Raw genomic sequence first — 57,671 nt, 5'->3', positions numbered from 1 at the left:
ATTTTCTGATGGATTTTTTCTAAATGATAAAAATCATCAATTGAAGGTTATTAAAATGATACGTAAATATCAACCAGATATTGTATTATGTAATGCCATTGATGACAGACATATAGATCACGGAAAAGGCAGTAAATTAGTAAGTGATGCTTGTTTTTTAAGCGGATTATTGAAAATAGAAACAGAACTTAATGGCAACTCACAAAAACAATGGCGACCAAAGCATGTCTATCATTACATACAATGGAAAAATTTAGAACCAGAATTAACAGTTGACGTTACAGGTTTTATAGAAACCAAAATGGCATCTGTGTTAGCGTACAAAACACAGTTTTACGACCCTGAAAGTAAAGCGCCTCAAACGCCAATATCAAGTAAAAATTTTACAGATAGTATAATATACAGAGCAAGAGATTTGGGACGTTTAATAGGAGTGGAGTACGCAGAAGGCTTTACAGTAGAGCGTTATGTGGCAGTAGATAGTTTGTTTGATTTAAAGTAATAATTTTAAAAAAAATCTTTGTAGTAACTGCGAAATAATTTACCTTTGCAATCCAATTTAAATGGTGGCTCTGTTTCAGCTGAATAGAGCATTCCTTTTATAAAGTTTTTCTAAAACTTATAATAAATAAATATGGTGGTTGTAGCTCAGCTGGTTAGAGCGTCGGTTTGTGGTACCGAAAGTCGCCGGTTCGAACCCGGTCTTCCACCCAAAATCACAAAGCTTCTCAGAAATGAGAAGCTTTTTTTGTTTAAATGATTTAGAGATAAAAAACGCTACTTTTAAGTAGCGTTTTTGCGTTATTGTTTACCTGTATGAGTTATTTCGTTTTTTCGGCTTTATCAACCACAATTCTATTTTCTCTGTTTACAAGTTCCCATGCAGTATAAAAAACAAGACGAGTTCTTTTCTCAAGTAAGTCGTATTCAATTTTATCAGGAGTATCGGTTGCTTTGTGATAATCGTCATGTGTACCATTATAGTAAAAAGTAACAGGAATGTTATGTTTAGCAAAGTTGTAATGATCAGACCTGTAATAATAGCGGTTAGGATCTGTTTTATTACTGTATCTATAATCTAAATTAATATTGGTGTATTTTTCGTTTACAGTTTCATTAATATCGTAAAGTTCAGTACTTAGCATATCAGAGCCAATAATATAGACATAATTTCTGTCGTCTTCATGATATTGATCAACACGACCAATCATGTCAATATTGAGATTTGCAACAGTGTTTTCTAAAGGGAAAATCGGGTTGACATCTGTGTAATATTTAGATCCTTGAAGCCCTTTTTCTTCAGCAGTTAAATGCAGGAATAAGATAGAACGCTTTGGAGTATAACCATCTTTAATTGCAGCTTTAAATGCCTGAGCAATTTCTAACATAGCAACAGTTCCAGAACCGTCATCATCAGCACCATTACTAATGTCTCCATCTTCGATGCCTAAATGATCAAGATGTGCTGATATCACTATAACCTCTTCAGGTTTTTCTTCTCCTTGAATAAAGGCCACAACATTATGAGAATTGAATTGATCAGCATTCTTTTTAATAGATAATTCAATCTTTACATCTAGTGTTTGTGGCGTATCATTGGTATTTATATCCTTAACTAATTGTTGAGCTAATGCTTCACTAATAATAAAGCTGAAAGTTTCATCATCACTACTAACAGAAGAAATTCTTCCTTCATATTCTGTTTCAATTAATTTGGAGTAGTATTTTGCATAATAGCTATGAGCTGAAGGATCCATGATAAAAACAGCTCGAGCACCAAGTTTTTCAGCGGTATCAATCTTTAAATTTCTGGCTCTTCTACCAGAAGTCCATTGTGATTTTTCCTTAGTGCCAGATGTTACATAGGTACTATCTGCATTTAGTGGCTCTCCAGATTTGATGATTACAATTTTATCTTTAACATCCAGGTTACTATAATCTGAGTAGTTTTCGGCATCAATTCCATAGCCAGCGTATACGATTTGATTTGTGTTTAATGATGGAACATTTACATTTTGAGAAGGAATAAAATCATCAAAAATAGTTGCTTTAATTCCGTTTACAGTGAGCTGAACTTCAGGTATTTTTTGACGCTCTAAAGGGACTTCTTGCAAGTAATCATCAGTTCCATAAGGAGAAGCAACATCCATACTGATGTATTTATCCTGAAGATAACTGGTTGCCATATCATGACCTGGTTCGCCTGTTTCACGACCTTCAAATTCATCTGAAGCGTATTTGTAGAGTAATACCTTGAGTTCTTCTGAAGTAATTGTGTTAGCATAAACAGTAGGATCAGCTGGTTTTTTGGTACAGGCAAAAGCCAGAAGACCCAGTGCTGCTAGGAATACATTTTTTTTCATAGTTGTTTTTAGTGTTTTAAAACGCGATAATACAAAAATCTAACAGGTTAGATTTTCATATTAATCTATCTTTAACAAAATTTAACAACGTTATGAATCTAGATCAACTTCAATACGTTTTTCGTTATTTGCAATGTACCAAGCTGTAGTAAAAATAAGTTTCGTGCGTTTTTGCAATAAAAGGTAGTTTATTTTTTCGGCAGTATCTGTAGGTTCATGATAATCATCATGTGTGCCATTAAAATAAAAAATCACAGGCACACCATGTTGTGCAAAATTATAGTGGTCTGAACGACTGTAATATTGGTTTGGGTCACTATCACTATTTAAACGATAGTCTAATTCCAGTTTTGTAAAATGGTCATTGGCAGATTCAGAAATATAATGTAACTCTGTGCTTAAGCGGTCTGAGCCAATTATGTAAATGTAGTTAGGATTGTCTTCGTGAGCGTCATCTATGCGACCAATCATATCTATATTAAGATTTGCAATGGTATTGTGTAGAGGAAATACAGGATGTTGTGTATAATATCTTGAACCCGTTAAGTCAACTTCTTCTCCGGTAAGGTGCAAAAATACGATACTACGTTTAGGAGCAAAACCGTCATTTTCTGCTTTTTTAAATGCTTGAGCCATTTCGAGTATTGCTGCTGTACCTGATCCGTTATCATCAGCACCATTGTATATTTCATCTTCAGTATAACCTTCATGATCTGAATGACCAGAAATGATTAAAATTTCATCAGGATATTCAGAGCCTTTAATGTAGGCAATTACATTTGGAGAGCTTTTTATTCCATTATTAAAAAAGGATTCAGGAACATTTTGATAGTAATTGTTAGTGCCTAAAGGTGATGTTATCCCTTCTTTTATGTAAAACCTTTTTAAATAATTTGCGGCTTTATGATGTCCAGGTTCACCAGCTTTACGTCCTTGGAATTCATCAGAAGAGAACTTATAAACGTGTGCACTTAGTTCTTCAGAAGTAATTGTGTTTGCATAGTTGTTAATGGTGTTCGCATCTGTAAAAACGATACTGTCTTTTATGTTTTGAAGTTTTTCTGAATGACTTAATGTAGCGCAAGAACCAACGAGGGTTAATGCAGTTGCAACGATGAGGGCTTTCATGGATTGGATTTCAGTTAATTAAAAATTATGCCTTGAATATAGTGCTCTAATTTTCAATCAAATAAAATAAAAAAAAAGATATTATAGAAGTTTTAATCGCGTTTAATTTAAAAATAACATTATTCGATATCTATCTCTTCAATTTCAAGTCCTTCAAGTTCTTCAATAGCCTCTTCTTCAGACTCATTTTCTTTCTCTATCAATTCTTCAGTGTTACCAACTTCAACCGTATTGAAAACAGATTTGTAAGTGGTAACAGACAATGCGATGATTGTCAATAAAAAAATAAGTTGAATCGATTTTTTAGAACTCTGATTTTGCTTAGACAAATACAGCGCTATAATTCCGAAAAATAATGCAGCAATACCTGGTATGTATGCAATTTTAGACAAAGGCGTAACAGCCAAAAACACAGCTAAAATGGCAGTAATAAATCCTAATATAACAACTAATTTTTTCATAATGATTTAGTTTTTTAATCCTGTGGCTGATTTAATTTTAAGTTCACCACTACCAACGGCTATTTTAAATTTTGCATATACAGGAATTTTATTAGCATCAGCAGTTAACCAAAGAAGATTGTCGTTATTTCCTTTTAGAACAGCACTGTTGTTAACTGAAATCGCCAATTTGTAACATTCTTTTCTTCCAATATTAGTGCTTATTGTTTCTTTGCTGAGGTATTTAATATTGATAGAAAACTCTTCATTATCAAAAACAATTTTGAACACTTGATTATCTCCAGGATTTGCTTTGTGAATATCAAGATTTCTAATGGAGTAAATCGTCGTTATAAGGTCTTTGGTTGATGGTCCTATTCTAATATTACTTTTCTCTTCCCACGTTGTTCCATCACGTCTTTTTTTACGTTTGATACTCTCAATAGTATTCGTTTTGTGTTTAAATTTATACTGCATAAATTTTTCATAACCACCTTCACTGATATCTCGTTTATATAAGTATGGTGTTAAGGTTTTCGGACTTACATAGCTTTCATATAAATCACGTATCTTAAAAAAACTATCCCATTTATTATAGGTTGCTGCAGTACATTTTAATTTTAGTAGTGTAGAGGAAGATGTCTTAACTTCACTAGTTTCCATAATCACTTGTGCGAGTTCAGTAAGCAAACCAGACATGTTGTATGAAGCACTAAACACAAGTTTTTCATTGGTTCCTACAGATGTGTTTTGAGCACTAATAAGGATAGTAGCTAAAAGCGAAAGGATTAGTAAAAAGTGTCTCATAAGTTCGATTTTGTTTGATAACGTTTTATTAAACATTTATTGTGTCAAATGTAATACTGAAATTTTAGATATGGAAATTTGTATTCCTGACTATTATGTATGAACTTGTATCTAAAAAAAGAAGATGTAGGTTAATTTTGTTAACTTAGTATCTTAAACTAACCCTCAACGAATGAATGTTTTTAAAAAATTAGGACCTTCAAATGCCTTTATGCTGGTACTTTGTGCTATAATTATTTTAGTTGCTGAGTATCTATTCCTGACTGGTGATCAACTTCACGCAATATTTATTGGACTTTGGGCTCCAACACTTTTAGGTGTTGTTATTTTTATAAAACAAATCACAAATGGACGCTAACGATATCGTTTTTTGGTTTTCAATTGTGGTTTCAATTTGCGTCGTAATTTGGGCTGTTATTGTGATTCGTACTTACAATAAAATAGATCGTGACAGTTGATTTGTATTGAACTTATATTAAGTTGCAAATTCTAATACACTCAATATAAAGAGGATTGTCCATAATAAAGTGCGAAACCAATTTTTACGCGTTAAATCAGATAGCGTCTCTACCGAATGTGTATCGCTTTGAATTTTGTTATGCAGTGGAACAAATTGCCAAAAAGTATAAAACCATATTAAAACCACTATGGTTAATCCTAAAATAGGATATGCGTTGTGAAGTTTAAGTGTTTGAAAGGCATAGATAAAAAGTTGGAAACACATTAAAGGAATCACAATTAAAGCAAGACGAAATGTGTATTTTTTATGCCATTTTATAAGTCCGTTATTGGAGTAGTATTTAAAACTGGGATACACAATAATCTGAATCATCCAAATTAAAACGACTAAACCAAAGTCAATAATAATTCTTATTAGATCTAATCTCATTGTTTGGCTTCCGATTTTTTCCAGAGTTGTTCACTGTTGAGGTAAAAGCTGCCCACATAATTAAAATTACAATCGTTAGGTGCTATTATAGATAAAAAAGGCTCATTGTTTTTATCTTTATATAAGTGATAAGTTTCGCCTATGATGGGTTCAAAATTAAAACGAGCATTATAAACCAGGTTATTGTACTCAAGCTCATGCATCATTTTTTCGTACTCTGCTTTAAGCTCCAGATATTTGGCCTGAATTTGCTTGTTGGCTTTATAAATATTTTTGTTTTTCCAGGTTGTCGTATCTGTAATTTCAATAGCAGGAGCACCAACATTAGTCGCATATGGTTTTAATGCTGCATCATAGCTTTGAGAAGCTTCATCAAACACTACCTGATCAGGTTTTTTTTCTTTAGACATGTGTTGTCTTTTTTAGCAAAGATACTGTATGTTGCTTTTAGTTGAAAACTAAGGAGATTATTTTAAGCATTAAGTTTAAACAAATTTGCTATTGAACGGTTTCTGAAGTTGTATTCTGATTTTTAATTTGTATTGGTCTAATAAGTTGTTCTTCTTCTAATACAACAATAACTAATCGTACAAAATCTGTCACAGTTTTTTCAACAGATTGCGATTGAGGATCTGTAATATTGATGTAGCCTTTCCATATGAGTTCTCTGTCTTTAGTCGGACAAATACAATACATAGAGGTTTCTGCCTTATATACTTTATATTCATTGTAATAGTCAGGATTACTGTATACATCCTGATGTTTTAAGTATTCCTCTTTAAACTCCCGAAAGGTTTCACTAAAGCCTTTGTAGTCTTCAGAATAGGACACTTTGTCTTCAACACCAACAATTTTAGTAAGCAGTATAGTATCATAACCTTCTTGCAGAAGTTCATGTTCCAGAGTATCTAAATCTTCTGAATCCATTATATCGGTCTTTAACACATCTAAACTCATGATCGCTTCAGAGCCTCTCGACTCTAGTTCTTTTTTGAGTTTATTTTCAAATTGAAATCTTGCATCTTGGTCTGAAGTTAATCCTACAACAAGAATTTTATAAGGCTCGTAGCTATCAATGTCCGGGTTTTTCCATCTTTCAACTAACTGCGTTGAAGAACAATTAACCATAAAAACAGTAAGTAATAATAAAAGGGAACTTTTTTTCATGATAATTTTAATTGAGTTATTTTTTATCGATTAGGTGCTTCTGCTTATCCTCTTTTTTAATATTTGTTATGATGGTAAAGAGCTGTGATTTAAGAGATTTATATGCTTTTAAAAAATTAGTAATGGTAGTGATTAAGGTACTGTGCTCTTTGGTGTATGCCTTTTCTTCTTCTAATTGATTAATTCCGTCTACCATTATTTGAAGTTCATTTTCATGAATTTTTACGGCTTCAATCAATACATTATTTTGTTTTTGTGATTTATAAATAGCATCTATAATTTCCTGTATATCTGAAAATTTTCCAGAAGCAATTAATGGAGATGTAAACGCGGTGATGAGATCTTCGAAAAAGAGATGTTCATCACGTATAAATTTTAATTCAGAAAGCCATTCTTTTGAAGCTTCATGCATTTGATCAGCACTTAGCCATTCTACATAATGTGCGTATGTTTTTGTTGTTTTCATGATTTAATTTTTTTATAATGAAAGCAGAAAGTAGTCCCTCAAACTACAATCTGCTTTCGCAAATATTAAAGAATTTCAATTACTTTTTTTGATGTTTCTTTAGCATCATTTTTCTTTTGAAGATTTAGCTTTAAAATGCCATTTTCGTAGGTTGCTTTGACATCTTGATCTGTAAGTACAGATTTTGGTAAGCTTAATGATCTTCTGAAAGAATTGTAACTGAACTCTTTACGTGTGTACCCTTTTTCGTTTTTCTCTTCTTCTTGTTTCTTTTCACCACTAACATTTAGGACGTTGTCATCTATGGTTACTTCGAAGTCTTTTTTAGAAAATCCTGGTGCTGCAAATTCAATTTCAAAATCATTTTCGTTTTCGCTGACATTCATAGCAGGCATTAAGCTATCTTCATCATAGAAATCGTTGTTAAAAAAATCGTCAGTACCTAAAAAAGATTTTAAGCTTTCATTGTTCCAAGAAGGAAACAATCTGTTTCTGTTGTTAAATTTAATAAGTGACATAACATTTTTGATTTTAGAGTTAAACTTAATTTCATAAACTAATGTAGTAACAGTGTTCGTTTTTTGCAATGATATTGATCAGTTAAACTCATATTTTGAGGGTCTCAAATCATAAACTTTTCAACATCGTTTAATTTAGGAATCTTGACAGTCCAATTAAATGTATTTTGAATTTTTACTCTAAAGGCATCTAATGTACTGGGTTCTCCATGAATTAAATAAATTTGCTCTGGTACATTTTTAATCGTGCTCATCCAATTTATCAAATCTTGTTGGTCGGCATGAGCAGACAGGCTATCAATATTTTTTATGGTTGCTTTTACAGGATAATACTTTCCAAAAAAGCGTATTTCGTGTGCGCCATCTTGTAGTTGTCTTCCACGAGTGCCTTCAGCTTGATAACCAACTAATAATACTGTAGTAGAAGGTTCATCTATGAGTTGCTGTAAATACGTTAGTACACGTCCACCTGTAACCATTCCACTACCAGCAATCACAATTTTAGATCGTGTATCATCAATGGTTTCCCAGGTTTCTTTATAAGATTGAATAATATGTACATGGTTGCACATAGCTTGATAATCCTGACCAGATAATTTGTGCCATTTTGGAAAATGTTTAAAGACTTCCAGAACATTGTTTCCCATTGGACTATCTATAAAAATTGGAATGTTTGGAATTTTATTCTTCTTATAAAGCTGCCATAAGATGTACATCAGTGTCTGGAGTCGTTCGACAGCAAAACTAGGAATGATAAGATTCCCTTTTTTATGAATTGTGTCTGTAATTATTTCGGTTAAAATATTTTCAACGTTTTCTTCAGGGTGTAGTTTGTTTCCGTAGGTGCTTTCAATAAATAAAACATCAGCCCATTCAGGTGTTTTAGGATCCTTTAATAAGTAATCATTAGTTCTACCAATATCTCCAGAAAACACAAAACGTTTACCATTAATATCTATTTCTATGAAAGTAGCACCAATAATATGACCATTGTATTGAAAGCGATAGGAGATATGTTCAGAAAGTGTTATCCATTTATCTTCGATTTCTACTTTAAATAGCTGGATTGTTTTTTCAGCATCATCAATAGTGTAGAAAGGTAGTGCTGGATTGTGTTTTGTATATTTTTCCTTATTGGCTTTTTCGGCCTCTTCTTCGTGTATTTTAGCACTATCTTTTAAGATAATCTCAGCAATTGCCAGTGTTGGAGCGGTTCCTGTAATTGGTCCTTTAAACCCTTGTTTTCTTAAACGTGGCAGATAGCCAACATGATCTAAATGACCATGAGTTAGTAATACAATATCAATTGCATTAACATCAATGGGTAAATCGTTCCAGTTTAATTCTCGAAGTTCTTTTAAACCTTGAAACATGCCGCAATCAATCAGAATATTTTTTTCTGAAGTTTCAATTAGAAATTTTGAACCAGTAACCACACCAGCTGCTCCTAAAAAGGTGATTTTTACAAATTTTTCCATAATAATTATATGTTTAGCCACATAGTTGTGAAATTTCATTGATTATTTTTTCTTTTCTTATTTCAGAAACGCCTAAATGATCCAAATAGAAAACATCGTTTATCAGCTCTCGGCATAACACGATATTTCTACTTAATAAAAATTGTTTTTCTCTATTGGTCATGAGTGTTGATACTGTTATTGGATAGAGACCCAATCGGTCAATTCTGTCTTTTAAGCCATTGCCTTTAGGATTATCCCAACTTAATAAGAAAAGACCACAGCAATTGCCATATTGTAGAGCGTCTTCAGTAAATCTTGTGTTGGTTACCAACCAGCCTTTAGTGAGTATCGTTTCTTTTTTAGGATTGGTTTCCCAATGATCTTTAACATCTTTGTAGCGTGAATTGATATACAATGGAATTTTGACATTACAATTAAGGCCTTGTTCACTATGAAATTTACATTCTATCATAGTGGTTTCATTGTTTTTTTGAGCAATAACATCAATCTCATGTGTCACACATTCACCTTGCAAAATTTCTCCTACTTTAGTGGTATAACCTGAATAATTTAAAATAGCACTCACAAAGCGTTCAAAAGGGAAACCAGTAGGTCCTAGCTCGTAAATGGCTTTTTTTAGCTTATATTTTGAAGCTAAATAACTTTGTTTCTTTTTGAGTAAGGCAAAAGCTCTGTTGTAAATTTCTTTAGTTGATATGCCTTGATATAACTCATCGCGAACCGTATTTATAATTTGATCAATTGTTTGTTTGTCTGCTCCTGTACGTTTTAATGATGCACGTAACTTATCTAATGAAAATTTTGCCTTTTCACCAGATGATTTTCTGATTTCTATATCTGTAATATTCATAGTTTCTTCTTAAAAAAACTGCCAAAATCAAAAAAGACAATGGCAGTTTCACTTCACTAACTAATAAAATTGTCGAAATTTAATTCAACGAAAAGAAGTTTCTTATCAAAGTTTAGAGTTGATTGTCAAAGTGTCGTATTTTAATATATCTATATTAGTTTCTTAAATCATGCATGGTTAAGATTGGGACTTTTGAGTGAAATGAAATATCTTTTACCATGGTATTTGTAAACATGCTTTCCAAAAAAGTATGTTTTTTATTAATAAATGCAACCATATCACTCGATCTGCTTTCAACAAATAGGTTTACTGCTGTTATTACAGAATGATGTGATAACTCATGAAATTTATAGTTGATACCTTCTAAAATGCTTTCAAGCAAGTGTTTGTTTTCTTTTTGAGCATCGTCTAACGCTTTTTCTTCACAGACATGGAGCACAATAACAGTGGCATCACACTTTTTAGCAATAGAGGTTAGGTTGTTTAATTCTCTTCTTTTGTAATGTGTTTTATAACTTGTAGGAAATACAATTTCTTTAGGTAATTCAGTTTTTGCGTTTTTGGGGACTACAATTACAGGACAATTGCGAACTTTTTCCATAACATAACGTGCAGTACTACCAAAGGCTTTTATTTTAGATTGCGTTTCTCCTTTTGTTCCCATTACAATCATTTCAATGTCTTTTTGTTCTACAACTTGTGTGATGGCATCTATCACATTGTTAAAGATTGAAATCACTTCAAAATGGTGCTTTGGATTGTCCTGATCACTCATGTTAATATAATCGTAAACCTTAGCCAAACCGTTTTCTGAGTCAGACTTTGCAGTTTCATACAGTTTACTTCCAGGTTCGATATTAAGTAGGCTATCTAAAATATTGCTTGTGGCAGAAAACACATTGAGGATGTAAAAATTACAACGATTGTTTTTATACAACTCTCTGGCATAATGTATAGCCTTTATAGAATTTGCAGAAAAATCAGTTGGCAGTAAAATATGATGTTTCATGAGGATGAACTTAAACTTACAGATATAAAATTAGCACCTAAACCATCAACATGAAATGATATAAATCAGTTCACACAAGGAATAACCAGAAAAGGAACAGTGGGTTGAAATCCGATATGTTTAATAATAGGCTCCTTAATGATACTTTCAATAAAACTGTGTTCGTAATTGATCATTGTAAGGATGTTAATATCCAGCTCTTCTACAAAATCTTTTATAGCCTCTTCTTTTTTACCGTAATCTGACATCCAATGGAATGTATGTGGATAATCTTGTAAATAAGCTTTTAACATGGCTAAGTTATAGTCTTGTGCCTCTGTTAACTGGTCTTCAGTACTAATATGAATGATTCTTATTTTTGAGTTGAAAAGGTCTGCAAATTGCTTCAGAGGTATGAGTTCATCTCCATAAAACCGATTGAAATCTGTAGGAAATGCAATTTGTTTGGGTGTAATGAAATCAAATTCATCAGGAACAATCAATATTGGGCACAGTTTCATTTTTTTTATGATGTGTATGGTATTGCTTCCAAAGAACACGCCTTTAGCTTTTGTAGTTCCTTTTGTTCCCATCACAACCAGATCTATGTTGTGTTTGTTTATAGCGGTTTCTATAGCGTCTAACATGTCTTCAGAACTCAATATGATTTCAAAATTATGATTAGCATTTGCATCAGTACTTTCTGCCATGCTTTTTAATTCTGTAAGTTCTTTCGTTGCGTTTTCAGCCATAACACGTACTAATTTATTAGACATGTTGGACATTGAAGAAAGCTTCAGTTGTGAAGAATGTAAAAAATAAAAGGTGCAATATTCATCTGCATAAAGTTTTAAAGCATATACTGCAGCGCTCCATGCATTATCTGAAAAATCTGTAGGTAATAGTATGTGTTTTTTCATAACTTAAAGTCTTAATCTTAAATTGAAATGAAAATTAAATGATATTGGTAACTAACCAAATGATATTAATCAGTACAACCTATGCTTTTGAAGGCATTACCAAAAACGGAATGGTTAAGTGAAACCCTATATGGTTAATGGTTGACCTGAAAAATAAGTTTTCAAAAAAGGAATGTTTGTTGTTAATCATGGCTAACAAATTAATTTTGTGTTTAATTTGAAACGTACCAATGGCTTCAGTAATATTCATGCTTCTGACTTCGTGATATATAAATGCTGTCTTATTGAATACATCTTCCAATTCTGATTTATTTTGTTTCTGAACATCAGTAAGCTCATAACCTGTTGAAACGTGTAGCGCATTGATTCTGGAGTGATTTGAGATTGCGATGTCATTAAGAATAGTTAGTTGTGAGTTTTTATAATCCACTTCTAAATCTGTAGGAAATAATAGTTCATGTGGTGTTTCAAATGAAAAATCTGATGGAATGGCTAAAATCGGACATTTTATTTCTTTAAATACATGCACTGTATTTGAACCAAACAAAATTTCTTTTGCTCCAGTTGCTCCTTGGGTTCCCATAACAATCATATCGATGTTATGTTTTTCTATAAATTCTTTTATACCAGGAATTAAGGTGTTAAATCTTGAGGCCGTTTCAAACGTGTGTTTAGGGTTGTCTTGAAATGTGTCTGAAATTCGTTGAACCAATTGGCTTAAGTTGTCTTGTGATGTATTTCTAACAATATCTTCTAAACCAAATTGCGCAGGAGCACCTAAAACATATTCAACATTATAGATGACAGGAGTATAGGTGTTTAATAAATGAAAAGTACATGTTTCATTTTTTAATAATTGTATGGCATATTTAATGGCGTTCCAGGAATTTTCCGAAAAATCTGTAGGTAAAAGAATCTGTTTCATTGTACTGGTATTTTAATAAGTATTACGAGTTGTGTTCTGCATTGCTAAAAGAGGTATTTCTAAACCAAGACTCACTTTATCTATGGTAGATGGAAATAACATATCTTCTAAAAATGAATGTTGTGTGTTAACCATAGTTAGCATATCTACATCATTTTCTTGGATGTATGATGTGATGGTGTCGGCTACTTTTTTGCTGTCTTTAATATAAAAATTGACATTATTATCAGATAATGTATCTTTAATGAATCCTTGATTATCTTCTTGTCTTATAGATAATTTACTGCTGGTAGAAATGTATACCACATCAATAACGCTTCGATATGATTTTGCGAGTACAGATAAAAGTTTTAATTCGCGACGCTTATAAGGAATGAGATAATTTGTAGGAAATAAAATATGTTTAGGTTGTGTATTTGTATAGTTTGAAGGAATAGCTAATACAGGACATTGAACATATTTTAAAACTTGAAAAGTATGACTTCCAAAGACGACATGACGTTCGTTAGATTTTCCTTTTGTACCCATAACAATTAAATCTATATTTTGCTCGTCTGCTATGCTATTAGCTTCTTCTACAAGCGTATTATATGCTGAAATAATATGAAATGTAAATCTTGGATTGGGAGCAATTTTAGTGATTTGGTTTAACAGGTTTTCAAGGTTATTTTGAGATTCTTTTTTTACTGTATGTAATACGTCATCAAAAACTTCACGAGACACCAGATCATCATGGTCATAAAATTCGTTTCTATAAGCATGCATGAGGTAGAATTTTACATTTTGGTATTTAAAAAATTCTAAGGCATATGTAATGGCATTCATAGAATTTTTAGAAAAATCGGTAGGTAAAAGTATTGATAGCATAGTCGTCGTTTTTAGTTTTATTGAATAAAATTACAGGTTCAATTTGTGATAATCTATGATATATATCAGATGAAGTTCATATTAAAATCACATCATAAGCGATATTTAATAAAAAGAGACCGATAAAAAACAATATCAAATATAAAACCTGAACAAGTTTAATATTTATATATGTCAGCCAATTAACAGTTGGTTTAGGAAATATAAATAATGCCAATCCAATTATTAATGACATCCAGCCAATACATGTAATGATAAGCTTGTAATTTAATTCCCAGATGTTATGAAATAAAATAGTAAGCAAACCTACAATAATGGCTATAAAAGAGGAGAGAATAAGGAATTTCTCGTCTTTAAGGTATTTAAATATTTGTCTTATGCGGTTTGGATTCAGACTTAGAATTAAAAAGAAAATAAGAAAGTACCAGCCCCAGAATTTTGCTAAAAAAATTGAATTATCCATAATTTTCGTTTTTTTCGTGTAATACTAAAAATGGAATGTTAGTGTGGTAACTTATATTTTCCACTTTTGAATGAAATAATATTTGCTGAAAGTAATTAAGGTTTTTAGCCACCATACAAATCAAATCAATAGCTCTACTCTCAGTAAAACATTGAACTGCATCTTCAACTTTTCTATTGGTTAGATAATGAAAATGATGCGGATGGTTATTAAAATAATCTTCGAGCAACTCTTTGTTTCGTCTTTGATCATAATTAAGATTGATCTTGCTTTTGCTAATATGAAGAATGCGTAAGGTAGACTTAAAACGCTTTAGGATTTCTGCAATAGGTTCTAATACCTGTAAATTATTAGACAAGGAGAAATCGGTTGGATAAGCCACTTCTTTAGGTGTGACATATGTTGCATTTTCAGGAATCACCAAGGTGTTACATTTTACTTTAGTAATCACATCTGCAGTATTTGAGCCTATGATGATTTTTTCTAATCCAGAAGCACCTTTAGTTCCCATAGCAATAAAATCTATTTGCTTTTCCTCAATGGTTTTTCGAATACCATCTATAAAATAATTGTACTCTGTAATGGTATAAAAGTTATGATTCTCGCGATTTGCAGATAATTTTATAATACGCTCTAAGAGCTTCCTCAGCTTTAATTTTGTGGGCTTGATGTAAATGACGTCTATATCGTCTTGACTTAAGATTAAGGGTGCATCAGTAGTTGCCAAATCACTTAAGGATTTAACATGTAGAATATAGAAGTTACATTTTTCGTTTTCAAAAAATCGGATAGCATAAGTAATCGCGTTCCATGAATTTTCTGAAAAATCAGTGGGTAATAATATGTTTTTCATCGAACAATAGCATTAAAATCACAAATCTATGGCTAAGAAGCGATTCTTAAAATGATATTGGTCATTTTGGAGTTTTAAAACGGAGTTATTGAATGTGTTTCAGTTTTTCGATATCTAAAATTTTAATATTTCGACCATCACCTTCAATAAGACCTTGTTTTTTAAAAGAAGTTAAAGTTCTTATTAAAGTTTCTGTAGCAATACCAGCAACACTGGCCAAATCACTTCTGGAGATATTAATTGGGTCTTCGGGTTTTCGGTTTATTTTTTCAGCAAACTTTAAAATAGTCGTTGCTGTTTTTTTATTTACCGAACCATATGCCATTTCTAATAACTGATTTTTTATGACTAAAAGATCATCAGATAATAACTGTATGAGTTCTAAAGCGATTTTAGGATTATCATCTAATATTGAATTAAATTGAATGGTTGAAATGCCTGTCAACGTTGTATCTTCAATGGCTGTAGCTGTTTCTTTATGTGGTTGATTATCAGTAAACGATGTATAGCCAAACAAATCATCTTCCTTGTATAAACCAGTGACCAGCTCTTTACCTTGTTCGTCGATTTGATGACACTTTACAATACCTTTATTAATGAGGTAGATATAATTAGAGTGCGTTCCTTCTCTATAAATAATATGATCCTTTTCAAAGGTAAAATCGGTACCATTATCTTCAAAAAAGTTTTTTAAATCATTAAGTGTTTTTATACTATTGATTGGTTCATTGGTTTCACTTTCTGTTGTGTCATCTTTTGCTTCCTTAAGTAAAGCAGTTTTTGCCAAGCGACTTTCAATAGCGCTAATGAGTTCATCTTCGGTAAAGGGTTTGGTGATGTAATCGTCTGCACCTAGGTTCATTCCTTTTCTTACATCTTTATGTTCTGTTTTGGCAGATAAAAAAATAAACGGAATGTACTTTGTTGCATGGTCTTGAGATAACAATTTAAGAGTGTCGTAGCCATCGAGTTCTGGCATCATTATATCACAGATAATGATGTCTGGTAACTTCTCTTTTGCCTTAGCCAAACCGAGCTTACCATTAGATGCTGTTACGACTTTGTAATTTGAAAGCTCTAAAAGTTCTGCGGTGTTTTCTCTTAAAACAGTATCATCTTCTATAAGTAAAACGTTTGTCATTGCTTTGCGATATTAGGAAACGTAATTGTAAATGTAGTTCCTTGATGTTCTTCACTTGTAAAATTGATAGTGCCACCTAAGTTTTCTAAGTGATTTTTCACGATGTTTAAACCGATACCAGTACCTTGCGTGTTACTAACATTGTCTGCTCTAAAATAACGGTCGAAAATATTGTTTTGGTCTTTTTCTGGTATGCCAATGCCTTTATCCTCAATTTTTATTGTAGTGGTCGTTTTATTTTGATTTACTAAAATTGCAATGGGTTTATGTTCGGGAGAATACATTATAGCGTTATTTACTAAATTGGATAATATTAATGATATGGATTTTTCATCTTGAAAAAGGGATAGGTCATCAATATTGTCTGGATATTTAATAGATTGTCCTTCTTTTAATAACATATTGGCATTATATATGACTTCATCAATAACTTTACTGAGTTTAAAATGCGTAAAATTATAGTTTAGCTTACCCGTTTCTAGTTTTTCTAAAGATAGAAAATCATTTAGAATATTATTTAAATACTGAACCTTGTTCGCAATAATTTTAATATGCCTATCGCGTTTTTCCTGTTGTTCTGTTAAATTATATTTGCCCAATAATACAGATGAGGTTAAAATTCCACTTAAAGGGGTTTTAAATTCATGGGATACAAGCGATAAAAATTGTGTTTTGAGTTTGTTAAGCTCTTTTTCTTTTGATAATGCAACTTTTAGCTGTTCAGTTCGTTCTTCGACTTTATTTTCTAATTTTTCAGTATAATTTTTACGTTCAGTGATATCTAATATAATAGCTACAAAAACCTTTTTTTCTCCTAAATTAGAGAGCTGCAAATGAACTTCTACTGGATAAGTCGTTCCATCTTTTCGATAATGAACGGTTTCAAATTCTAATTTCTCAACATTTTTTTTAATTAAAACATCAATCTTCTTTCTAAACATGGCTTCATCTTCCTGAATTTTTAGATCTAAAGGTGTCATGTTTTTTAACTCATCAATGGTATAACCAATATTGCTTAATGCTCCGTAATTGACGTTGATAAACTTTAAGGTTTTAGAGTCAAACACATAAATTTCATTTAGGGATTCATCAAAAATCGTTGATAAATGGTTTCGTTCGGCTTCAGCTTCTTTTCTTTGTGTCACATCATTTTGAATCCCAATAAAATTTGTTACGATACCTTTTTTATCAATTATAGGAATGATGTATAAATCGTTCCAAAATAAAGTGCCATCTTTTTTATAATTACGAATGGTAACTTGACAATTCTTCCCTTTTTTTATGGCTTTCCTTAGTTTTTCAAGAGGAGGTTGGTCTCTGTCTGAACCTTGTAAAAATCTACAGTTATGGTTTAGTATTTCTTTACTTGAATAACCTGTGAGGTTTTGAAACGCTGAATTGAAATAAATAATAGGATTATCGTGTTTTAAAGCATCAGTAATGATGACTCCATTGCTGGCAGATTGTAATGCACTGCTTTTTAGCATTAAATCTTTTTGTGTTTCTTTTTTTTCTGAAACATCTTTGACCAACGCCATGATATAAGTCTTATTGTAAATTTTAAAAGGACTGAGTTCTACCTCAATGGCGATGAGGTCTCCAGATTTCTTTAAACCAAATACATCTTTAAGTTTTTTAATACTTTTAGGTTTGCCTCTTTTGATCAAATTTTCAAAACGCGCTGAATAATCTCTATGATAGTTTGAAGGTAAGAGAACATTTAAATTTTTTTGGGTGAGTTCTCTTTTTTTATAACCAAATAAAACTTCAGCAGTCGTGTTTAGTTCCATAATCTGCTGATCACTGTCAATGATAATGACACCTTCTGAAACAGCTTCTAATAGGATGTTAAATATGTCTTGATCTTGCTGAAGCATTGGTTGGGATTTAGAACAAAATGGTTAACCTTAAATTTAATTAAATAATACATGTTTACCTAACGTAAGGTGTTAATATTATTTGCGCTTTCAAACTGATTTATATCATTGCCTAGTTTGCTTTTAACTCATTATTTTAGATTTAAATAAATGATTTTGAATTCTGAAAAACAAATAACGATTGAGTTCTGCCAATATCTTGGTGAACTTTTTTATGCCATAGCTTCAGTAGATAATTTTGTAAGAGATGAAGAGTTTAAAAAGCTTGAAGGTCTTATGGCTACTGAATGGTTAGCTTTAGACGGTTTTGATACATCCTCTAAGAATATACTTATAGATACTTTTAAAAAGTTACAGAATACTGATGGAAATGATGCAGAAGTCTGCTATAATAACTTTATAAATTATAAAAAAGAACATGAAGCAGTATTTAATAATAACATAAAGTCTATGATTTTAAAAACTGCGGCTAAGATTACATCGAGTTTCAGCGGTCAAAATAAATCAGAACTAGTGATGCTGGCTAACTTAAATATTGAATTGAAAAAATAGAGCTTACTAATTAAAAAGGAAAGTTCATTATACCTTAATTAATCATTTTTAATGAAGCTATTAAAAGTTAATTTTAATTTATAAATTTATATTGATGCTATGAAAACATTGCAAGACATAGAAAATCAAATTATAACACTTACAACGAGTATAGAGGTAAATTACCCAGAACTCTATGCAACCTTGGATGAAAACCCAATGACAATCCCTTCTAAACTTCATCCAGATATGAATCTTAAGATTATGGAAGATTATTTAGAAAGTCTCAAACAGATCCTAAAACAATACGTAAAAACTCATAATAAGAAATAATGGCATTTATAGATTATTATAACATATTAGGTGTTTCAAAAACAGCTACTGAAAACGACATAAAAAAAGCCTATCGTAAACTCGCTAGAAAATACCATCCAGATTTAAATCCTAACGATAAGGATGCTGAAAAGAAGTTTAAAGAGATTAATGAGGCTAATGAGGTTTTAAGTAACGCTGAGAATCGAAAAAAATATGATGAATATGGTGAGCATTGGCAACATGCCGAAGAATATGAAAAGGCAAAACAACAAGAGCAATATCAAAACAGTACAAATAATCAGTATGGAGGTTATTCTGAAGAGGATTTTTCAGATTTCTTTAGTTCAATGTTTGGCGGACGAGCATCACAATCGCGTGGTCAACATGTAAAATTCAGAGGTCAGGATTTTAATGCTCAATTGCAACTAAACCTTCAAGATGTTTATACTACACATAAACGAACATTAACCGTTAATAACAAGAACATACGTATTACTATTCCTGCTGGTATTGAAAACGGTCAGGTTATCAAAATAAAAGGACATGGCGGAAAGGGAATCAATAATGGACCAAATGGAGATTTATATATTGAGTTTTCTATACTCAATCAGTCTGGTTTTAAAAGAGATGGTCATAATCTTTACACTACTGTTGACTTAGATTTATATACAGCACTTTTGGGAGGCAATATCACCGTAAATACCTTTGACGGAAAAGTGAAACTTACCGTAAAACCAGAAACACAAAATGGTACTAAAATAAAATTAAAAGGAAAAGGATTTCCAAAATATAAGAAGGAAGGACAGTTTGGCGATTTGTACATTACCTATAACCTAAAAACACCAACAAACCTTACAGAAAAAGAAAAAGAACTTTTTACAGAACTGTCAAAATTACGATAATATGGACACAACACATCTCATTTCAATTCAACAATTTTGTAAACATTATAAGGTGCCAGTGACCTTTATTGATGCATTGCACGAATATGAGTTGGTTGAAATTACCATAACTCAAAAAGATAATTACATTAAAACGAATCAGCTCAATGATATTGAAAAAATGATGCGATTACATTATGATCTCGACATAAACTTTGAAGGCATCGACGCTATTTATAACTTACTGAAACAAGTAGAACAATTACAATCTGAAATTACAGTGCTAAAAAACAAATTGAATTCTTACGAAGATTTTTAATGATAAAAGCATGACCAAAATAGAGCATATAAAGGATTGGTTAACTGCCAATCCATTAGTTTGGAGTATTATTAAGTTTCTTATCATTCTCATTATTGTTTTGATAAGTATTCAATTAATTAGACGGTATTTAAAAAAGAAAATATCTGATACAGCGGTACGTTACAAAACTCAAAAAGGAATAGAAATTTTTGGTTATATCTTACTCATAATTTTGGCTGTTTTATACTTTTCTGGAGCCATACAAGATTTTACAATTATTATTGGTTTGTTCACCGCTGGAATAGCCTTTACACTTCAAGAATTGATTTTAAGTATTGCTGGTTCACTTTACATATTTCTAGTCAAAGTTTATAAACCTGGAGACCGTATTGAAATCAATGGGATTAAAGGTGATGTCATTGATGTAGACAGTATTTATACTACCATGATGGAAATAGGGCAATGGGTAAGTAGTGACAATTATAGTGGACGTATAGTAAAATTGAGTAATGCCTTTGTTTTTAAAGGTCCGATATATAATTACTCTCAAGATTTTCCATTTATTTGGGACGAATTCAATCTACCAGTTCGTTATGGTTCTGATGTGGACTTGGCAAAATCAATCATCATTAAAACAGCAACAGAAATACTTTTCGAATACACAGCAAACTCAAAAGCACAATGGAATGATATCGTTAATAAATATTATATTGAAGATGCTCAGGTCGATCCTACATTAGCGATTTCGTTGACCGATAACTGGATTCAATTTAATTTAAGATACATTGTTGATTTTAAAAAGCGTCGCCATACCAAGCATCTTTTAAATGATAAAATTCGATTAGCACTAGAAAACACAAACGGTAAAGTTATATTAGCATCTGCAACAATAGAGCTTGTTAAAATTCCCGAAATAGATATCAATGTAAATAAGACAGATACATAATATCATAGCCAATGAATAACACAACCGATAATGCGCATAGCCATCATCAAATTTTAGGAAAAAAAACAGAACTTTATTTTGCGATTTTCTGTGGGCTCTTTCTGTTATTAGGCTTTTTAATAGAAAAGTTTGTGCATACAACTAGTTGGGTACATGTAACTCATTACATCATTTCTTATGTTTTTGGAGGATTCTTTATCTCAATAGAAGCTTCTAAAAAAATTCCAAGACGAGAATTTGATATTGATTTTTTAATGATTGCTGCTGCTGCTGGAGCTGCTTATATTGGAAGTTGGGCAGAAGGCGCATTATTGTTATTTCTCTTTAGTTTAGGACATGCTTTAGAGCATTATGCCATGAATAAAGCCAAAAAATCAATTGAAGCTTTAGGTCATTTGTCACCCAAAACAGCACTCCTAAAAACTAATGGTAAACTTAAAGAAGTTCCAATTGAAGAGTTAAAGTTAAATGACATAATCGTAATAAAACCGAATACAAAAATTGCTGCAGATGGTGTGATTCTAAGTGGAAGTTCCAGTATAAATCAGGCACCAATAACAGGAGAAAGTATTCCAGTAGATAAAACATTTATTGCACATCCTGATGAATTACCATCATTTAATGATATTGATAAAAAACATATTGTATTTGCTGGTACAATTAATGGTGATAGTAGTATTGAAGTAAAGGTTTTAAAATTAACTGAAGATTCTACAGTGTCCAGATTAATAAAAATGGTTAGTGAAGTCGAAACTCAAAAATCACCTACTCAGCGGCTTACCAAAAAATTCGAAAAATGGTATGTTCCAATAGTCGTTATTGTTGTTCTTTTATTGTGTTTTGCATACTTGGTTATTGATGAAAGTTTTAGTACAAGTCTTTACAGAGCTATAACTGTATTGGTAGCTGCAAGTCCTTGTGCTTTAGCTATTTCTACGCCAAGTGCTGTGTTGAGCGGAATTGCCAGAGCAGCTCAAAAAGGTGTGCTTATTAAAGGTGGAAAAGCTCTGGAAGATTTGGGTGAAATTACAACCATAGCATTCGATAAAACCGGAACATTAACTGAAGGCAAACCAAAACTCACAAACCTTCTAACTTTGAATGGTTTTGATGAGCTGGAACTTGCCAAATTAGTTGTTGAGGTTGAAAGTCTAAGCAATCACCCACTTGCCAAAGCTATCGCTAATGATGTTAAGGCTAAATTTACTATTGAACATCAAAATATAGCTTCAGATGTAAATGCTATTCAAGGAAAGGGAATTCATGCTAAATATAAAAATAGTATGGCATGGATAGGTAACATTAAGTTAATGGAATCTTCAGATATAAATGTTGATAAATCTACCATTTCTAAAATGGAAAATTTATTGCAAAACGGACAAACAGTCATGTTAGTAGCCTATCAGAAACAACTCATAGGGATTATAAGTGTGATGGATTTACCAAGAACGATGGCAGCATCAACATTAAAACATTTAAAAGAAATTGGCATAAAACACATGATCATGCTAACAGGCGATCATCAAAATGTTGGAGATGCCATTGCCAAACAAATAGGTCTTACTGAAGCCAAAGGTAATTTACTGCCTGAAGATAAAGTTACCGCTGTAAAAGAGTTAATTTTAAGAGATAATAAAATAGCCATGGTTGGTGATGGTGTTAACGATGCGCCTGCTATGGCACTAAGTACTGTAAGTGTTGCTATGGGAGCAGCAGGTAGTGATGTTGCTCTTGAAACTGCAGATGTCGCTCTCATGTCAGATAAAATTGAAAATTTACCCTTCGTTATTGCTTTGAGTAGAAAATCTAAACGCATCATCAAGCAAAATATATGGATAAGTTTAGGAGTTGTGGTGGTCCTGGTTCCGGTAACGATGTTAGGATTAACAAATATTGGCTTAGCGGTTGCCTTTCATGAAGGATCGACAATTGTAGTTGTTTTAAATGCTTTGCGATTACTTGGTTATAAAATAGAATGAAGGTTAAAGTTTTGTTTGTGGAAATAAGAATCTATACGTTAGCTGATGAAAATCATAGTCTGCAAATAGTTTTATAAGTACTTTTAGAACAAGGTTTAAACCAATAATCTATCAGTTATTCTTATTCTCCAGATTAAGATTGATGAAATAACGGGTAGAATCAGAAGACGTTAATTTAAAAGAAAATGATGAAATATCTTTCTCTAACAGTAGTGCTCTTAATCTTTATGAGTTGTAAAAAAGACAATCGTAAAGAGACTCTCAATGACTATGAAGACACTATAGTTTCAGATTCGATTGTTATGGATACCATCAAAAACACTGATAAGGATATTAAGCTTTTGGATAAAACCATTTCCATTGAGTTAAAACAAAAGAAACTGATTGAGAAAAAAGATGAACGTGAAGATTTTCAGACCTTAATTATCGATAAAAAATATCTTGTAAACAAGAAAGATTACACGATTAACTTTAACTATCCTTTACTGAATACATCATTTAAACCTACACATAGCAACTTTAATGAATTTATAAATGAATACTATGTTAATATTGCAAAAGCCGAATCTGATATCTTAGAAAATAAGCAACTTTGTGATAGTATTGAAGCCGAAACTTTTAGAGAAGAACGCTATATTGATTATAAAATATACATGGTCAATGACCAGCTGATAAGTGTGCTTTTTTATAAAGAGAATTTTTATTCTGGAGCGATGCATCCAAGTTACTCATTTGATGGTTTTAATTTTGATTTAAACAGAGGTGTTTTTATGGCTTATGAAGATTTTTTTAATCAAGGATCGGAAGAAGAGTTGCTGAATTTAATTAATAACAAAATCAATACTAATATCAAGAGAGGAGATGCGTTTTACGATTGCTGGGAAGTATCTTCCGATGATTTTTTTGAGAGTAAAAATAACTTCGTGGTCAATGATACATATATAGAGTTCTATTTTGACGATTGTGTGATGTGTCCATCTTATACAGGTACTTACTCAATTGAAATTCCGCTTGAAGACTTATTAGCTGTTTTAAAAAAATATGATGCTAATCCTTTGGTCTTTTAAGAGTTCTTAATAGCTGATTACTGATAACTATAAAATTATTAAATTATAAAGTGATGAGATACGTCTTTGCCATAATATTAGGTATTCACGGACTAATTCACCTCTTGGGTTTTGTGAGTGCTTTTTTTTCAACTTCCATTGAAAAACAACTATTGTCGATTTCTAAACCTGTTGGTACACTTTGGTTAATTGCTTTTTTGCTCTTTATCATTTCAGGAGTACAATTTTTAACTTATAAAAAGTGGTTTTATTTAGCCTTTGCAGCCATTGTATTATCGCAGGTTTTAATCATTATAGCATGGAAAGACGCTAAGTATGGTACAATTATTAATGTCATTATTTTATTAACAAGTATTTCGGCCTATTCTACTCACCGATTTAATAATATGGTAGCATCTGAATCTAAACAACTACTTCAAAACTTTAGGATAAATGAGCCAGCTGTAATTACTGAAAAAGATATTGAACAGTTACCTGAAATCGTTCAAAAATGGATGATTAATTCTGGTGTTATTGGAAAAGAAAAGATTCGTTTCGCGCGCTTGAAGCAAATTGGTAATATGAGAATCAAACCTGATGGAACATGGATGCCTTTTACAGCAACACAATATATTGATGTTGAAAAATCAGCTTTTGTCTGGTCTACATCTGTAAATGCGATGCCAATTGTTTCCTTACTAGGTCGTGACAAGTTGATGAATGGAGAAGGAGGTATGCTTATAACATTAGCAGGTGTAATTCCTGTTGTGAATGCATCAAAAAACAAAAAAATAAATCAAGGAGCTATGCTTCGGTGTTTAGCAGAAATATGCTGGTATCCATCAGCTGCAATCAATAATCATATGTCCTGGGAATATATTGATAATCGTTCAGCAAAAGCCACATTAACTATTGATGACCAAATAGTTTCAGGTGTTTTTACGTTTTCAGAAAAAGGACAAATACAAACCTTTGAAGCCAATCGTTATTATGGTGGAGAAACGTCTAGCGAGCTTGAAAAATGGGTCGTTGAAAACAGAGCATATAAAGATTTCAATGGAATTATTATTCCCAGTAAAAGTGACGTAATTTGGAAATTATCTGATGGTGATTTTAACTGGTTACATTTAGAGATTACAGATATAGTTTATAATTCTAAACAACGATATTAATTTTTTGCAACATCAGTCTTTTTCTTTTTTAGCATCTCGTTTTTCTTGTCGTTCTAATTTTTTAAAATAACCTCTGGTTAAAAAATTATGCTTCAAGGCTTCCATATTTTGATTAAATTTATCAGTGCCTTCATTGATGTTTTTTAATGTAGATTTTAAGCTATTAACTAAAGACGTGTCTTTCACGACATAATTGTAAGTACCTTCGCTCGATTTAAATTCATCAACCACAGAATTTATGTTGTGCAATACGCTATCAATTTCCATGCTTGATGCTTCTAAATGAGTCACGATGGCTTTTAGTTTTTTTCCAGAAATAGAATCATTCAGCAACATGCCCAAAACCGTTTCGTCATTTGTTTTTACTGAAGAAATCATCTCATTAAGTTCAAAAATGGTATGTGAAGCTCCTTGACTGGCTTTTTTAAGATTTGCTATAGATTGTTTTAAATCTTGAGCCATAATGGTATCATTAAGCAGGACACCTATTGTGCCTTTTCCTTTTGTAATACTGTTGGTGATTTTTAGTAAATCTGAAGTTAGTATGGCTGCATTTTCAGTACTGGTGTTCAAAGTATTTAAAATATCATCGGTTCCAATTTTACTGTAAGATTCAATAATATCACCATTACTAATCACTTCCGAAAGTCCTTTTCCCGGAACAATATTGACAATCATATTGCCAACCAGTCCGTCAGAACCAATAGTAGCAATAGCATCTTTCTTAATATGAGAAATGATCTTTTCATCAATAGTCATATCAATTTTTATGGTAGAATCGTTAATCATAGTAATGCCTTTAACCGTTCCAATATCAATACCTGCGTAACGCACATTATTTCCTTTTTGTAATCCATTTACATTCTGAAAAAAAGCACTAATTGTAAATGTGTTTTTAAACATGTCTTGACGCTGACCAATAAGATAAACCGCAGCAATAAAGAGTATAGTGCCAATGATGACAAAAAGACCTAAATTGAATTTTTGTGAATTTGTTTGTTTCATAGTCATTTAGTTTTTAAAGAACGCCTTTATTTTTGGGTCTTCATGCTTTGAAAGTTCTGAAAATGTACCAACAACATAATCTTTGCCATCTATAAGCAAAAGCATTCTGTCTGATATAACGCGTGCACAATCTACATCATGCGTGATGATGAGTGATGAGGTTTTATATGTTTTCTGAATAGTTTGCATTAATATAATGATTTCCTTAGCAGTAATAGGATCTAAGCCACTTGTAGGTTCGTCATAAAGAATTATTTTAGGTTGTAAAATAAGTGTTCTGGCTAAGGCGACTCTTTTTTTCATACCTCCAGATAATTCCGAAGGCATTAAATCTATAGCATCTGCTAAACCAACGTTCTCTAAGGCTTCTTTAACAAGTTCATCAGTATTAGTGCTTTTATCAAATCGTTTTGAATGTCGTCTTAGCGGAAATTCTAAATTTTCTCTAACAGTCATTGAATCGTATAGAGCGCTTCCCTGAAATAAAAACCCAATATCAGCACGTAATATGTCTAAAGATTTTTGGTCTAGTTTGGTAATGTCATTATGCATTACAGAAATAGAACCACTATCCACTTCCATTAAGCCAACCAAACATTTGATCATCACAGATTTTCCAGAACCCGATTTTCCCATGATGACCAGATTTTCTCCTTGATAAAGCTGTAAGTTGAATCCGTTTAATACATGGTTATCTCCAAAGCTTTTGTGAAGATCTTTGATTTCAAGAACAATGTTCTTATCAGTTAGGTGTGTATTGTTTTTCATAAATCAAAGAAAATATCAGTTACAAAAACAGCTATGAAGTCAATGATAAACAATAATAAGGATGCAAAAACAACAGCAGAATTAGCTGCTTTACCAACACCTTCAGTTCCTTTTTTACAGTAATAACCCTTATAACAACCTACCAATCCTATAGCTAAACCAAAAAAGAACGTTTTAATAGTTGCAGGCATAATATCTCCAAATTCTAGAGCGTCGAACACCTGATTAAAAAAGAGAACAAAGGATACATTTCCTTTTACATGCTCTACTAAAAAGGAACCAAATAAAGCAATGGCATCACCAATAATCACCAGTAAAGGAAGCATTAGTGTTACAGACAAAACTCGAGTTACAACAAGATATTTAAAAGGGTTTGTGCCTGAGACTTCCATAGCATCAATTTGTTCAGTGACTTTCATTGAACCTATTTCAGCACCTATACCAGATCCAATTCGGCCAGCACAGACTAATGCTGTTAGGATAGGTCCGATTTCTCGAACAATAGAAATACTTACCATAGATGGCATCCAGGAGATCGCTCCAAACTCTATCAATGTAGGTCGCGTTTGCAGAGTTAAAACTAAACCTATAATAAAACCCGTAATGCCTACAAGTAAAAGAGATTTATTTCCTACGTTGTAGCATTGGTTCAGGAGTTCTTTCAGTTCAAAAGGGCGTTTAAACACCTCTCTAAAAAAACGAGCAGTAAAATAAGAAAGATCTCCTACTTCAATTAAGAACGCATCTATTTGCGCTTTTATTTTAGATTTACTTGGCATATGCTAATAAGAATCTAACCAAATGTATTGGATTAGTAATGTTTGTAAAATGATATATATCACTTCAGTTTACTGATATGTGTCATTTTACATAATCTGTTTTAGATTTAATTTTGTATATCAATTAAATTTTAAATGATTATGACAATTGGTTTGGTATTATCAGGAGGAGGAATAAGAGGTGTAGCTCATATTGGAGCTATAAAAGCTTTAGAAGAATATGGAATTTACCCAACTCATATTTCAGGTGTTAGTGCAGGAGCCATAGTTGGTTCGTTGTACGCCTATGGTTATAATTGGAGTGAAATTCTATTGTTTTTTAAGAATATTAAAATTTTTGATATATCAAAATATGCATTAGGAAAACCTGGTTTTATAGATGCTGAAAAGTTTTACCCAGAGTTCAGCAACCTTATAAGAAAAGATGATTTTAGTGCACTTCAAAAATCATTATTTATTACAGCGACAGATATTTTAAACGGAAACCTTACTACATTTAATTCGGGTGAACTCATAAAACCGATTTTAGCATCTGCAGCATTTCCAGGTGTATTTGCTCCAGTAAAAATTGATGATTCCTATTATATAGATGGTGGCGCAATTAATAACTTTCCCGTACAATCTTTAAAACCTGACTGTGATATGATTATTGGTGTCTATGTTAATGGCTATCAAAAAATCACAATTAGAGATTTAAAACATTCCTATAATGTTGTCGAACGTGCTTTTAAATTAAAATCAGTGCATGAGGATTATACAAAATTTAAAGATTGTGATTTAGTCATTTTACCTAAACAATTAGATAATTTTGGTACATTTGAGACTAAACATCTTAAAAAAATTTTCAAAATAGGCTATGAAGCTACTAAGGAAGCTTTAGATAGAAATCCTGTTATCAAATCAAAACTAACTTCAAACTCTTATCACAACTGAGGAATGTCATTTCAGTTTTTAGGTATTGAATCTATTTTTAATATTCAAAATAATGATATGATGAGAACAAAAGTTCATTTACAACATATTAAATGTAGTGCCTGTGAGCATATAATTTTTAATAGCCTTTCGGAAGTAAAAAACATTAGTGATGTTGAAGTTAATCATGAAGAGTGCACTGTTGCTTTTGATTATCATACAAAACATGATTTTGAAAAGGCTAAACATGTCCTATCCAGAATTGGCTATCCGATAGTTGGGAAGGAAAATAAATTAAAGACAGAAATGTAATTGTTGAAAAGCAATTTTGTTTTTAAGAGTTAGTTATCAATGCCATGAATAAAAGTCGTTTAATGGATTCAATCTACTTCTGTGAGTTCGTTTTCTGTTTCCTTTTTTGAAGCCCAGCAATCTAGGTTATATATGGTTGTTTCGGCAATATTTGTGAGTGCTTCTTCCGTTAAAAAGGCATGGTGACCAGTTATTAATACATTAGGCATGGCGTTTAGTGTTATTAATAAATCGTCATCAGGAATATTATATGAATAATCATTAAAAAACACACCTTTTTCGTTTTCATACACATCAATTCCTAAAGCACCAATTCTTCTGTTTTTGAGTCCTTTGATTACATCTTCAGTATTAATTACAGATCCTCTTGCAGTATTAATAATAATCACACCGCGTTTCATTTGATATATTAAATCTTCATTGATGAGTTGATGAGTTTCAGTGTTTAAAGGAACATGTAGAGAAATAATATCGGCATTTTTGCATAAACTTTCTAGAGTTGTATACCTCATGTTGTATTTAGTCACTAATTCATTGTTTTCTTCAATATCATAACCTAACAAACGACAGCCAAATCCGTGCATTATTTTGGTCATAACAGAACCAATTTTACCAGTACCTATAATTCCAATGGTTTTGTTATTTAAATCGAAACCAACAAGATGGTTTATATCGAAGTTGAATTTTTTGATACGTTGATTAGATGTTATTATTTTCCTGTTAAGTGTCAATAATAAACTAACAGCATGCTCTGCAATAGCATATGGCGAATAGGCAGGAACATTAGCAACTCTTATATTCAATCTTGAAGCCGTTCTTAAGCTCACATTATCGTACCCAACAGATCTTAAGGTAATGTACTTGACACCAAAATCTTTCAGTTTTTCAATAGTAATCAAGCAAGCTTCATCTGCTGAAAATATAGAAATAGCATTATAACCCGCAGCTTTCATTGCAGTTTCCGATGATAAAGCATATTTAACAAATGTTAATTTATGTTTTTTGTTGTTAGCTTGCTCCAGATAAGGAATTTCAAAATCTTTGGCACTGAACACAAGTACTTTCATAATAAACGTTCTAATAGGTTTAGATTTTAAATTTATTTAGAAAAATAAACCTATAAAATGATATTAATCATCTTCGTAAATAATGTAATACTAATGAGAAAGAATTGATTTCTTTTAAAGCGGTTTACCTACAGCTTAATCATTCCAAATTAAAGTATAAGCTCTTAAAGGAGCTGCAGTAAGTTGTTGAGGCGTGTTATTTAAACAGTATTCTATTGGTATTTCTACTTAGTTACAAATAAAAACCTTATAAGAAATCGTTTATAAAGTCTTAAGCCTACTCAATATAAGTATCGAGCTCACATATTCACTTTCACTAATTTCAAATTAATAGATTTCAAATTGATTCTGAAGTTCCTAAACTACACTCAAAAGCTGTCTCACATAGGTTTGAAACAACACTAATAATGTTGAAAAGAGAACTAAATGCTTCTGTCATTAAATACGAGAACGGATCTATTAAATAAAAATGTTCAGTCGCATAATTCCCGAAATTCAATTTTATAGTAAATAATAAGCCATTTTGGATTGAGATAATCTTATTCCTAAATGTGTTAATAATAGCTAATTATTCATACTAATTTAGATGCAAATCTAAAAATCATATGGAAAATTGGCTTTATTCTTCTGCAGAAATATTAATAAAGGTTGTAGCTACCGTTGTAGCAATTTTTTCAATTATAATTTTCATTACAAGAATTTCTGGACTTAGAACATTTGCCAAAATGTCAAGTTTTGATTTTGCATCAACCATTGCGGTAGGTTCTATTCTTGCCACTATTGTGCTAAATCCGGATCAATCTATTTTAAAGGGTGCAATTGCTTTAGCTGGAATCATATTTTTTCAAAGCATTTTTTCCTTCTTGAAAAGAAAGTGGGACTGGTTTAACGAACTATTCACTAATAAGCCGATGATGTTAATGGAAGATGGAAGATTTTTAATGAATAATCTTAGAAAAACGAATGTCGATCCGAAAGATGTATATGCAAAATTAAGAGAAGCAAATGTAAAAGATAAGAGCGAGGTTTTTGCCGTAATTCTAGAGAGTACAGGTGATATTTCAGTAATTCATGAGAGTAAATATGTTGGATTATCTGACGATATCCTGACAGGCGTACAAAAATAGTTAATAGATAGGTATGCTTTGACTAATAAATTTTATTGTGATTATAATAAATTAACAATTGTTGGTGGAACTAAAAAAATTGAGAAGCATGATATTGAACCTAGAATTCTTATAAGGAGGACAGGTGACTATTTATGTTGTGTTATGTTAGAAAATAAAGCATTAACAGAAAGTACTCTTTACTCATGCTTTTTAAAAGATAATCGAATAGATTTAAGTTATCTTTTAGCTCTTTTAAACTCTAAGTTTCTGACTTATATAGTTAGACAAAGAATGATTACCAATGAACAGGCATTTCCTCAGATAATGATGACAGATATAAAGTTATTAAAGATACCAATGGCTCAAATTGAAACGTAATCTAAATTGAATATGCTTAGTAAAGAAGTTTCTAAAAATCAACAATTTAGTTTTGATTTTAATGATAAATTTCAAAAGTATATAAAGCAAAAATTTTCATTAAGTAAATTGTCAAGAAAGCTTAAGGATTGGCAATATTTGAATTATGGAGATTTTACAAAAGAACTTAATAAAGCTATTAAAACAACAAATAAAGAGCGTTTAAAAGAAGGTTTGCAAAAGATAGAAGCACTAACAAAAAAAGATGAGTTTGAGTGGTTAGACCTCTTTGAAGAAAACAAACAAAAAGCTCAAGAACTACAAAACCAAATTAACCAAACAGCTAAAGAAATTGATGCTATGGTTTATGAGTTATATGGTCTAACTGAGAAGGAAATTGAAATTGTAGAAAATAGTTAATTGAATTGTCATTATTATGTCGAGGTCAAACAGGCAAAAAACTTTAGGGTCAATAATGGGTTTTGAATATGTACATTTTGAATTTGATTTAGTTCAAGATTATATAAGGCATATGGAAACTTATTTTGAAACAGAGATAAATAGTATTGACCAAGCTTATGATGAATTTTTAAATAGTTTGGGCAAGGAAAAAAAAGTAAATTCAGAAGAGGATTATATTAGTCGAAATGCTCATTCAGAATCCTTTGTAGATGCTTTTTTTATGTTTGAGACTGTTTACAAAAAGAACTTCAGAAACTCTCAAATCATACAATTATATTCATTTGTAGAAGATGCTCTTAGAGGTGGTTGTGATAGATTTGCGGATTATAAAAATACTGATTACTATGTAAGTGATTTAAAGGGATATAACGATATTGATAAAATTAAAACATTTCTCAAAAAATCAGTTAAGTTAGATTTCTCTTTATTAAATCCAGAATGGAGATTTTTAGACGATTTAAGACAAGTTAGAAACCTTGTAGTGCATCATGGTAACATAATTCAAAATGGTGACACCAAAAACAATAAGGATAAAAGGTTTAATAATATTAAGAAATTTAGCGAGAAAAAATTTACACTAGAAAAAAGTAAATATTCAGAAAGTACTTATGAAATCATTTTTGACAATCCTCTTTTTTTTAATGAAATATGTAGAAACCTAGAAAATCTTATATCTAAGATTGGAGAAATAGAAGTAACGTCAGATTAACTAAATTAGGAAAATATTTGAGTCTTAAATAAGCAATCTCTGTCAACGATACTGTCAACCTAAAAAATAAAGCCTTGTAAATCAAACGATCACAAGGCTTTTTTGCGGAGAAAGAGGGATTCGAACCCCCGGAGGTGTGACCCTCAACAGTTTTCAAGACTGCCGCATTCGACCACTCTGCCATTTCTCCAGTAGTGTCTCATTAGGTATTCCCTAAATGCGAGTGCAAATATAGAACCCTTTTTTAATTCTTTCAAATAAAACCTAATTTTTTTAATACAATTTATGTTGATATTGATTTTATTAATGATATTGGTGGTTTAAATAAAAATTTCATAGCTTATTTTTGCAATAATAATTTGAATATTATGAATATTATAGATCATTTAAAATGGCGATATGCAACAAAAAAATTCAACCCTTCAAAACTGCTTTCAGATCATAAATTACAAACAATAAAAGAAGCTTTTAATCTCACAGCTACTTCTTTTGGTTTACAAACAGTGAGTTTACTTGTTGTTTCAGATAAAGACAAAAGAGAACAGCTAATAGAATACTCTTATCAACAAAAACAAGTATTAGATGCGTCTCATTTATTAGTCATATGCATTCAGGATGATATTTCTGATTCTGACGTTGATAATTTATTTGATTCTGTAGCGGATTTGAGACAGACTCCTCCAGATATATTAGAGCCTTATCGAAGGGATTTAAAGGTAATGATGCAGAATATGTCAAAAACTGAACGCCAGGATTGGTCTATAAAACAGGCTTATATCGCACTTGGTAATTTGATGACCGTTTGTGCTATTGAACGAATTGATGCATGTCCGATGGAAGGGTTTATTTCAGAAAAGTATGATGAAATTCTAAATCTAAGAAAACGAAATTTAAAATCAGTATTGTTGCTTCCTATTGGATATAGAGCAGAAGACGATAAATTTGCTACTTTTAAAAAAGTTAGAAAGACAATCGATGATTCAGTCATCACTTTATAATTATAAGAATTGTTTTGAACGACCTCACTAATAGCTTATATTTGTTTCATACACTTAATAGTAATACCATGAAAACATTAACCGTAATACTCCTGCTCATAGTTAGCGTAAACCTTTTCGCGCAAAATGATACTCAAAATTGGTTAACAGATTATAAAGAAGCGTTTAAAGCTTCAGAAACACTTAATAATCCAATTTTGGTTTTCGTAACAGACAATACAATTGGAGAAGAATATAATCTATTGCAAAATCAAGTTTTCAATACGGAAGATTTCAAAAAGTATGTGTCTAGTTTTGTGCTTTTAAAATTAGATGTGTCAACTGACAGCTATCATAAACGTTTAGCCTCTCATTATACTAAAAATAATGATGTTCCTGCTTTAGCTCTTATTGATAAAAAAGGGAATACAATTGAAAACGCATTAACTGAAATAAACTCTGAAAGTATTTCAGAATTTATGACGTTTCTAAAAACTAAGACGAAATATTAATATGCCAGGATTCGAATTATTTGGTGATTTAGAACGCAAGGAAGTTAATGATGTTTTAGATAACGGAGTTCTTATGCGATACGGTTTTGATGGTATGCGTAAAGGTCATTGGAAAGCTAAGGAGCTCGAAACCGAACTTCAAAACACATTCCAAATAAATCATGTACAGTTGGTTTCAAGTGGTACTGCAGCAGTTTCAGTTGCTTTGGCATCTGCAGGAGTTGGAGCAGGAGATGAAGTGATTATGCCAACTTTTACGTTTGTGGCTAGTTTTGAAGCGATAATGATGCTAGGAGCCATTCCAGTACTGGTAGATATAGATGATACGCTTACTTTAGACCCTAAAGCGGTTGAAAATGCGATTACTGATAAAACTAAAGCTGTAATGATTGTTCAAATGTGCGGAAGTATGGGTAATATGAATGCACTTAGCAATATTTGTACTAAACATAATCTTCTTTTTGTTGAAGATGCTTGTCAGGCTATTGGTGGAACCTATCAAGGAAAACCCTTAGGAAGCATAGGAGATTTAGGTTGTTTTTCGTTCGATTTTGTAAAAACAATCACATGTGGCGAAGGAGGAGCAGTAATTACAAACAATCCTGAATATTATAAAAATGCTGACCATTACAGCGATCATGGTCACGATCATATTGGTTCAGATAGAGGAGCAGAATCGCATCCGTTTTTAGGCTATAACTTCAGACTATCAGAATTGCATGCAGCTGTTGGTTTGGCACAGGTAAAACGATTACCAGAATTTTTATCGATTCAGAAAAAAAATTATACCATATTACGTGACGCAATTGGTGAAATTCCTGGAGTTACTTTTAGAAAAGTTCCTGAAGGAGGAGAAGAAAGTTATGCATTCTTAAATTTCTTTCTGCCAGATTTAGAATCTGCAAGAAAAGTCTCTGCATCATTAAAAGATAAGGGAATTGACGCTTGTTTTCATTATTACGACAATAACTGGCATTATGTTCGTAAATGGGACCATTTAAAAAATTTGAAATCGTTATATCCTATTTCTAATGAGGTAAAAAAAGGATTACAAACACTTCAGAATAAAAAATTTGAACAATCAGACCATTATATTGCTAGAAATATGTCTTGTTTAATTAAATTATCTTGGACAGAAGATGAGGTTAGGCAAAGAGCTGAAACAATGGCTAGCTGTATAAAGTCCTGTTTTTGAGGCTGATTGGTTATAGCCGAAATCAAATTCATTTAATTTCTTATAAAGAATGTAACTTATTATTGTTACATTCATAACAGCTAGAAATAATTATATTATATATCATTGCTTTGCTGTAATTAAATGATTTCTCTATGAACAAGTTTTGGGTTTTAGTTTTTTTGATTTGTAGTTTTTCATTTGCTCAAAAGAAAAGAGTAAATGTAGATTCATTAAAATTAGTACTAACACAAACTCAAATTACAGACAGCTCAAAATGTAAAAGTTATATTGCTTTGATCAGGCATTATAAGAGTAATGATGTCGATAGTTGCAAAATATATTTTGAAGAATTTTTTAGTTATGCAAAAACCAACAAGTCAAATTTAGCATATTATAATTACTACAGAAGAAAAGCAGGATATTTCGGAATCTTTATTGAATCGGGTCAAAGTGCGTCAGAATTTATAAATGATAATTTGTTGAAAGCGTTGTATTATTCTAAAGTAATGAATGATCCAAAACGCATTTATAAAATTTATTCTAGGCTAACTCAAGAAAATGCAAGATTAGGAAATGGAGAAGATGCTCTTATGTATGCCAGAAAAGCTGAATCTATTTCTTTAAAGCATAGTATGTGGAAAGAAACTGCCTATATCTTTGGGCAATATGGTAAAATTTATAATTATGTTTTTGACAAAACGGAACATGCATTAAAATATCTATTAAAGTCAGATAGCATTTATGAATCTCACAATTATCGAGGCTTTGGACGTGGTTTTACACTGTCTTTTATTGGAGATGTATATCAATCTTTCAGTGAATATGAGAAAGCAATTTCATATCAAGAACAAGCGTATGCAATATTCAAAAGTATAGATGATGCATATCAACAAAATTTCATTTTAAGCAAACTTGCACTTATTGAGAATGAAAGAAGAAATTATAACATCGCAGCAAAATATGCCTTAGAGGCTCGATTATACTATAATCAAAATAAGTATCCTTTGCAAGAGGCATCATTAAGTGTAGTTTTATGTGATATTTATTACAATAGTGGTCAGCTGGATAAGGCTTTTGATGCTGGTGAAATTGCCATTAATCTTAATAGAGCTAATAAAAACAATGCAGGTTTAATATTTGCACTTCTTAGGCAATCTAACATTCTAAGTGAAAAAAAGAATTATAGAGATAGCAATCTGTTAGCATTAGAAGCTGAAGATTTAGCACTTAAAATGGATGGATATGAAGAATTAAAGGATATCTATAAAGTTTTGCAATTAAATTCAGAAAAACTAAAAGAGTATAAATTAGCTTATGAATACTCACAACAGTTTAATAGAATTAATGATTCTCTTGTGATTAGCCAAAATCTTTTAAAAGCAAAAGAAATTGAGGCCATATACCAAACTGAAAAAAAAGAACAAGAAATTGCTTTACTAAAAACTGAAAAGGATTTAATTGCTCAAAAGCAAAAAAGTGAAAGGAATTTGTTGATTGGAGGACTAGGCATTACGACAATTGCAGGATTATTTTTGTTTATGCTTTACAGCAACAGAAAACGAACCAATCAAAAATTGAAAGAATTGGATCAATTCAAAAGTAAACTCTTTGCTAATATTTCGCATGAGTTTAGAACACCATTAACCCTTATTTCTGGTTACTCCCAAAAACAATTAGAAAATAGGGAATTGAAATCAAATGAAAAACAAGAGTTAGAAACTATTAACAAGAATTCAGATAGGCTTGAAGGTCTTGTTAATCAAATGCTAGATTTAGCAAAGTTAGAATCTGGGCAGTTAAAATTAAGAATTGAACAAGATAATTTGTCTGTATTATTAAAATCCTTAGCAGCTTCTTTTAAATTATCTGCCACTGAAAAATACATAGCTTATACTTATGATATAAAAGAACTTGAAAACGTTTGGTTTGATAAAGATGTTATTCAGAAAATTACGACAAATCTACTGACGAATGCATTCAAATATTGTGATGAAAACGGAACTGTAACATTCAATGCTAAAGAAGCAAAAAAGTCTTTGGTGTTAGAGATAGCAAACACTACTTATATACTTACGGAAACTCAAGTGAAACATATTTTCAACAGATTTTATCAAGCAGATCAAAACAAAGATGGTGTTGGTATTGGGTTGTCATTGGTAAAAGAATTAGTTGATTTGTATAGAGGTCAAATGCATGTTAAACAAGACGATGGTAGAATCATCTTTTCGGTTGTAATACCTATTGACAAGAATCTATTCAAACCATATGAAATCATTGAATCAACTGAATATAACACCTCAAAGCACAAGCTCATTGAAGACGAACGCATAGAAATTTCACCAGAAGACAACATTATGCTGGTCGTAGAAGACAATGATGAGATAAGAACGTTTATAAAGAGTGTTTTTAAAAACGATTTTACTATTCTAGACGCCAAAGATGGAGAAGAAGGCTGTCTTAAAGCTATTGAGTTTATACCAGATATTATTATTTCAGATGTTATGATGCCAAATATTGGTGGATTTGAACTTACTAAGACTTTAAAACAAGATGAGCGCACGAGTCATATTCCTATTGTGTTGTTAACTGCTAAGTCTGATGATATAAATAAATACAAAGGTTTAGACCTTGGAGCAGATGATTATGTAATAAAACCCTTCAAGACCAAACTACTTCAAACCAGAATTAATAATTTAATAAGCTCCAGAAAACAACTTCAAAAACGCTATAGTCAGGAAATCATACTCAAACCCAAAGACATTGCAATTTCTAATGCGGATGAACTATTCTTAGAGAAACTTCAAGTCGTTATAGATTCAAGTATCACAGAGTCGTCTTTTAATGTTCAAGAATTTAGTAATGCACTAGCACTAAGTCGCATGCAACTTCATAGAAAGTTAAAAGGCCTAACTGGTTTATCGGCAACAGAGTTTATACGTTCTCAACGTTTAAAATTAGCTGTAGAGCTTCTTAAAAAATCTGATGTGAATATTTCAGAAATAGGATATTCGGTTGGATTTAATGATCATTCGTATTTTACTAAATGTTTCAAAGAACAGTATGGGTGTTCACCTTCAGATTACCTAAAAAAATTGTAGAAAGCAGCTTTTTTTCTCATTAATTCTCCAATTGTTACATACTTCATAACAATTGTTACATCTGTTATAACCAAGTTAGATCCTTCCCATTAGTTTTGGATTAAATTCTTTGTAAAAAGTTTTAAACCTAAATTTTGAATAGAAAAAAAGCATTACTCGGAACGATACAATCTTTACCTCAAACTAATATTTATATCAATGTAAACCATTTAGAGAAAGGAAGTTATAAACTAAGTATAGTCTACAATAGTAAAATAATTAAGAGTACTCATTTCACTAAGGAAAAATGAATCATTAACAATATAATGAAGCTATTAATCAGTTGAGAAAAAGGAAGCAACATTATGACGAGGAGAATTAATATGGCTTCCTTTTCTTTTAATAACACAAAAATTATGAATGTATTAAAAACATTAAGCATTGTAAGTCTAATCCTTTTTACATGTAGTTGTAGTAGCGATGATGACTCTTCATCAGAAAACACACCATCAACCTCAGAGTTATTAACTACTGGCAAATGGTACCTAGAGTCTAAAACACCTGGAGGTTTCTCTGATTGTGAAAAAAACAGCTCATTTAAATTTAATACTAACAATACAGTTGATGTCGAAAATTTCGATGATAGCTATGGTCCATGCGAGACTCAAGGCACAGTAAACAGCACATATTCATTGACTGGAAGCACCTTAACTATTGAATTAGGTCCAGATACCGTAACTGCAACTATAAACAGTATATCAGAAACAACTTTAAATGTCACCGACAATGTTGGAGATACTATAGTTTTTGATAAAGTTCAAGGCTAAACCAATTAACTATGAAAACAATATTCAGTATATTCATTTTGTGTTTTTGTGCTTTGGGTTTCTCTCAAGTTGGTATTGGTACCACAAATCCAAATGCGACCTTAGATATACGATCTTCAAATCAAGCTGTACCAGCTAATACTGATGGTATTTTAATCCCAAAAGTTGATGTGTTTCCAACTGGTGTTAATGCAAACCAAGACGCGATGTTGGTGTATTTAACAACAACTGTAGGAACGGATTCACCAGGATTTTATTACTACAATCATGCGACCACAACTTGGTTGTCAGTTGGAAAAGGCGCTGAAAAAGTAGATGATTTATCAGATGGTCGTTCCGATGCTTCAGGTTCTTCACTATTCCTTGGTTTAAATTCTGGGCAGAATGATGATGGTACAGGTAATGAAAATGTTGGAGTAGGTTTTAATTCATTGGGTAATGTGTCTAGTGGAAGTCAAAATGTGTCTATAGGAGTCGGTTCAGGAAGTTCAAATTCTACTGGAAGTAATAATGTATTTCTGGGATATTATGCAGGTTTTGCTGAAGGTGGCAGTAATAGACTATACATTGAAAGTAGTACGTCAACACCACTTATCTATGGAGAATTTGACAATGACTTTCTTCAAATTAATGGGATATTAGATATAAATGGAGCTTATAGTTTTCCAACTTCAGCAGGTTCAGCTGGACAAGTATTATCAAATAATGGTTCAGGTCAACTTATTTGGCAATTGTTTTCTGATGTTGATGATGATAGCATAAATAACCTATCGGATGGAAAAACAAATGTTGGAGAAAACTCCATTTTTTTAGGACAATCTGCAGGTCAAAATGATTCAGGTTCAACGTTATATAATTTGGGAATAGGAGCTTTCGCAATGCAAAATAATACCAATGGCGAACAAAATGTAGCTATCGGAAATAGAACTTTACAAAGCAACGTTGATGGCAATAACAATGTAGCTATTGGAGATAGTTCATTAACAGCAAATACTTCAGGTTCTAATAACACAGCATTAGGTAGAAATACATTACAAGCAAATACTTCAGGTGATTACAACACTGCCTTGGGTTATGCATCCTTATTTAGAAATACTGATGGTACAGGTAATATCGCCATTGGTTCTGGATCATTATATGAAAACCTTTCTGGAATAGATAATATTGCTGTTGGTAATAATGCACTAAGGCTAAATGCAACTGGTACAGAAAATGTTGCTGTCGGCTCAGGATCTCTTTATAATAACAATGGTAATGGTAATGTAGGCGTAGGACATATTTCCTTATTCTCTAATACATCAGGCTCAAATAATTCAGCGCTTGGCATAAATACTTTAGCTTACAATACTACAGGAGACAATAACATAGCCCTTGGTTTTTCTGCATTGTTTAATAATATTGATGGTAACAACAATATTGCTGTAGGAAGTAGTACTTTATATTCTAATACAACTGGATTAAATAATATAGCAATTGGAAATAGTGCATTAAATTTTAATACATCAGGATTAAGTAATGTAGCAATTGGAACTAATGCATTACAAAACAATACTTCTGGTAATAGTAATACAGCTATTGGATCTCAAGCACTTTACAGTAATACTGCAGACTATAACAGTGCAGTAGGAGTTGGAGCGTTATATAGTAATACGACTGGTTCTGAAAATACAGCATTAGGTTTTGCTGCCTTGTCAGATAATACTACAAGTTCTTATAACACTGGAATAGGAAATTATTCTCTTACATCTAATACTGATGGAACGTTTAATACAGCAGTAGGTTCCTGGTCTATGAATAGTACCACAACAGGTTTTGGGAATACGGCATTAGGAGCTTATGCGATGAGTGCAAATCAAACAGGGATTGGAAATGTAGCTTTAGGAAGTGAAGCTTTATTTTCTAATGTTTCAGGTCATTCTAATGTTGCAATTGGAATATCTTCTTTATATAATAGCTTTGGAGGCAATGGTAATGTTGCTATTGGTTTTGAAGCACTTTATGATAATTTAAATAATGGTAATAATGTTGCCATTGGAAGCCAGGCTTTAAGAAATAATTCTGGTGTTAATAATACTGTAGTTGGCTATAATGCTGGAATAAACAGTGGTGTTGGTAGTTTTAATGTATTTATTGGATATGAAGCTGGATCAAATGAAACGGGAAACAATAGGCTTTATATAGCAAACTCTAATGCAGATGCTAACAATGCCTTGGTATATGGTGAGTTTGATAATAATCTTATACGTCTGAATGGAAGAACAGAAATAACTGGTACCACTGATGCATCACCAACTTCAGGTTCTGGAGTTCTTGAGATTGGAGGAACACTGCGTTTAGATGGCGACGAAATTGTTACAAATACAAATTCAAACTTGTTTCTTCAAAATGATAATAATGGAGACGTCATCGTTGATGGAGGCACACTCAGAGTTGATTCAAGCACCAATAGAGTTGGAATTAATATGAACAACCCAGATTATACATTTTCAGTTGCAGGTCAGACAAACTTAAATCAAGGATTGACAGGTGTAGCACTGCGAGTTGATGGCGATGAAGCGCTTTGGTATAATGGCACGTATTTTAGTTGGGGTTTTGGTGGAATAGCAAATTATTTTGCAGATAATGTAGGAATAAGTACAGCGACTCCTGCAACCCGTTTACAAGTTGCTGGAAATTTAGATACTTCACTCACTAATCATGGTTTATTTGTTCTAGGTGACGTAACAGGTGTTAATATTTCTATGGATGCTAATGAAATCATGGCTCGTAATAATGGGGCAGTTTCAAATTTAAATTTGCAAGTAGATGGTGGTAATGTAACCGTTGGAGGTGCTATTGTTCATGCTAGTGATAGACGATTAAAAAAAGATATTGAAGATTTGCCTTATGGCATAGCCGAAATATTAAATATAAAACCAAAACAGTATTATTGGAAAAACAGGTCAGAAACAAATCATAAAAGTTTTGGATTAATTGCTCAAGACGTTCAAAAGATCTTCCCGGAATTGGTTTTGACAAGAGATGATAAAGACCAAACCTTAAGTGTTAATTATACAGAACTGATTCCTATTCTAATTAATGCCATTCAAGAGCAACAAGATGTAATTGATAATTACAAGAAAGAGCTTTCAAAACTAGCTTTAGAAGTTCAAGCTATAAAAAGTGGAATACAAGGTCTTAAAGCTGAAAATAATCAATAAGCAATGAAACAATTATTCGCATTTTTAGGTCTATTTGTTCTTAGTTTTGGATATGGTCAGGCATCAGATCAAGTATTTTTTTCTTCATTTAGACCTCAAGGCTGGGATATTCATTTGTCAAAAGATAATGGAAAAAGCTTCAGTCCCTTTACCATAAACAAGAGTTTAGATTACGATGCTAAAATAAGTCCAAATGGGAATTGGATAGTGTTTACTTCTGAACGTTTAGGGAAGCCTCATTTATTCGTAAAACATATCGATGGAGATACACTTCCAAGATTATTGATCAAAAGTAAATCTATGCAAGATCAAGTCGATTTTTCTCCAGATGGAAAATGGATTGCTCTTGTCTCATCGCATGAAGGTAATGCTGAAATTTATAAACTACCTTTTAAACCTTCTGAAACGCTTGACATAAGTGAAGCTATAAATCTTACAAAAAATGACGCAGGAGACTTTAGACCACGTTTCTCAAATGATGGTAATCACATAGCTTTCTCGAGTGATAGATCGCATGATATAAAGCCTCACAAGTTTTTAGTATTCGCAATGCAACGTACAGGAGATATATTTACCATGTCATCTGATGGAACAAATGTAAAACGCCTGACAAATTCTGAAGGTTGGGATGGCAGTCCAAACTGGAGTTCGGATGATTCTAAAATTGTGTTTTACAGCAATAAATCTGGTGGCAGACCTCATTTATATGAAATTGATACTAATGGAGATAACGAGAAAATGATTACTCCTGGTGATATAGGCGGAGCAATGTCTCCATTGGTTATTAATGATACAAGAATTCTTTTTACTAATGAGAACGATTATAATGGTGTGTTTAGAATTCTTGAGATAAATCCATCTACAAAAGTTATTGATTCATCATTAACAAATGGAATACATATGATGAATGTTGATTATCACAAATCAGGAGTGATGGTTTTTCATGGCGGAAAAAAATTAGAAGAAACAGAAAGTAACAAGGGCGATTTTTATGGTGATATTTTAGTGAAGAATCATCCAGCTAAAGATAGTATAGAAAATAAAGTGTTATCTCTTTTTGGAATTCGTCGTTCGTTTGTGTCTCCTCCAGTTTTAAATAGTTCTAAAGTGGTGTATAGTTATAATCCAGCTAGAGGCTTAGGTGATTTTATTACACCGTTTATGTATCCACTTATTCTTCTGCCAGTTCTTGCATTAATTTGGTTTGTAATGGGAATTTTTAATAGTATAAAAAAACGGAAACAAATTGCGTTTTGGAAGTATATTTTGTTTTCTGTACTATCAGTGTTTTTAATAGTATTCTTGATTAAACAGCTAGATAATTGGGTTGGATTTCAAGTGCTTCCTTTGAATGTAGTCAGACAATATTTAGTTATTGCTTTAATTGTTTTGCTGGTCGCTTTAGTGCTTATGTATTGGCTTTACAAAAAACGAAAATCAAATGATAAGCCAATGGCTTCCTTATATAAAGAATACTGCATAATGCTTTTCGGTGTCGGATTGGGACTTATATATATGGTGTTGTTTACTGGGTCATTTTTAAGTAGTACAACTACTTTCTACATGGTGGATTATAACTCTAATGATGTGCAAAAATTATTTGATTTTAATGCAGATAAAGATTTTAATCCGCAATCGACAAGTGTTATTGATACCAAGTTTACACCAAATGGAACAGCAATACAATTTTCGGTTGGTAGTTTTAGAGGTAGTCCAAAAGCTCAAAGTGCGGTTTATAAATATGACTTATTAGACAAAACAATCGAACGAGTAACACCATTAGATGCTAATTATGGTTTTGCAGATTATTCAGAAGATAATTCTATAATGGTTTATAGAAGTGGTGAAACTGGCAATATGGATATTTATGTGAATGAAAAAGGAAAGATTACTAATCTAACTAATAGTGAGGCTAAGGAAAATTTTCCTACGATTTCAAGAGATGGAAATAAAATTATTTACTGTTCTGATGAAAATGGGAAGGATGTAAAAGGTATTGTGAAAACAATGGATGTTTTTTTAATTGAGCGAAAGCTAGACGACTCCTGGTCTTCTCCAAAGCAAATCACATCCTATTCTGGTCAAGAAGGACATCCTCATTTTTCACCTGATGGACAATGGATTATCTATGCAACAGAAGAATTCGGGATAAATGATGAACAGCCTATTGTTCAGTCGTGTGTTTTTGCGCCTCAGATGTACGGAGAAATTGTTGCTCAACGCATTTCAGATGGTAAAAAAATACGTTTAACGCATAACAAATGGGAGGAAGGTGCACCTCTCTGGATATATTCAGAATAAAAATTTTATTAATAAATAAATTAACCAAAACCGTAATATTATGAAACGATTATTTGTAACATTTGTAGTTTGCATAACCTTATTGTCTTGTGAAACCAGAATTCCTGAAGTTGATACAACAGTTCCGACGTTTTCTTTTGACATACGTGGCGATGGATTTAACAGAGTATTCACGCAAGACGATGATTTTTCCAGAATGCAATTGAATTTAAAAGCTAATACTGAATATCGTTTTATCTATTCTGGAGCAGATCAAGGAGGAGTCGGACTTATCCAATGGCAATTAGGAGGAAGTGATCAAATTGAGTTTGTAAGCCCAGAACTACCATTCGATTCGTGGTCAATCAGAGATATAAGTGTTTCTAACAGAATGATAGAGTGGTTTGGTGAAAGAACAAATCCTAAAACAGGAGCAATTCTATCTGGTCGATTTAGAACAGGAGTTGTTCCTCCTGGTAATTCAGGAAATTCAGGAACATTAAGTTTTTTTGTAAGAGATTTTGGAGGTCAGTCAGGAACATCAAATAGGATAAGAGGTAATCTTAACATTTTAATTCATAATTCTGAAACTGAATTGAGTGAGTTTTAAAAATGAATGTACTCCACAATCTCTAAACCATAACCATTAATGCACAAACGTTTGGTTTGTTCTGTATTAGAAATTAATTTCAGTTTATAGATATTTAAATCGTGTAGAATTTGAATATCAATTCTAGAATTAAGAAACTATTGTCTTCAGAAATGAAAATACACCAGTATCACAACTTAAAACAAAGAGGTTTTCACAATCAAATCATTTTATCGGTCGTAACATTTCTTGCCTGATTAAACGATCCTGGACGGAAGATGAAGTACGAGAAAGAGCAACTAAGATGGTAAAAGCTATCACTTCAGAAGTTTAATCGTACTTATAAAAACATTTTTAGTAATTTTAAGTAGTTTATGAATTCATAATGAATTACTTAAAGTTACTTTTTTTTGGTCTCTTGAGTGGTATTGCTTTTTCTCAAAGTAATAAACAAATCACTTTTAGAGAACTTACTGTTGAGCAAGGCTTGTCACAAAATAGCGTGGTAAGTATTGCTCAAGACAGTCTTGGATTTATGTGGTTTGCTACTCAGGACGGTCTCAATAAATATACTGGAAGAGAATTTAGACACTATGATATTCAATTTGAAGATGTAACTCGACCTAGTTTTAGTAAACTTGGAAAAATTTATGTCGATAAATTAGGAGACATATGGGTCGTTTCAAATTCTGGTCAATTAGAACTTTATCAAAATGAAACAGATCGTTTTCAGATGGTTTCTAATATCAAACAAGTGAGCACACTTATTCAGGATACTGCACAAAATTATTATTTAGGAACGTATCAAAACGGGATTTACAAAATTCATCATGACACCAAAGATACACTTCAACTTTTAAAACCCAAAGATGCCAAACGTACAGTATATGATTTTTTAGAAACAAAAAATAACACGATTCTGGCTGCAACTAATAATGGGATTATTGAAATTAAAGATGGTGATTATGAGTTTGTCGAAATTTCATCAACAATTAATTTTAGTGCTTTAGCAACATCTAAAAATAATACCTTGTTTTTAGGGAGTTATGGTAATGGGTTGTTTGTAAAGCAAAATAACAATCAAAATTTTAAATTATTTACTGGGTTTGCGTCTCAACGTTTACCACACAACTTAATCATTCAGGATTTATTGGTTGATAAACAAAATAGATTGTGGATTGCAACCTATGGACAAGGTGCCTTTTTAGTGGATTTTAATTCGGAAACGATTCAGAACTTTACAGAAAACAAAAAAGATCCTTATGCATTACATTATAATGATGTATTGACATTATATGAAGACAATACTGGAACTATTTGGTTAGGAACTGATGGTACAGGCTTAAGTTATTATGACAGATATTTGGTTAAGTTTAATGTGTTGACCAATGATCAGTTACCACAAAATATTAATGTAGATGTCATAAGAGCAATAGCTATTGATAAAAATAAAACGATATGGCTTGGTACTTCTGGTAAAGGCCTTACCAAAATTAATATTGATAACAATGAATTTTTTACATATACTAAAGCAAATTCAAATCTGTTAGGTGACAGGATCATGAGTCTTTTATATGATGACAATCACTTATGGATTGGCCATCAAACTCATGGACTTCAACTGATAAATACTAAAGGCATTGTAACGTCTTTTGAAGGTACAGAAGAACTCACCATCTGGAAGATTTATAAAGATACTTCAGGTCATATGTGGCTCTGTACAAGAGATGATGGCTTGTTGCTGTTTGATGAAGATTCAGGAATTGTAAAACAATTTAATTCGGAAACTTCAAATTTAACAACTAACAATATCAGAACTATTGAGCAAGGAGATGCCAATACACTTTGGATTGGGACAGAGTCTGATGGCTTATTTCAATTTCATATTAAAGAGGAACAGTTTGTCAAAATTGATACTATAGCTCATAAAATAAAGTCGTTATACTACAATAATAATATGTTATGGGTTGGGACAAATGGTGAAGGTTTGCAATCGTATTCTGTTTACGACCAATCACTTACTGTGTATTCTAAAAAAAATGGTTTGCCTAACGATGTTATTTATGGTGTGCTTTCAGATGAAAACAACAATCTGTGGCTAAGTTCAAATAAAGGAATTACCAAACTCAAAATTGAAAACAATACCATTTCTGATATTGAGAACTATAGTAATTACGATGGTTTGCAGGCATTTGAATTTAATACAGGTGCCTATTATAAAGACAAAAACGGAGTCTTGTATTTTGGTGGCTTGGAAGGATTAAATTGGTTCAACCCAAATCAATTAGAAATAAACCCATCAAAACCTAAAACAGTAATATCTGGTTTTGAAGTGTTTAATAAAGCGCGTAACCTAGACAAAAACCAAACACTTAATTATGATGAAAATACGGTTACATTTTCATTTTCCTCGCTTCACTTTTCACAGCCAGAAAGAAATCAATACAAATACAGGTTGATAAATAATGATGCTGATTGGATTTCGTCAGGAAATACTAATGTGGCACATTATACCAATTTATCACCTAATGATTATGAGTTCCAGGTGATTTCAAGCAACTATGATGGTGTTTGGAATACTCATCCAGCAAGCTATTCTTTTACAATTTTAGAGCCATGGTATTATAATAACCTTGCAAAATTAGTCTACTTGTTAATTGGAATTGTTTTAGCATTTCTATTATATAAATATTTAAAATGGCGTTGGTATGTAAAAAATCAACTACGTCTAGAACATGAAGAAACAGAACGTTTAAAAAAGTTAGATGAATTCAAAACCAAACTATACACTAACATTTCTCATGAATTTAGAACACCTTTAACGCTTATTTCAGGTCCAATAGACAACCAGTTAGCAAAACCTGAACTCAATAAAAAAGATAAAAAAGAATTGTCATTGGTAAAGCAAAATGCAGATAGGTTGCTTAAGTTAGTCAATCAGATGCTTGATTTATCTATGATAGATTCCGAACAAATAAAACTAAAGGTGTCTGAAGGTAATTTATCAGTGCTTTTAAAGCAAATAGTGAGCGCTTTTAAGTATAAAGCAAAACATAAAAATATACAGATAAAAAGCAATATTCAAGATTTAGCACATGCATGGTTTGATAAAGATATTATAGAGAAAGTTATTTCAAATTTATTATCTAATGCTATAAAATATGCACCAAAACAGAGTGTAATTGTTTTCGAAGCAGCTCAGCAAGAAAATATTTTAGTAATATCAGTTATAAACTCAAGCAATCAGGTTGATAAAAAAGATTTGAGTAAACTGTTTCAGAGATTCTATCAGGATAATGAACTGTCTGATGGTGTAGGTGTTGGTTTGGCATTGGTTCGTGATCTCGTTAGTTTATCTAAAGGAAGCATTATTGCTAATAATATTGAAAATGATAAAATTCAATTTACAGTATCGCTTCCTGTTAATAAAGGTGCTTTTGACAATGAAGATATTGTTAATGATATAAGTGAAGCACAAAATGAAACAATTATAAAAAACATAGTGGCTTCTGATAAGGATAAACCTACATTATTAATTGTTGAAGATGAACCAGAAATCAGATCATTTCTTGTTTCTACCTTTATTAATAATTATCAGGTCGTTGAAGCTGAAAATGGTAAAACGGGTTTTGAAAAAGCTCAAAAACATCTTCCAGATTTAATCATAAGTGATATTATGATGCCAGTACAAGATGGTATCGAGTTATGTCATTCAATTAAAACCAACGAGCTAACCAGTCATATTCCAGTGATTCTGCTCACTGCTAAAGTTGGTGAAAAGAATGAAATTGAAGGGATTAAAATAGGAGCAGATGCTTATGTCACCAAACCGTTTAGTAGCGAAAAATTGAAAGTTCAGGTTGAGAAACTTATTGAAAGCAGACTACAGCTTCAAAATCATTTTAGTAGCACCTTTCAGATTAATCCTAAATTGGCAATAACTTCAACAGAAACTGAATTTTTAAAGCGACTTCAATCCGTTTTAGATGAACATATCACTAACTCAGAATTCACAAGTGATCTCTTCTGTAAGCTCATGCAAATGAGTCGCACTCAACTCCACAGAAAATTAAAAGCGATTACCAAAATGACCACAAGTGAGTTTATTCGTTCTCAACGTTTAAATCTAGCAGTAAGTTTACTTGAAAAATCAGATGCTACAATTTCTGAAATTGCATATCAAGTAGGCTTTAATACACCATCATACTTCAATAAGTGTTTTAAAGAAATTTATGGCTGCACACCTAACGAATACGTTTCTAAACATTAGCAATATAAGCTAATACAGTGTCCTGAAACATATCTTTTAGTCTTTGAAACATATCTGCTATTTAAAGGTAGGATTCCAGTTTAATTTTATAACACCTAAAAGAATTAACTAATGGAAGGTCTTACCAATTTCCCCACAAAAGAGGAGAAGATATACTTAAATATTGATCACCTCAAAAAAGGACATTACGTACTAAAAATATTATTAGACAATAAAGAAATTAAGTCAGTGAAAATAGTACGATAGTGTATTAGCAATCACATTTTATCCTTTATGAGGATGAATAACTTATTAGAGTTTGAACTATGTCAAATCCAAAACACATGCCATGAAAATTAAACAAATTTTATTAGTAGTTATGTGTCTGGGCTTTATAACAAATGGCGAAGCACAATTACTCAAAAAACTCAAAAAAAGAGCAGAAAAAGCTGCAGAACGAACCATTTTAAATAAAACAGATGAAAAGGTATCTAAAACGACTGAAAAAACAATAGATGATGCCACAACAAAAAAGGATCATAAAAATAAAAAAGAATCTAATGAGCAAAATTCAGATATAAAATCAGCAAACGTAGCTTTACATAAAAATACGAATGCAAAACAGGAATTTTATAAAGCAGATTTAGAAATTAAGATAATAGAAAACGGTACACTCAACCAAACTCAATATTTTGATGCTGATGAAGTTGCCGTAAAAAGTACACAAGACAATATGTCTAAACCAAGCTACATTGATAGCGAAGGTTATATTTATACGTTCAATGATGGAGCGTACACAAAAACGGCATTGGTGGCTTTACAAAGCCAAGGTTTAATGGTGCCAACGATGATGTTAGAAGCCTACAAATTACCACCAGAACCATTTATGGCACAATATCAAAAACAAACCGATTTAGGAATGACTGCCAATCCTTTTAACGGTATCGTAGAATTTGCATTTATCTATAAGCCAGATGATTTTAGATATGAAGATTATAAAGAGTCAACGCAAATTATTAGAGGAGAAACCTATACAAAGTTTGAACTTTTGAACGAACCAGATTATCAAGGAAATTATGTGTTGTTTGATGTAAAAAACAGGTTGACTAAAGTGTATTCCAATAAACTTGAAAACTTATCATCAACATCTGATATGTACAGTATGAGTATGATTCCACCAGGGAAAAGCCTTTTGGTATATAATTATACTCCAGTAGAAGTGCAACTACCTCAAGCCAGAGAAGTGACAGCTGCTGGTCAAGAGTTGATGGAAGGTGTTATGGGAAATATTGTCAAAGGTGGGAATCAACCAAAAGAAGATATCGATGAGGATGATTATGATACTAGTGAAGAAAAAGGGATGACCAAATCGGTCAAAAAATCTTTAAAAAACCATAAAATAACAGTAAATGATTTACCAGAATCTTATGATTTTGATTGGCAGTTAGAAGCAGAAATGGCTTTAAATACAAGAAAAAAAGAAGTTATGGATATGATTTTTTTGATTAAAGAAGGCGCTATGTATCAGGCCACTCAAATAGCTCAAAAAGAATCAAAAGATATGGGTAATTCTACGATGCTTTTCGATTCAAATTTGAATTCTATGGTCATGTTTATGGAAGCTCAAGGACAAAAATTAATGCAAATACATCCAATTCCTGAAACAACGCAAAATAATTCTGAAATAGATTACAAAATAACAGAACTAGCTTCAAAAACTATACTAGGCTTTAACTGTAAGGGAATTCAATTGGAAGATGATAAATATATATTAAAAGTATATCACGCAACAAATGCACCTGTGACCTTAAGTAATTTTTTAAGTTTTAGTGGTGATAAGAATATGGAATTGCCTGATATTGATCCGAAAATTTTATCTCAGTTTTCTAATGGACTTATTTTGGAAATGGATATGATAGATAAAAAGAAATCTAAGAATAATGTCAATATCGTAGCCAAATCGTTGAAAAACAAAAAAACATCAATAGAAAAAGCAGATTATCAAACCATGGATTTTTTCTCTGGTGCACAAATGCTTAAAAAAAACTAAAACTTGAATCAAAATGAAAACACAATCAATTTTAAAATCGTTCAAAACAATAGCAGTGTGTATTATATTATCAATGTTTATCTCATGCTCAGGTAGTGATGACAGTAATGATGATGTAGATGGGCCTTCAGAAGGGACTTCATATATTCATTATGATGTTAGTGGTAATGCTGTTAATGGAAATCCTAATAATGCTAATCCTGAAGAACCAGCTTTCAAAATTCCACCAGACAACCTAGACAATCCATCTAATGTAATGATACTTGGTGCAATAAGTCCAGGAGGATTAGATGGGATATTAAGCTTAACGTTTGCTACAGGTTTTGGTATCAATGACACTTATATGGATTTTATAATAAACGCACCAGCAGCAGTTGGTTCTCATCCTGTTGGAGAAATACTAACTACCAATACAGGAATCATTTCAGATTTACCAGAATATCATACAATAATGTCTTTTAGCGATGCTTTTTACGATAGCGATAATGATAACGACAATGATCTATTAACCAATTTGTTATCAAAAACCATTAGCGTTCAAATAATAGAACTTGAAACTACTCAGGTAAATGGTGTAACAGTATTAAAATACGTTAAAGGTTCAGTTGTAGGAGGAGCAATTTATAAAGCTTTTACAAGTCCTACAACAGATCCTCAAGAATTGCTTCATACTGTTACTGCAGATTTTGAATACCATTTACCTCAAGATTAAAAAGGAAATAGTTATGAAAGCAAAAACACATATAAAAACATTGACAGCAATTATAATGCTGCTACCAAGCATAATTCTATCTCAAGAAGATTACGAATTATGGGGAATGACTTTTCGAGGAGGAAAATCTGATATGGGAACTATCTTTAAAACTGACGAAAATGCCGAAAACCTTGAGGTTCAATACGACTTTTTTAAAACTGATGGTTATGATATACATAGTGGAGTAATAGAAGCCTCTAATGGGAAATTTTATGGACTGTCACCTTATTCGGGACTTTATCTATATGGTGTTTACTACGACAGTGACAATACGCCAGGCATATTGTATGAGTATGATCCGGTAAGCAATGTATTTGAAACAAAATTTAGGTTTGGCGTTGATGAGTTTGGAGCTGTAAACTCAACAAATGGAAACCGACCAGAAGGTGCGCTTATTGAAATCAACAATAAACTTTACGGAATGACAAGAGAAGGAGGAGCTAATGGTGATGGGGTTATTTTTGAATATGACTATATACAAGATACCTTTACAAAGCTTCATGATTTTAATGATTCAAATGGTAGAGCACCAGAAGGAGAGCTTACATACGCTTCTAATGGAAAACTATATGGAATGACATCTGTTGGAGGCGCTTATGGTGATGGCGTTATTTTTGAATATGATCTCAATACTAACACTTACACAAAAAAGATAGATTTTGATGGCGATGCATTAAATCCGGGAAGGCGACCTTATGAATCTTTATTTGAAGCTAGTAATGGAAAATTGTATGGCTTAACCAGTGAAGGTGGTACATATGATTCTGGTGTATTATTTGAATATGATGTTCTTACCAATACATTGACCAACTTATTTAATTTTGGATCAACTGGAGCTTCTGGAGCTTATCCGCTGGGAACTTTAGTGGAAGGTCCAAACAGTTCTTTAGAGCTATTTGGTACAACTTCCGAAGGAGGTACAGAAGATTATGGTATTCTTTTTAAATACAATATATTAACCAGTACCTTTACCACATTATTAAGTTTTGCAGGTTCGAACAACTTAGGGTATTCTCCAGGTCCTAAACTTACACTGGCATCTAATGACAAATTATATGGAGTTACAGAGTATGGTGGAGCTAGCGGAATAGGATCCTTGTTTGAGTATAACCCTTCTACAGATCAATCTAGTTTGCTATATGATTTTAATATAAATTCTGGTTACTATCCATATGCTGGTCTTTTTGAAGCCTCAGATGGTAAATTATATAGCGTAGCTAACAAGACGCTTTATGGATTAGTAGACTCTTTCAATAGTATGTTTTATAGTTTTGATTTATCTACAAATAGTTATAATCCAATTTTCAAATTTAATAGCTCAACAGATGGCGCAGGACCTGATGGAAGTTTAATATATTCTGAAAACAGACAAAAATTCTATGGCTTGACATTAAGAGGTGGTATAAATGACTCTGGCGCAATTTTCGAATATAGCCCAATAAGTAATATTTATACAAGGCTACATAGTTTTGATGAACCAGATAGTAACCCTGAAATGGGAATTTTACCAAGAGCAAGTTTACTTGAAGCTTCTAATGGCAAGTTGTATGGAACAGCATTTAGAGGAGGAAGTAACGAACTAGGTATGTTGTTTGAGTTTGATTTATCAACAAACACATTTGCTAAGAAACATGATTTTGGTCAGGTGCTAGGAGGAACACCATTAGGAGATTTGGTACAAGCTTCGAACAATAAAATTTATGGAATGACATCTGTTGGAGGTGAAGGTGTTTTTATGGGAACTGAGGTGGCTGTAGGTACTATTTTTGAGTACGATATAACTACTGAAAACTATATTAAAATTCACGATTTTAACTTTGAAGATGGTGCTTTTCCTAATGGTGGTTTAATTGAAGGTCCAAATGGAAAACTCTATGGTATGACATTAAATGGAGGTTTTCAAGACGGAGGTGTTATTTTTGAATATGATTTCACAACGGGCTTTAATAAGTTACACGAATTTGAATATAACGGTATTAATGGATTTAGACCTTACGGAAATTTAATCCAGTTTGATGCTAACACACTTTATGGGATGACTTCTGAAGGTGGAGTACATGATGATGGAGTGATTTTTCAATTTAATATCCAAACAAACACGTTCACTAAGGTTTTCGACTTTAATGGTTCTGTAACTGGATCAATTCCACTCGGCAGTTTAACATTGTTAAATAATAAATTTTACGGTGTGACTTCTGAAGGCGGTACATACAATTACGGAACTGTTTTTGAATTTAATCCGCAAACCTCAATGTTTACAAAAACTTTTGATTTTGACTCTCAAAATGGAAGGTTACCTGTAACAACGTCTTTAGTTGTTTTAGATAGAAACACATTATCTGCAAACAGTTCCGAAGAAAACAAAATAATAGTTTATCCAAATCCAGTTTCTGAAACCTTATATATTTCAACAACGCATTCGCTAAGAAGTGTTGCTTTATATGATTTTTTTGGGAAAAAACTATATGTTTCTGAGCATAATGCTAATCAAATAGATTTTAGTCCGTATCAAGCGGGAATATATGTACTCAAAGTAAAAACTAATCGAGGAGATTTCACTCAAAAAGTAATCGTTAACTAGTCTTAGACAAGGAATATAAATTATGAAAACTAATAACCAATCCATGTTTTTAATGCTACTGATGTTATGTATATTTTTGAATTGTAAAATTGAAAAGAAAACAGAATCTACTAACGAAACAATTATGGAAATAGAAGAGTTGGTAAAAGAATCAAAAAATGTTATTGATGTGGTATCAAGAGCAATGGACTTTCAATTGGTAGATACCATTCCCTCAGGTTGGAATACTTTTAAGTACCAAAATCTATCTAATGAAACCCATTTCTTTTTATTAGATAAATACCCTGAAGGAAAGACCATTGAAAACACGTTGACTGATGTTGCTCCAGTTTTTGCAAATGGAATGGATTTGATTAATAAAGGAAAATCTGAAGAAGGTTTTGCTGAATTCAATAAGCTTCCAGAATGGTATTTTGACATTGTGTTTTCAGGAGGTGTTGGATTAATTGCGCCTAAGCATACTGCAACTACAACAGTAAAATTAGATCCAGGTTACTATATTATGGAATGCTATGTAAAAATGCCTAATGGAATGTTTCATACCTTAATGGGAATGGCAAAGCCTATTATTGTAACTGAAGAAGATAGTGGAAATACTCCTCCTGAAGCTACTGTAAATATTACACTTTCTGGAGAAGATGGAATATCTTATGATAATCCTATTAAAAAAGGAAAACAAATTTTTTCAGTTTTTGTAAAAGATCAAAAACCACATGAAAATTTTATATGGCATGATGTTAATCTAGTAAAACTTGAGAGTTACGCCAACGAAGATGCACTGGAAGCCTGGATGGATTGGTCTGACCCAAAAGGTTTGATTACTCCTGTTCCAAACGGTGTCACATTTTTAGGAGGTGTAAATGATATGCCAGCAGGAAGTACAGGTTATTTCTATGCCGATTTAAAGCCTGGTAAATACGCTTTGATTTCTGAGGTACCCAATACAAAATCTAAAAACATGTTTAAAGTGTTTGAAGTGATTGAGAATTGAGTTGTTCATACAATCATTTCTTGTTTAAAAATCAGTATCGTTTGTAAGTTTCAGATAAAACTTCAAATGATTGGATGGAAAAAGATTTTTCAGTCTTGATTATCTATATAATTTCGACTTTTATTGCGGTTGTGGCATATGTTCTATAGTTTGAAACATATCTTTCGTCAATTGGCTGTAGTTCGAATTAGTTTTACTTCAAATTAAAAATTCAATAGCATAATTTAAGGATGGATAAGAGTCCTCTTAAAAAAGATGGTGGTATATCTCTAAATAGAGGGAGCTATAAACTTAAGATCCTCTAGAACAATAAGATTATAAAACGATAGATTTCGTTAAAAAACAGTAAAGAAGCTATTAATCAGTTGAGAAAGGAAATCAACAAACATATGACGTGGAGTTTTAACGTTGGTTTCCTTTTCTTTTTAAAAACACAAAAACCATGAAAATAGTAAAGAAATTATGTTGTATCTGTTTAATAATTATGGCATACAATTGTAGTAGTGATGATGATAGTAATGGAGGAGAAATGAATCAGCTCACAGTTCAGGAACTCTTAGTTTCAGGAAAATGGTATAATGAATCAAGGACTCCTGGAACAGATTACTCCGATTGTGAAAAGAATGGTTACATAGAATTTAAAGCCGACAGTAGTTTTAATCTGGAATCCTTTGATGATAGCTCTGGATCCTGTGAATCTTTAGGGATAAATATGGCAACCTATACATTATCTAACAATCGAGACATCTTGATTGCTTTTGAATCTGAAGAGATTATTGCTGTTATAAACTCCATTTCGGAAGAGTCATTAACGGTGACTTCTAGTAGTGGAGAAACATTAACTTTTGATAAAACACAAGGCTGATGTATACAAATTGAGAAGTTTAAACGACTTGAGTTCATATAAAATTACTAGAATACAATACCTCTAAAACAAAAACATCATGAAGACAATAAAGACATTCATAATTATAATTTTCATGCTATGGTTAACCACATCGTGTGAAACCAGAATTCCGGAAGTAGATACGATACCACCAACATTTTCGTTTGAACTAAGAGGAGATGGTTTTAATCAAATATTCACGCAAGATGATGATTTTTCCAGAATGCAATTAAATTTAAAATCTAATACGGAATATCGTTTTATCTATTCTGGAGCAGATCAAGGAGGTGTTGCTCTGATTCGGTGGCAATTAGGAGGAGAAGATCAAATTGATTTTACACGACCAGAATTCCCATTTGATTCATGGATAATTAGAGATATTCCTCCTATAAGTAGAATGATAGAATGGAGTGGAGATCGATCAAATCCGAGAACAGGAGGAATTTTAACTGGTATTTTTAGAACAGGAGATGTTCCAGATAATACTGGTAATTCAGGGACATGGCGCTTTTTCGTAAGGGATTTTGGAGGTCAGTCTGGAACTCCAAATAGCATTAGAGGGAATCTCAACATATTAATTGGTGATTCTGTAACGGAATTGATTGAATTTTAGTAACTTACATATTCCACAATTTCCAGGCCATAACCAATCATACCCACACGTTTGGTTTGCTCAGTGTTGGATATCAATTTTAGTTTATGAATATTCAAATCATGAAGAATTTGA

At 31.9% G+C, this 57,671-nt stretch carries 57 protein-coding genes and 2 tRNA genes (2 of these 59 only partly in view); 33 read left to right on the top strand and 26 right to left on the bottom strand.

All coding sequences use genetic code 11. The features are described from left to right. Both bshB1 and ACRHNM_RS12035 read left to right on the top strand, forming a co-directional pair. Nucleotides 1-502: the 3' portion of a bacillithiol biosynthesis deacetylase BshB1 gene (gene bshB1, locus ACRHNM_RS12040; protein WP_431136897.1), read on the top strand. The gene continues 215 nt to the left of window position 1, outside the view; 502 of the gene's 717 nt are visible here — the last part of the coding sequence; its start codon lies off the left edge, out of view; it ends in the stop codon at nucleotides 500-502. A 134-nt stretch (nucleotides 503-636) separates the two neighbouring features. Further along, nucleotides 637-712, top strand: a tRNA-His gene (locus ACRHNM_RS12035). A gap of 109 nt (nucleotides 713-821) precedes the next feature. On the opposite strand, the gene ACRHNM_RS12030 is transcribed toward ACRHNM_RS12035, so the two are convergent. From ACRHNM_RS12030 to ACRHNM_RS12015, 4 genes are all read right to left on the bottom strand, one after another. Continuing rightward, on the bottom strand, nucleotides 822-2,363 hold the full coding sequence (locus ACRHNM_RS12030) for a M28 family peptidase (protein ID WP_431136895.1): 1,542 nt from the start codon (nucleotides 2,361-2,363) through the stop codon (nucleotides 822-824). A gap of 90 nt (nucleotides 2,364-2,453) precedes the next feature. Continuing rightward, a complete protein-coding gene (locus ACRHNM_RS12025) occupies nucleotides 2,454-3,491 on the bottom strand; it encodes a M28 family metallopeptidase (RefSeq protein WP_431136893.1) in 1,038 nt (345 codons plus the stop codon). 119 nt (nucleotides 3,492-3,610) lie between these two features. Next, nucleotides 3,611-3,952 carry an FUSC family protein gene (locus ACRHNM_RS12020; protein WP_431136891.1) on the bottom strand — a complete coding sequence of 114 codons (342 nt, stop codon included), beginning with the start codon at nucleotides 3,950-3,952 and terminating at the stop codon, nucleotides 3,611-3,613. Between the two features lie 6 nt (nucleotides 3,953-3,958). After that, nucleotides 3,959-4,738, bottom strand: coding sequence for a DUF3108 domain-containing protein (locus ACRHNM_RS12015; protein WP_431136889.1), 780 nt, complete (start codon nucleotides 4,736-4,738; stop codon nucleotides 3,959-3,961). A 172-nt stretch (nucleotides 4,739-4,910) separates the two neighbouring features. Between ACRHNM_RS12015 and ACRHNM_RS12010 the strand changes: the two genes are divergently transcribed. Beyond that, nucleotides 4,911-5,096 (top strand): hypothetical protein, encoded by a 186-nt coding sequence (locus ACRHNM_RS12010; protein WP_431136887.1) that lies wholly within the window; start codon nucleotides 4,911-4,913, stop codon nucleotides 5,094-5,096. A 117-nt stretch (nucleotides 5,097-5,213) separates the two neighbouring features. Here ACRHNM_RS12010 and ACRHNM_RS12005 read toward each other — a convergent pair whose 3' ends face one another. The 15 genes from ACRHNM_RS12005 to ACRHNM_RS11935 all read right to left on the bottom strand — a co-directional run bounded on the left by ACRHNM_RS12005 (nucleotide 5,214) and on the right by ACRHNM_RS11935 (nucleotide 18,143). After that, nucleotides 5,214-5,627, bottom strand: a complete 414-nt coding sequence (locus ACRHNM_RS12005; protein WP_431136886.1) for a hypothetical protein — start codon at nucleotides 5,625-5,627, stop codon at nucleotides 5,214-5,216. Then, nucleotides 5,624-6,037 carry a DUF2452 domain-containing protein gene (locus ACRHNM_RS12000; RefSeq protein WP_431136884.1) on the bottom strand — a complete coding sequence of 138 codons (414 nt, stop codon included), beginning with the start codon at nucleotides 6,035-6,037 and terminating at the stop codon, nucleotides 5,624-5,626. The genes ACRHNM_RS12005 and ACRHNM_RS12000 overlap by 4 nt, the downstream gene beginning before the upstream one ends. Before the next feature lie 88 nt (nucleotides 6,038-6,125). Continuing rightward, the gene (locus tag ACRHNM_RS11995; protein ID WP_431136882.1) at nucleotides 6,126-6,794 is read right to left on the bottom strand and encodes a hypothetical protein; all 669 of its coding nucleotides are present in this window, start codon (nucleotides 6,792-6,794) and stop codon (nucleotides 6,126-6,128) included. A 16-nt stretch (nucleotides 6,795-6,810) separates the two neighbouring features. Beyond that, nucleotides 6,811-7,260 carry a hypothetical protein gene (locus tag ACRHNM_RS11990; RefSeq protein ID WP_431136880.1) on the bottom strand — a complete coding sequence of 150 codons (450 nt, stop codon included), beginning with the start codon at nucleotides 7,258-7,260 and terminating at the stop codon, nucleotides 6,811-6,813. A gap of 65 nt (nucleotides 7,261-7,325) precedes the next feature. Next, nucleotides 7,326-7,778 carry an Hsp20/alpha crystallin family protein gene (locus tag ACRHNM_RS11985; protein ID WP_431136878.1) on the bottom strand — a complete coding sequence of 151 codons (453 nt, stop codon included), beginning with the start codon at nucleotides 7,776-7,778 and terminating at the stop codon, nucleotides 7,326-7,328. 104 nt (nucleotides 7,779-7,882) lie between these two features. Then, a complete protein-coding gene (locus tag ACRHNM_RS11980) occupies nucleotides 7,883-9,256 on the bottom strand; it encodes an MBL fold metallo-hydrolase RNA specificity domain-containing protein (protein ID WP_431136876.1) in 1,374 nt (457 codons plus the stop codon). Between the two features lie 13 nt (nucleotides 9,257-9,269). Further along, nucleotides 9,270-10,109 (bottom strand): ATP cone domain-containing protein, encoded by an 840-nt coding sequence (locus ACRHNM_RS11975; protein ID WP_431136874.1) that lies wholly within the window; start codon nucleotides 10,107-10,109, stop codon nucleotides 9,270-9,272. A gap of 154 nt (nucleotides 10,110-10,263) precedes the next feature. Further along, nucleotides 10,264-11,118 carry a universal stress protein gene (locus ACRHNM_RS11970; RefSeq protein WP_431136872.1) on the bottom strand — a complete coding sequence of 285 codons (855 nt, stop codon included), beginning with the start codon at nucleotides 11,116-11,118 and terminating at the stop codon, nucleotides 10,264-10,266. Between the two features lie 65 nt (nucleotides 11,119-11,183). Continuing rightward, entirely contained in the window at nucleotides 11,184-12,017 is an 834-nt protein-coding gene (locus tag ACRHNM_RS11965) for a universal stress protein (protein ID WP_431136870.1), read from the bottom strand. Nucleotides 12,018-12,096: 79 nt separating this feature from the next. Further along, nucleotides 12,097-12,942, bottom strand: a complete 846-nt coding sequence (locus ACRHNM_RS11960; protein ID WP_431136868.1) for a universal stress protein — start codon at nucleotides 12,940-12,942, stop codon at nucleotides 12,097-12,099. A gap of 12 nt (nucleotides 12,943-12,954) precedes the next feature. Then, the gene (locus ACRHNM_RS11955; protein ID WP_431136866.1) at nucleotides 12,955-13,809 is read right to left on the bottom strand and encodes a universal stress protein; all 855 of its coding nucleotides are present in this window, start codon (nucleotides 13,807-13,809) and stop codon (nucleotides 12,955-12,957) included. A 76-nt stretch (nucleotides 13,810-13,885) separates the two neighbouring features. After that, nucleotides 13,886-14,272, bottom strand: a complete 387-nt coding sequence (locus ACRHNM_RS11950) for a hypothetical protein (protein ID WP_431136865.1) — start codon at nucleotides 14,270-14,272, stop codon at nucleotides 13,886-13,888. Further along, nucleotides 14,265-15,125 (bottom strand): universal stress protein, encoded by an 861-nt coding sequence (locus ACRHNM_RS11945; RefSeq protein WP_431136863.1) that lies wholly within the window; start codon nucleotides 15,123-15,125, stop codon nucleotides 14,265-14,267. Before ACRHNM_RS11945 ends, ACRHNM_RS11950 begins: the two co-directional genes overlap by 8 nt. Before the next feature lie 85 nt (nucleotides 15,126-15,210). Continuing rightward, on the bottom strand, nucleotides 15,211-16,266 hold the full coding sequence (locus ACRHNM_RS11940; protein ID WP_431136861.1) for a response regulator: 1,056 nt from the start codon (nucleotides 16,264-16,266) through the stop codon (nucleotides 15,211-15,213). After that, nucleotides 16,263-18,143 (bottom strand): PAS domain S-box protein, encoded by a 1,881-nt coding sequence (locus ACRHNM_RS11935; RefSeq protein ID WP_431136859.1) that lies wholly within the window; start codon nucleotides 18,141-18,143, stop codon nucleotides 16,263-16,265. Before ACRHNM_RS11935 ends, ACRHNM_RS11940 begins: the two co-directional genes overlap by 4 nt. 150 nt (nucleotides 18,144-18,293) lie before the next feature. On the opposite strand from ACRHNM_RS11935, the gene ACRHNM_RS11930 reads away from it, so the two are divergent. From ACRHNM_RS11930 to ACRHNM_RS11895, 8 genes are all read left to right on the top strand, one after another. Then, nucleotides 18,294-18,695 (top strand): hypothetical protein, encoded by a 402-nt coding sequence (locus ACRHNM_RS11930; protein WP_431136857.1) that lies wholly within the window; start codon nucleotides 18,294-18,296, stop codon nucleotides 18,693-18,695. A 99-nt stretch (nucleotides 18,696-18,794) separates the two neighbouring features. Beyond that, complete coding sequence (locus ACRHNM_RS11925; protein ID WP_431136855.1) at nucleotides 18,795-19,007, top strand: hypothetical protein; 213 nt, start codon at nucleotides 18,795-18,797, stop codon at nucleotides 19,005-19,007. Next, complete coding sequence (locus ACRHNM_RS11920) at nucleotides 19,007-19,891, top strand: DnaJ C-terminal domain-containing protein (protein WP_431136853.1); 885 nt, start codon at nucleotides 19,007-19,009, stop codon at nucleotides 19,889-19,891. Before ACRHNM_RS11925 ends, ACRHNM_RS11920 begins: the two co-directional genes overlap by 1 nt. Before the next feature lies 1 nt (nucleotide 19,892). Further along, nucleotides 19,893-20,189, top strand: a complete 297-nt coding sequence (locus ACRHNM_RS11915; RefSeq protein WP_431136851.1) for a chaperone modulator CbpM — start codon at nucleotides 19,893-19,895, stop codon at nucleotides 20,187-20,189. A gap of 10 nt (nucleotides 20,190-20,199) precedes the next feature. After that, on the top strand, nucleotides 20,200-21,117 hold the full coding sequence (locus tag ACRHNM_RS11910; RefSeq protein ID WP_431136849.1) for a mechanosensitive ion channel family protein: 918 nt from the start codon (nucleotides 20,200-20,202) through the stop codon (nucleotides 21,115-21,117). 11 nt (nucleotides 21,118-21,128) lie between these two features. Continuing rightward, on the top strand, nucleotides 21,129-23,096 hold the full coding sequence (locus tag ACRHNM_RS11905; protein ID WP_431136847.1) for a heavy metal translocating P-type ATPase: 1,968 nt from the start codon (nucleotides 21,129-21,131) through the stop codon (nucleotides 23,094-23,096). Between the two features lie 185 nt (nucleotides 23,097-23,281). Then, a complete protein-coding gene (locus ACRHNM_RS11900) occupies nucleotides 23,282-24,163 on the top strand; it encodes an RsiV family protein (protein WP_431136846.1) in 882 nt (293 codons plus the stop codon). A 53-nt stretch (nucleotides 24,164-24,216) separates the two neighbouring features. After that, entirely contained in the window at nucleotides 24,217-25,314 is a 1,098-nt protein-coding gene (locus tag ACRHNM_RS11895) for a DUF6920 family protein (protein WP_431136844.1), read from the top strand. Between the two features lie 12 nt (nucleotides 25,315-25,326). Here the strand turns inward: ACRHNM_RS11895 and ACRHNM_RS11890 are convergent, their stop codons facing one another. Genes ACRHNM_RS11890 through ACRHNM_RS11880 form a run of 3 tightly spaced genes read right to left on the bottom strand, consistent with a single transcriptional unit; the run spans nucleotide 25,327 to nucleotide 27,866 of the window. Next, nucleotides 25,327-26,319, bottom strand: coding sequence for an MlaD family protein (locus ACRHNM_RS11890; protein WP_431136842.1), 993 nt, complete (start codon nucleotides 26,317-26,319; stop codon nucleotides 25,327-25,329). A gap of 6 nt (nucleotides 26,320-26,325) precedes the next feature. Then, a complete protein-coding gene (locus ACRHNM_RS11885; RefSeq protein ID WP_431136840.1) occupies nucleotides 26,326-27,087 on the bottom strand; it encodes an ABC transporter ATP-binding protein in 762 nt (253 codons plus the stop codon). After that, entirely contained in the window at nucleotides 27,084-27,866 is a 783-nt protein-coding gene (locus ACRHNM_RS11880) for an MlaE family ABC transporter permease (RefSeq protein WP_431136839.1), read from the bottom strand. Before ACRHNM_RS11880 ends, ACRHNM_RS11885 begins: the two co-directional genes overlap by 4 nt. A gap of 135 nt (nucleotides 27,867-28,001) precedes the next feature. Between ACRHNM_RS11880 and ACRHNM_RS11875 the strand changes: the two genes are divergently transcribed. Together ACRHNM_RS11875 and ACRHNM_RS11870 are read left to right on the top strand one after the other, a co-directional pair. Next, complete coding sequence (locus tag ACRHNM_RS11875; protein WP_431136836.1) at nucleotides 28,002-28,799, top strand: patatin-like phospholipase family protein; 798 nt, start codon at nucleotides 28,002-28,004, stop codon at nucleotides 28,797-28,799. Between the two features lie 3 nt (nucleotides 28,800-28,802). Continuing rightward, nucleotides 28,803-29,090, top strand: coding sequence for a heavy-metal-associated domain-containing protein (locus ACRHNM_RS11870; protein WP_431136834.1), 288 nt, complete (start codon nucleotides 28,803-28,805; stop codon nucleotides 29,088-29,090). A 68-nt stretch (nucleotides 29,091-29,158) separates the two neighbouring features. Here ACRHNM_RS11870 and ACRHNM_RS11865 read toward each other — a convergent pair whose 3' ends face one another. Beyond that, the gene (locus ACRHNM_RS11865; RefSeq protein ID WP_431136832.1) at nucleotides 29,159-30,157 is read right to left on the bottom strand and encodes a 2-hydroxyacid dehydrogenase; all 999 of its coding nucleotides are present in this window, start codon (nucleotides 30,155-30,157) and stop codon (nucleotides 29,159-29,161) included. A gap of 605 nt (nucleotides 30,158-30,762) precedes the next feature. Between ACRHNM_RS11865 and ACRHNM_RS11860 the strand changes: the two genes are divergently transcribed. From ACRHNM_RS11860 to ACRHNM_RS11845, 4 genes are read left to right on the top strand one after another with little or no spacing between them, the layout of a single operon-like run. Beyond that, nucleotides 30,763-31,284, top strand: a complete 522-nt coding sequence (locus ACRHNM_RS11860; protein WP_431136831.1) for a DUF421 domain-containing protein — start codon at nucleotides 30,763-30,765, stop codon at nucleotides 31,282-31,284. 3 nt (nucleotides 31,285-31,287) lie between these two features. Next, nucleotides 31,288-31,644 carry a TaqI-like C-terminal specificity domain-containing protein gene (locus ACRHNM_RS11855; RefSeq protein ID WP_431136934.1) on the top strand — a complete coding sequence of 119 codons (357 nt, stop codon included), beginning with the start codon at nucleotides 31,288-31,290 and terminating at the stop codon, nucleotides 31,642-31,644. A gap of 12 nt (nucleotides 31,645-31,656) precedes the next feature. After that, nucleotides 31,657-32,043, top strand: coding sequence for a hypothetical protein (locus tag ACRHNM_RS11850; protein ID WP_431136829.1), 387 nt, complete (start codon nucleotides 31,657-31,659; stop codon nucleotides 32,041-32,043). 16 nt (nucleotides 32,044-32,059) lie between these two features. After that, nucleotides 32,060-32,794, top strand: a complete 735-nt coding sequence (locus tag ACRHNM_RS11845) for a hypothetical protein (protein WP_431136827.1) — start codon at nucleotides 32,060-32,062, stop codon at nucleotides 32,792-32,794. 105 nt (nucleotides 32,795-32,899) lie between these two features. On the opposite strand, the gene ACRHNM_RS11840 is transcribed toward ACRHNM_RS11845, so the two are convergent. Further along, nucleotides 32,900-32,984 (bottom strand) — tRNA-Ser (locus tag ACRHNM_RS11840). Between the two features lie 178 nt (nucleotides 32,985-33,162). On the opposite strand from ACRHNM_RS11840, the gene ACRHNM_RS11835 reads away from it, so the two are divergent. From ACRHNM_RS11835 to ACRHNM_RS11795, 9 genes are all read left to right on the top strand, one after another. Beyond that, nucleotides 33,163-33,792 (top strand): NAD(P)H-dependent oxidoreductase, encoded by a 630-nt coding sequence (locus ACRHNM_RS11835; RefSeq protein ID WP_431136825.1) that lies wholly within the window; start codon nucleotides 33,163-33,165, stop codon nucleotides 33,790-33,792. Between the two features lie 68 nt (nucleotides 33,793-33,860). Further along, the gene (locus ACRHNM_RS11830; RefSeq protein WP_431136823.1) at nucleotides 33,861-34,283 is read left to right on the top strand and encodes a thioredoxin family protein; all 423 of its coding nucleotides are present in this window, start codon (nucleotides 33,861-33,863) and stop codon (nucleotides 34,281-34,283) included. Nucleotide 34,284: 1 nt separating this feature from the next. Further along, nucleotides 34,285-35,478 (top strand): DegT/DnrJ/EryC1/StrS family aminotransferase, encoded by a 1,194-nt coding sequence (locus ACRHNM_RS11825; RefSeq protein ID WP_431136821.1) that lies wholly within the window; start codon nucleotides 34,285-34,287, stop codon nucleotides 35,476-35,478. A gap of 134 nt (nucleotides 35,479-35,612) precedes the next feature. Next, nucleotides 35,613-38,558, top strand: a complete 2,946-nt coding sequence (locus ACRHNM_RS11820; RefSeq protein ID WP_431136819.1) for a response regulator — start codon at nucleotides 35,613-35,615, stop codon at nucleotides 38,556-38,558. 134 nt (nucleotides 38,559-38,692) lie between these two features. Then, a complete protein-coding gene (locus tag ACRHNM_RS11815) occupies nucleotides 38,693-38,848 on the top strand; it encodes a hypothetical protein (RefSeq protein WP_431136818.1) in 156 nt (51 codons plus the stop codon). Between the two features lie 105 nt (nucleotides 38,849-38,953). Beyond that, nucleotides 38,954-39,364: a lipocalin family protein gene (locus tag ACRHNM_RS11810; protein WP_431136815.1), complete on the top strand. Its 411-nt coding sequence runs from the start codon at nucleotides 38,954-38,956 to the stop codon at nucleotides 39,362-39,364. A gap of 11 nt (nucleotides 39,365-39,375) precedes the next feature. Next, nucleotides 39,376-42,564 carry a tail fiber domain-containing protein gene (locus ACRHNM_RS11805; protein WP_431136813.1) on the top strand — a complete coding sequence of 1,063 codons (3,189 nt, stop codon included), beginning with the start codon at nucleotides 39,376-39,378 and terminating at the stop codon, nucleotides 42,562-42,564. Nucleotides 42,565-42,567: 3 nt separating this feature from the next. Next, the gene (locus ACRHNM_RS11800) at nucleotides 42,568-44,865 is read left to right on the top strand and encodes a TolB family protein (RefSeq protein ID WP_431136811.1); all 2,298 of its coding nucleotides are present in this window, start codon (nucleotides 42,568-42,570) and stop codon (nucleotides 44,863-44,865) included. Nucleotides 44,866-44,905: 40 nt separating this feature from the next. Beyond that, nucleotides 44,906-45,454 carry a hypothetical protein gene (locus ACRHNM_RS11795; protein ID WP_431136808.1) on the top strand — a complete coding sequence of 183 codons (549 nt, stop codon included), beginning with the start codon at nucleotides 44,906-44,908 and terminating at the stop codon, nucleotides 45,452-45,454. Here ACRHNM_RS11795 and ACRHNM_RS11790 read toward each other — a convergent pair. Further along, nucleotides 45,451-45,564, bottom strand: a complete 114-nt coding sequence (locus ACRHNM_RS11790) for a hypothetical protein (RefSeq protein ID WP_431136933.1) — start codon at nucleotides 45,562-45,564, stop codon at nucleotides 45,451-45,453. The two genes, ACRHNM_RS11795 and ACRHNM_RS11790, sit on opposite strands and share 4 nt — an antisense overlap. Nucleotides 45,565-45,818: 254 nt before the next feature. On the opposite strand from ACRHNM_RS11790, the gene ACRHNM_RS11785 reads away from it, so the two are divergent. From ACRHNM_RS11785 to ACRHNM_RS11755, 7 genes are all read left to right on the top strand, one after another. Then, nucleotides 45,819-49,703 (top strand): hybrid sensor histidine kinase/response regulator transcription factor, encoded by a 3,885-nt coding sequence (locus tag ACRHNM_RS11785; RefSeq protein ID WP_431136806.1) that lies wholly within the window; start codon nucleotides 45,819-45,821, stop codon nucleotides 49,701-49,703. Nucleotides 49,704-50,031: 328 nt separating this feature from the next. After that, on the top strand, nucleotides 50,032-51,732 hold the full coding sequence (locus tag ACRHNM_RS11780; RefSeq protein ID WP_431136804.1) for a hypothetical protein: 1,701 nt from the start codon (nucleotides 50,032-50,034) through the stop codon (nucleotides 51,730-51,732). Nucleotides 51,733-51,745: 13 nt separating this feature from the next. Next, nucleotides 51,746-52,444, top strand: coding sequence for a hypothetical protein (locus ACRHNM_RS11775; RefSeq protein ID WP_431136802.1), 699 nt, complete (start codon nucleotides 51,746-51,748; stop codon nucleotides 52,442-52,444). Between the two features lie 13 nt (nucleotides 52,445-52,457). Further along, a complete protein-coding gene (locus ACRHNM_RS11770) occupies nucleotides 52,458-55,067 on the top strand; it encodes a choice-of-anchor tandem repeat GloVer-containing protein (RefSeq protein WP_431136801.1) in 2,610 nt (869 codons plus the stop codon). Between the two features lie 22 nt (nucleotides 55,068-55,089). Next, on the top strand, nucleotides 55,090-56,058 hold the full coding sequence (locus ACRHNM_RS11765) for a hypothetical protein (RefSeq protein WP_431136799.1): 969 nt from the start codon (nucleotides 55,090-55,092) through the stop codon (nucleotides 56,056-56,058). Nucleotides 56,059-56,500: 442 nt separating this feature from the next. Beyond that, complete coding sequence (locus ACRHNM_RS11760) at nucleotides 56,501-56,923, top strand: lipocalin family protein (RefSeq protein ID WP_431136797.1); 423 nt, start codon at nucleotides 56,501-56,503, stop codon at nucleotides 56,921-56,923. Between the two features lie 79 nt (nucleotides 56,924-57,002). Further along, nucleotides 57,003-57,557 (top strand): hypothetical protein, encoded by a 555-nt coding sequence (locus ACRHNM_RS11755; protein WP_431136795.1) that lies wholly within the window; start codon nucleotides 57,003-57,005, stop codon nucleotides 57,555-57,557. Here ACRHNM_RS11755 and ribB read toward each other — a convergent pair. Next, nucleotides 57,554-57,671: the 3' end of a 3,4-dihydroxy-2-butanone-4-phosphate synthase gene (ribB, locus tag ACRHNM_RS11750; RefSeq protein ID WP_431136794.1), read on the bottom strand. Its footprint extends 1,043 nt past the window's final position; the window shows 118 of its 1,161 coding nt (coding positions 1,044-1,161); its start codon lies off the right edge, out of view; its stop codon occupies nucleotides 57,554-57,556. The genes ACRHNM_RS11755 and ribB overlap by 4 nt on opposite strands.

The organism is Psychroserpens mesophilus, from assembly GCF_050617655.1.
GTDB lineage: Bacteria > Bacteroidota > Bacteroidia > Flavobacteriales > Flavobacteriaceae > Psychroserpens > Psychroserpens mesophilus_A.
Note: the sequence above shows the minus strand (reverse complement) of the source record. Positions and strands in the feature narration are given on the sequence as shown.

Coding starts and splice junctions, on each gene's coding strand:
- ACRHNM_RS11795 (WP_431136808.1), top strand. CDS start 44,906: ATGAAACGATTATTTGTAACATTTGTAGTTTGCATAACCTTATTGTCT.
- ACRHNM_RS11835 (WP_431136825.1), top strand. CDS start 33,163: ATGAATATTATAGATCATTTAAAATGGCGATATGCAACAAAAAAATTC.
- ACRHNM_RS12025 (WP_431136893.1), bottom strand. CDS start 3,491: ATGAAAGCCCTCATCGTTGCAACTGCATTAACCCTCGTTGGTTCTTGC.
- ACRHNM_RS11760 (WP_431136797.1), top strand. CDS start 56,501: ATGAAAATAGTAAAGAAATTATGTTGTATCTGTTTAATAATTATGGCA.
- ACRHNM_RS11765 (WP_431136799.1), top strand. CDS start 55,090: ATGAAAACTAATAACCAATCCATGTTTTTAATGCTACTGATGTTATGT.
- ACRHNM_RS11950 (WP_431136865.1), bottom strand. CDS start 14,272: ATGGATAATTCAATTTTTTTAGCAAAATTCTGGGGCTGGTACTTTCTT.
- ACRHNM_RS11935 (WP_431136859.1), bottom strand. CDS start 18,143: ATGCTTCAGCAAGATCAAGACATATTTAACATCCTATTAGAAGCTGTT.
- ACRHNM_RS11945 (WP_431136863.1), bottom strand. CDS start 15,125: ATGAAAAACATATTATTACCCACTGATTTTTCAGAAAATTCATGGAAC.
- ACRHNM_RS11895 (WP_431136844.1), top strand. CDS start 24,217: ATGAGATACGTCTTTGCCATAATATTAGGTATTCACGGACTAATTCAC.
- ACRHNM_RS11825 (WP_431136821.1), top strand. CDS start 34,285: ATGCCAGGATTCGAATTATTTGGTGATTTAGAACGCAAGGAAGTTAAT.
- ACRHNM_RS11875 (WP_431136836.1), top strand. CDS start 28,002: ATGATTATGACAATTGGTTTGGTATTATCAGGAGGAGGAATAAGAGGT.
- ACRHNM_RS11780 (WP_431136804.1), top strand. CDS start 50,032: ATGAAAATTAAACAAATTTTATTAGTAGTTATGTGTCTGGGCTTTATA.
- ACRHNM_RS11925 (WP_431136855.1), top strand. CDS start 18,795: ATGAAAACATTGCAAGACATAGAAAATCAAATTATAACACTTACAACG.
- ACRHNM_RS11885 (WP_431136840.1), bottom strand. CDS start 27,087: ATGAAAAACAATACACACCTAACTGATAAGAACATTGTTCTTGAAATC.
- ACRHNM_RS11755 (WP_431136795.1), top strand. CDS start 57,003: ATGAAGACAATAAAGACATTCATAATTATAATTTTCATGCTATGGTTA.
- ACRHNM_RS11985 (WP_431136878.1), bottom strand. CDS start 7,778: ATGTCACTTATTAAATTTAACAACAGAAACAGATTGTTTCCTTCTTGG.
- ACRHNM_RS12015 (WP_431136889.1), bottom strand. CDS start 4,738: ATGAGACACTTTTTACTAATCCTTTCGCTTTTAGCTACTATCCTTATT.
- ACRHNM_RS12010 (WP_431136887.1), top strand. CDS start 4,911: ATGAATGTTTTTAAAAAATTAGGACCTTCAAATGCCTTTATGCTGGTA.
- ACRHNM_RS11900 (WP_431136846.1), top strand. CDS start 23,282: ATGATGAAATATCTTTCTCTAACAGTAGTGCTCTTAATCTTTATGAGT.
- ACRHNM_RS12000 (WP_431136884.1), bottom strand. CDS start 6,037: ATGTCTAAAGAAAAAAAACCTGATCAGGTAGTGTTTGATGAAGCTTCT.
- ACRHNM_RS11820 (WP_431136819.1), top strand. CDS start 35,613: ATGAACAAGTTTTGGGTTTTAGTTTTTTTGATTTGTAGTTTTTCATTT.
- ACRHNM_RS11785 (WP_431136806.1), top strand. CDS start 45,819: ATGAATTACTTAAAGTTACTTTTTTTTGGTCTCTTGAGTGGTATTGCT.
- ACRHNM_RS11955 (WP_431136866.1), bottom strand. CDS start 13,809: ATGCTATCAATACTTTTACCTACCGATTTTTCTAAAAATTCTATGAAT.
- ACRHNM_RS12005 (WP_431136886.1), bottom strand. CDS start 5,627: ATGAGATTAGATCTAATAAGAATTATTATTGACTTTGGTTTAGTCGTT.
- ACRHNM_RS11865 (WP_431136832.1), bottom strand. CDS start 30,157: ATGAAAGTACTTGTGTTCAGTGCCAAAGATTTTGAAATTCCTTATCTG.
- ACRHNM_RS11990 (WP_431136880.1), bottom strand. CDS start 7,260: ATGAAAACAACAAAAACATACGCACATTATGTAGAATGGCTAAGTGCT.
- ACRHNM_RS12030 (WP_431136895.1), bottom strand. CDS start 2,363: ATGAAAAAAAATGTATTCCTAGCAGCACTGGGTCTTCTGGCTTTTGCC.
- ACRHNM_RS11905 (WP_431136847.1), top strand. CDS start 21,129: ATGAATAACACAACCGATAATGCGCATAGCCATCATCAAATTTTAGGA.
- ACRHNM_RS11810 (WP_431136815.1), top strand. CDS start 38,954: ATGAATGTATTAAAAACATTAAGCATTGTAAGTCTAATCCTTTTTACA.
- ACRHNM_RS11965 (WP_431136870.1), bottom strand. CDS start 12,017: ATGAAAAAACACATACTATTACCTACAGATTTTTCAGATAATGCATGG.
- ACRHNM_RS11850 (WP_431136829.1), top strand. CDS start 31,657: ATGCTTAGTAAAGAAGTTTCTAAAAATCAACAATTTAGTTTTGATTTT.
- ACRHNM_RS11940 (WP_431136861.1), bottom strand. CDS start 16,266: ATGACAAACGTTTTACTTATAGAAGATGATACTGTTTTAAGAGAAAAC.
- ACRHNM_RS11980 (WP_431136876.1), bottom strand. CDS start 9,256: ATGGAAAAATTTGTAAAAATCACCTTTTTAGGAGCAGCTGGTGTGGTT.
- ACRHNM_RS11975 (WP_431136874.1), bottom strand. CDS start 10,109: ATGAATATTACAGATATAGAAATCAGAAAATCATCTGGTGAAAAGGCA.
- ACRHNM_RS11880 (WP_431136839.1), bottom strand. CDS start 27,866: ATGCCAAGTAAATCTAAAATAAAAGCGCAAATAGATGCGTTCTTAATT.
- ACRHNM_RS11915 (WP_431136851.1), top strand. CDS start 19,893: ATGGACACAACACATCTCATTTCAATTCAACAATTTTGTAAACATTAT.
- ACRHNM_RS11775 (WP_431136802.1), top strand. CDS start 51,746: ATGAAAACACAATCAATTTTAAAATCGTTCAAAACAATAGCAGTGTGT.
- ACRHNM_RS11800 (WP_431136811.1), top strand. CDS start 42,568: ATGAAACAATTATTCGCATTTTTAGGTCTATTTGTTCTTAGTTTTGGA.
- ACRHNM_RS11970 (WP_431136872.1), bottom strand. CDS start 11,118: ATGAAACATCATATTTTACTGCCAACTGATTTTTCTGCAAATTCTATA.
- ACRHNM_RS11845 (WP_431136827.1), top strand. CDS start 32,060: ATGTCGAGGTCAAACAGGCAAAAAACTTTAGGGTCAATAATGGGTTTT.
- ACRHNM_RS11770 (WP_431136801.1), top strand. CDS start 52,458: ATGAAAGCAAAAACACATATAAAAACATTGACAGCAATTATAATGCTG.
- ACRHNM_RS11890 (WP_431136842.1), bottom strand. CDS start 26,319: ATGAAACAAACAAATTCACAAAAATTCAATTTAGGTCTTTTTGTCATC.
- ACRHNM_RS11920 (WP_431136853.1), top strand. CDS start 19,007: ATGGCATTTATAGATTATTATAACATATTAGGTGTTTCAAAAACAGCT.
- ACRHNM_RS11960 (WP_431136868.1), bottom strand. CDS start 12,942: ATGAAACAGATTCTTTTACCTACAGATTTTTCGGAAAATTCCTGGAAC.
- ACRHNM_RS11910 (WP_431136849.1), top strand. CDS start 20,200: ATGACCAAAATAGAGCATATAAAGGATTGGTTAACTGCCAATCCATTA.
- ACRHNM_RS11930 (WP_431136857.1), top strand. CDS start 18,294: ATGATTTTGAATTCTGAAAAACAAATAACGATTGAGTTCTGCCAATAT.
- ACRHNM_RS11860 (WP_431136831.1), top strand. CDS start 30,763: ATGGAAAATTGGCTTTATTCTTCTGCAGAAATATTAATAAAGGTTGTA.
- ACRHNM_RS11870 (WP_431136834.1), top strand. CDS start 28,803: ATGTCATTTCAGTTTTTAGGTATTGAATCTATTTTTAATATTCAAAAT.
- ACRHNM_RS12020 (WP_431136891.1), bottom strand. CDS start 3,952: ATGAAAAAATTAGTTGTTATATTAGGATTTATTACTGCCATTTTAGCT.
- ACRHNM_RS11805 (WP_431136813.1), top strand. CDS start 39,376: ATGAAAACAATATTCAGTATATTCATTTTGTGTTTTTGTGCTTTGGGT.
- ACRHNM_RS11995 (WP_431136882.1), bottom strand. CDS start 6,794: ATGAAAAAAAGTTCCCTTTTATTATTACTTACTGTTTTTATGGTTAAT.
- ACRHNM_RS11830 (WP_431136823.1), top strand. CDS start 33,861: ATGAAAACATTAACCGTAATACTCCTGCTCATAGTTAGCGTAAACCTT.